The organism is Bradyrhizobium sp. Ken01 (assembly GCF_055807355.1).
In genome coordinates this window covers 1-55,623 of the sequence record NZ_JBVVPC010000028.1, presented here as the reverse complement: position 1 = coordinate 55,623, position 55,623 = coordinate 1, and the positions used below count along the sequence as shown (strand labels likewise).

Genomic DNA, 55,623 nt, shown 5'->3' with positions numbered 1-55,623 from the left:
TCCGGCTCGCGCGCGAATTCATCGAAATGATCGTTGCGGATCTCAACGAGGCGCCCGATCCGGATGCGAGGCTGAATCAGATCGCACGCGACCTCAGCCGCCTGCGCCATGTCAGCATCGCGCTCCGGGACGAAGCCGGTCGTCCGCTGACGCAGCCGCGGACCGACGCCGATGACGACACCCGCGCGCCGCCGGCCTGGTTCGTCAGCCTGGTGCATCCCGAGCAGACCGCGGTGAGCGTACCCGTCTCCATCCATGGCAAGCCGGGTTCGCTGCTTATCACCTCCCATCCCGATGACGAGATCGCCGAGATCTGGGACGCCATCGTGACCCAGCTCGAGGTCGGCTCGGTGATCGCGCTGGCGCTGTTCCTGGTGATGATGAATGTGGTCGGCCGGGCACTGGCGCCGCTCCAGTCCCTGGCGGATGTGATGGCCGAGCTTGAAGACGGTCGCTATCAGGCGCGCGTCGCGCCGGGCGGCGCGCCGGAACTGGCCGCGATCTGCACCAAGCTCAACCATCTTGCGGCGACGCTCAGTGACGCCATTGAGGACAAGCGGCGCCTCGCCGAGCGCACGGTGTCGCTCCAGGATGTCGAGCGCAAGGAGATCGCGCGCGAGCTGCATGACGAGTTCGGGCCATACCTGTTCTCGCTGCGCGCGCATGCCAGCGCGCTGGCGAAGCAGGCGGACGGGCGCGCGCCGAGCGCGGAGGCCGTGCGAAAACACGGCAGCGCCATGCTGGAGCAGATCAACGCGCTGCAGCAGTTCAACCGCCGCGTGCTGGAGCGCCTCCGGCCCGTCGGCCTGGCCGAGCTCGGCCTGCGCCAGGCGCTGGAATCGCTGTCGCGGCTGTGGCGGGAGTCGCATCCCGATGTCGCCATCGAGACCGTGATCTCGCCGGCGCTTGGCGTCACGGGCGAGACCGCCGACCTCACCATCTACCGCATCGTACAGGAGGCGCTCACCAACGTGTTCCGCCACGCCGGCGCGACCTCGGTCAATGTCGTCATCGAGCCGGTGGAGCAGGCGGCAAGCGACGGCCGCGGCTGCGCCCGGGTGCGGGTCAGCGACAATGGCCGTGGCATGGAGCCGGGCCAGAAGCTCGGCTTCGGGCTCGTCGGCATGCGCGAGCGAATCCTGGCGCTGGGCGGCACGCTCAACGTCGTGTCCGGTGATGGCGGTCTGACCGTCGAAGCACTGGTTCCGACGGCGGCGGCCTGATCGCGTCGGGAAAAATTCCCGATTTGGTCGGGAAAATGGGTGCGGATATGCCCCGACCTTTTGTGGCTGGCGCACGCATCGCCGCCGATTACACTCGTTTCGACCAACCGGCGAAAATCAAAACAGCCGGCGGTGACGGATGGGAAGGCTGGGATGGGCGATCGTGTTCGGTTCAAGCGTTTTGGGTTCGAGCCTCTTGGGTTCAAGCGTTGTTTGTTGATGGCCTCGGTTTCTGCCGGGGTGGTCTCCGTCTTCGCGGTCCCCGCGGGAGCCGCGCAGGATGAAGAGACCAACGTCCAGAACCTGCCGCCGGTCGAGGTGACGGCGCCGCCGCCGTCAACGGCGCGGCGCACCGCGTCATCGCGTCCGGTTGCGCACATCGGCGCGCCGTCATCCGCCAGCCCCAAGACGCGCCTTTACGTCTATCCGACCGCGCCGGGTACCGGCAGAGGTCTTGACGTCGACAAGGTCCCGTCGGCGATCAACGCCGTCGACGCCGGCCAGATCAGGCGCACCGGCTCGCTGAACATCACCGACGCGCTTCGCGACAACATCGCTGGCGTCAACATCAGCGAGGTCACCGGCAATCCGTTTCAGCCGGATGTCGAATTCCGCGGCTTCGTTGCCTCGCCCGTGACGGGCACGCCGCAAGGCCTCGCCGTGTATCAGAACGGCGTTCGCATCAACGAAGCCTTCTCAGACGCCGTCAACTGGGACCTGATCCCGACCGCGGCGATCCGGTCGGTGACGCTCGTGACCAACAATCCCGCCTTCGGCCTCAACGCGCTGGGCGGCGCGATCAATTTGCAAATGAAGGACGGTTTCACCTATCAGGGCGCGGAGCTTGATCTCATGGGCGGCTCGTTCGGCCGCATCCAGGGCTCGGCGCAATGGGGCAAGACGGTCGACAAGAACTACGGCGTCTATGCCGCGCTCGAAGGCCTGCACGACAACGGCTTCCGCAATTTCTCCCAATCGGATGTGCGGCGCTTCTACAGCGACGTCGGCTACAAGGCCGGCGACAGCGAATTCCACGCCAACATGGGCGTCGCCAAGAACGATTTCGGCGCCAGCGCCACCGTTCCGGCCGAGCTGCTCGACATATATTGGGGCGCGACCTACACGTCACCGCAGACCACCTCCAATCGCGTCGGCTATCTCAATCTGACGGGCAAAGTCGATGCGACGCCGACCTGGACGCTCGAAGGCACCGCTCATGTGCGCCGCTACGAGCAGAAGCTCGTGGACGGCAATCCGACCGACGCGCAGGAATGCACTGATCCGGGGCTCACCGGCCTTCTTTGCTTCGGCGACGGCGCCACACCGGCAAACGGTGTGAACGGTCTGCCGCTCGCCAATCCTTTCGCGTCCGGGACCATCCTCGGCGAGATCGACCGCAGCTCGATACGCTCGACCACCTTCGGCGTGTCGGGGCAGGCCACCAACACCGATCAATTGTTCGGCCACGACAACCGCTTCGTGATGGGCGCGACCTATGACGCCAGTGTCACGCGCTATAACGCCACCGCCGAAATCGGCACGATCGGAGAAAATTACGTCGTCAGCGGCGCCGGCCTGTTCCTGGGGCCGACCGGCGTACCTGATACCGTTGCCGGCCCTGTCTCGCTGCGGACCGTCAATCAATATAACGGCCTCTACGCGATGGACACGTTCAATATCACGGACGCCTTCGCCGTCACCGGCGGCGGCCGTTTCAACGTGGCGCGCATCACGCTGGAGGATCAGCTCGGGACCGATCTCAACGGCGATCACACCTTCACCCGGTTCAATCCGGTGATAGGCGGCACCTACAAGATCACGCCGGAGCTGACGGCCTATGCCGGCTATTCAGAGGCCAACCGCGTTCCGACTCCGCTGGAGCTAGGCTGCTCCGATCCAGCTCGTCCCTGTCTCATTGCCGCGTTTCTCGTCTCCGATCCGCCATTGAAGCAGGTGGTGTCCAAGACCGTGGAAGCGGGCCTGCGCGGCAGCAGGGACCTGAACATCGGCACGCTCGGCTGGAAGATCGGCGGCTTCCGCGCCACCAATTACGACGACATCGTCGCCGTTCCCGCAGTCGGCCGCACCGGCTTCGGTTATTTCTCCAATGTCGGCCGTACCAGGCGTCAGGGGCTCGAAGCCGAGATCAACATCAAGTCGCCCACGATTCAGTTTCAGGCGAGCTACGCGTTCGTCGACGCACGCTATCTCGACGCTTTCGCGCTCGGTTCCGAGAGCCCGTTCAGGGATACTGTCACCGAGACCATTCAGGTGCTGCCCGGCAACCAGCTCCCGGCGATCCCGCGCCATCGCGTCAAGGTCGGCATCGACTATGCCGTCACCGACGTCTGGAAAGTCGGCGGCAACGCGCTGTTCGTCTCCAGCCAATATCTGGTCGGCGACGAGTCCAACCAATATGCGAAGCTGCCGTCCTACACCGTGTTCAACCTGCACACGTCCTACCAGGTGACCAAGAACGTCCAGCTCTACGGCAAGATCGACAACATCTTCGACAGGCGCTACGCGACCTATGGACAGTTCTTCGACCGCACAGCCGTCCCCAACTTCACCAATGGCGCCGCCGAGTTCACCGACCCGCGCTCGCTTAGCCCGGCAAGACCGCGCGCCTTCTATGCGGGGATGCGGGTGACGTTCTGATCTTGGCTCGGTAAGCCCGGGGGCCGACGCGGGGTGGCACCGCGCGAAACGGCGTGTCACGCCGGCTCTGTTCTACCTCAAGCCGATTGACTCATTGTTCATGTTTTGTTCTTATGCTGCTCGTCCAGCCAAGGGAGCGAGCCATGGACAACCGCATTAACGAAATCCGCAGGATCATCAGGGCGTTGCGCGTCAGCATGCGCGAAGCCGAGGCCATCATGCATGAGCAGATCAACAGGGACGAGGACTGCAGCTTCGTCGCAGGCGAAGTCATGAAGATGCGCACGGTGATGAGCGGGCTCGTTCAGGAGCGGGCCGCGCTCGGAGATTCCGACCCGATCGTCGTCGCCAGCCTCTTCGTTCCCCGCCGTCGGCCGATGCCGTCGCGCGTCGGTGTCGAGAAGCGCCGTCTTGTTCCGCCGCGAGAGATGGCACGAGCATGAAGGGGGAGAGGCCGACCTACTTCTCCGACATGCAGGAGCCGCCGGAATTTCTGAAGGCGCTCCATCATGCGCGGCGCCTGTCCTGCCTCGAGGGCTGGTGCCGCATGCACATCGAGGCCATCCAGGTCGCGATCGACCAGTACGCGGAGGCGGCTCTCGGCAACCGGGAGTTCTTCCTCAACAAGCCGCACAGCATCGGTGAGAACCGGAGAAGCGGTGACGTGCCGTAACAGCGGCGCATGTCGGCGTATCGACCTTTCGAAACCTCCGATGATCCCGCGCGCCGGCGAAGCTTGGCGTCGCGCTGTTTTTACCGATCGGAAACCATAGCGAATGATCCTAAAATTGTAACGAAACGACTTGGCTGTCTCGGCGTCGATCTGTCGGAGGGCCCGTCCGATGACAGAGCACCAGTTGAGAGAGCAGGAATTCCAGATCGCGCGTTACCGGCGGTTGGAGCGCGAAGTGACCGATCCACTTGCCGCGTGTCTGCTTCACAGCATCATTGAAGACCTGGAAGCCGAGCTGCGCAGGGATAGCCCCGATTGGCATGGGCCGCGCGAGTAACGCTTTGTTAGCGCTGATCGTGTCGATGATGCGCGAGGGAATACCGGGAGACTGCTCCCATGTTGAAGGACGGCACCTACGCCGCCTGGTACAAGACGCCCCTCGATCAGGGGACCGGGATCGTCCATATCGCAGACGGACAGATCTGGGGCTGCGACAGCCTGATGACCTATCACGGCTCTTGCAAGGTCGACGGCGATCGCTTCACCGCCACCGTGTCGACGAAGCGCCATACCGACGGACGCGCAACGGTGTTCGGTGTCGACGATGAGCTCACGCTGGACATCGAGGGAAACTGCCCGGGCAAGGTCGCGACCTACACGGCGACGGCAGCGCAAGCGCCGGGAATGATCCTTCAGGGTACGCTGATCCTAACGGAACAGCAGGCGCCCGCGCCAGAACGAACCCGGCAGATACCGCCGTTCAATCCCGACAAGCTGCCAAAATTGCCGAAGCGCTCGCGCTGAGCGAGGGAGCCGCCGTCATCGAGCAGTTCACTGCGAATACGAAAGCTGATCTTCCGTCACGACTCGCTCGATTTTCTCCGACTTACACTTGATGCGATATCGGAGACGTCCATCGGCCTCGATGGGCATATGCTGGACGATCGTGTAAATCATCGGTGGCTCAGTTGCGGCGCGTCCTTGTGGGCCTTGGGGCTGGTGGCGAACGTCTTCATTCAGCTTGTAGGCATACGACATAGATCTACCTCGAATTCACAGTGGCTCTGGCGTGGGGCCGGTCGTTGTATCCCTGACAGGGCAGGCGCTTGCTCAGCGGAAGAGGTTACCACAGTCTCATGCGGTCAAACCGCGTCCTAAGTCAGTGGTTCTCTTGCTTGACCGGTGCAGACAGACAATCGCCCAGAGCGGAGCGGCGATGGTGCACCATACGCCATATTTGCGAACTTTGGTCCTAATTTCCGAGCGGTTTACGGCATTCTGTAAGCATGCGGGCGCGTCTGGGGGGAACCGACAGCTTCCTCGCCGGATTGGGCTGGTAATTCGAACGACGGTGGGGCTGGTATTTCGGCTTTGGGATAAGCTTGGCTGACGATCGCCGTGGCCCCTTTCGGACAACTTTGTTCGCATTCGGCAATTCTGCATCCTCAGCCTTCCGCTCGCCCGCTTCTCAAACGACCGGCGATTCGCCATGGTGCCGCCGCCAGAGCATCACCCCGGAGCACTATCAATGTCGGACAAGGTCTCGCGTCGCCAGTTCGCCACGCTGGCGGGATTGTCCGCAGCCGGCATCGCCAATCCTCTCGGAGGGGCGGACGCCAAGCCCGCATCGCCGCCACGGAGCGGGGACGGCTTTCCGGCGGGCTTCGTCTGGGGCACCGCGACCTCGTCCTATCAGGTCGAGGGCGCGGTCAACGAGGACGGGCGAGGGGCCTCGATCTGGGACAAGTTCGTCCGCATCCCCGGCAAGATCGAGGATGGCTCGACCGGCGACCGCGCCAACGAGCACTATCACCGCTACAAGGAGGACATTGCGCTCATCAGGGAACTCGGCTGCAAGGCCTATCGCTTCTCGGTGGCCTGGCCGCGGCTGTTTCCGGACGGCGACGGCAAACCCAACCCGAAGGGGCTCGACTTCTACAACCGCCTGGTCGACGAACTCCTCAAGAACGGCATCGAGCCGTGGCTGACGCTTTATCATTGGGACCTGCCGCAATCGCTCCAGGACCGGTTTGGCGGCTGGCGCTCGACGGAGACCTGCAAGATCTTCGGTGATTACGCGGCCTATGTCGCCGGGCACCTGACCGATCGCGTCAAGAACGTGTTCACACTGAACGAGAGCGGTCGCTTCGTCCATTTCGGCTACGGCATCGGCATCGACGCGCCCGGCGTGACGCTGCCACAAGCCGAGGTCAACCAGATCAGGCACAACAGCGCGCTCGCGCACGGGCTCGCGGTACAGGCGGTGCGCGCCCATGGCCGCCGCGGCACCAGGGTGGGGCCGGCCGAGAACATCGACGCCTGCGCGCCCGCGATCGACACGCCCGAGAACGTCCGTGCTGCCGAGATCGCGCTGCGCGAGATGAACGCCGGCTATCTCAACGTCATCATGACGGGCCAGTACACCGACGCCTTCCTGAAGTTCGCGGGGCGCGACGCGCCGAAATATACCGATGCGGAGCTGAAGATCATCTCCTCACCGGTCGATTTCCTCGGCCTCAACATCTACGCGCCGCAGAACTACGTGGTGGCCTCCGACAAGGGCGCGGGCTTCATGCCGCTGCCGATCCCGAAATCGTTCCCGCACATGAATTCGGACTGGCTGCGCGTCGGCCCCGAGACGATCTACTGGGTGCCGAAGCTGGCGGCGAAGATCTGGAAGACGGACGCGATCTATATCAGCGAGAACGGCACCTCCGGCGAAGACGTTGTGACGCCCGACGGCAAGATCTACGATACCGATCGCATCATGTATTTGCGCAACTACCTCGCCCAGCTCCAGCGCGCCACCGCGGAAGGCGTGCCGGTGCGCGGCTATTTCCTCTGGAGCCTGAGGGACAACTTCGAATGGGTGTTCGGGCTTAACAAGCGCTTTGGGCTCTACCACGTCAATTTCGACACCCAGGTGCGCACGCCGAAACTCAGCGCCAGCTTCTATCGCAACGTGATCGCGAAGAACGCGGCGGGGGTGTGATTGCTCTCCCTCTCCCTGTTCTTGCGGAGGCGCGACGAGCTTGGCTTGCGCTGAGAGGGTGGGGTGAGGCGGTTCCGCCAGCGCGCATTGACTCCCTTCGCACCTTGATTCAAAACGCCTCCAACAATTCAAAATAGAGGATAACGCCAATGACCGATGCACTCATCATTGATGCCTGCCGGACCCCACGGGGCGTCGGCAAGGTCGGCAAGGGCGCGCTCTCGGGCATTCATCCGCAGCAGCTGGGAGCAACCGTGCTGCGCGCGCTCGCGACGCGCACCGGCATCGACACCGCTGACGTTGACGACATCATCTGGGGCTGCAGCGCGCAGGTCGCAACGCAAGGCGGCGATCTCGGCCGCATGTCGGCGCTCGATGCCGGCTACGACGTGCGCGCGAGTGCCGTGACGCTCGACCGTTTCTGTGGCTCCGGCATCACCAGCGTCAACATGGCCGCAAGCTCGATCATGGCGGGCGCGGAAGATCTCGTCGTCGCCGGCGGCTGCGAGATGATGTCGATGGAAGGACGCCGCGGCGGCGGCCCGATGATGATGGACAACGGCAATCTGCGCCTGCGTGCGCGGCATCCGCAGTCGCATCAGGGCGTCTGCGCCGACGCGATCGCAACGCTGGAAGGCATCACGCGAAGGGACGTCGACGCGCTCGGCCTCGAAAGCCAGAAGCGTGCCGCGCATGCGATTGAGAACGGCCACTTCAAGAAGAGCCTTGTGCCGGTGCATCGCGAGGACGGCAGCCTCGCGCTCGACCATGAAGAATATCCGCGGCCGCAGACCACGATGGAAGGGCTGAGCGCGTTGAAGCCTGCATTCCCGGCGGTTGCCGACCATGCGCTCGACGACAAGGGCACGACCTATCGCGGCCTGATCCTGCAGAAGTACCCCGACCTCGAGATCGACTTCATGCACCACGCCGGCAACTCGTCCGGCGTGGTCGACGGCGCGGCTGCGATCCTTCTGGCGTCGCCGGCTTATGCCAAGGCGCATGGCCTGAAGCCGCGCGCCCGCGTGGTCGCGATGGCCAACATGGGGGACTCGCCGACCTTGATGCTGAACGCGCCGGTGCCGGCGACGCGCAAGGTGCTGGCCAAGGCGGGGCTGACCATCGACGACATCGACCTGTTCGAGATCAACGAGGCCTTTGCCGTGGTTGCGGAAAAATACATCCGCGACCTCAAGCTCGACCGCGCCAGGGTCAACGTCAATGGCGGCTCGATCGCACTCGGCCATCCCATCGGCGCCACCGGCTCGATCCTGATCGGCACCGTGCTCGACGAGCTCGAACGGCGCGACTTGAAGCGCGGTCTCGTCACCATGTGCGCGGCCGGCGGCATGGCCCCGGCCGTCATCATCGAGCGCGTCTAGTCTTATTTTCCAGGGTGAATCGCGACCGGCCTTTCACAAAGAGGCCGGTCGTCGCTTGTCGAAAGCATCGAATCAGCTTTAGCAAGGCTGCGTGCGGGCCTTTGAAACAAGGTAAAATCCGCTGCCTGAGGCTTCTCCCGCTCCGGAAGTGGCTAAAAAGCAGGGTTTTTTGCCACAGAGGGCCAAAAAAGCCCGTAAAACCCCGACAAAACTGTGCAGAAGGCTATAGGCCTTCACCGGTTGGTCTAATATGCAGCCGTCAACGAATCAGAGGAGACACGATGGCCACCCAAATGTCGAAATCGCAGCTGATCGAAAAGATCGCGACCACCACCGAGCTTTCCAAGCGTGACGTCAAGAGCGTCATGGAGACGCTGACCGACGTCGGTCACAAGGAGCTCAAGAAGAACGGCCTGTTCCTGGTGCCGGGCTTCGCCAAGTTCGTGGTCATCAAGAAGCCCGCGACCAAGGCGCGCAAGGGCACCAACCCGTTCACGGGTGAAGAGATGATGTTCAAGGCCAAGCCGGCCCGGAAGATCGTCCGCGCCCGCCCGGTCAAGGCTGCCAAGGACGCAGTGGGCTAACAACGCGAAGGCCCCCTCGACCGAGGGGGCCTTTTGTTTGGGGCTGCCGCGAGGACTTGAGACGGAGGGCTCAACCCTTGCGGCGCTTCGCGCGGACCGGGATCGGCTGAAGCCGCGGTCCTGATGCCGCCAGCGCATCGCGAAACCCGTCGATGGCGCGATCGAGCAACTGGCGCAGCCGTTGCGCCTTCCGCGATCGCTTCGCTCTTTCCAGCAGTTTTTTCGTCGCATTCACTCCGCCGCTTCGACCTTGGCCTCGATCTTGTCCTCGACCTTGGCCTCGGCCGGCTCGAGCGCCGCGGCGATGGCCTCGTCGACGCGCTCCAGCCAGATGAATTCGAGGTTGTCCCGCGCGCTCTTCGGGATGTCGTCGTAGTCCCGCTTGTTGCGCGCCGGCAGCATCACCCGCTTCAGGCCCGCGGCCGCAGCCGCCACCACCTTCTCCTTGATGCCGCCGACCGGCAGCACCAGACCGCGGAGCGAGATCTCGCCGGTCATGGCGGTGTCGCTGCGCACCGTGCGATTGGTGAGCAGGGACGTCAGCGCCGTGAACATTGCGACGCCCGCGCTCGGCCCGTCCTTCGGGGTTGCGCCCGCCGGGACGTGAACGTGGATGTCGCTCTTTTCGAACAGCTGCGGATCGATGCCGAGCTGCGTGGCCTTGCTCTTCACCAGGGTCATCGCAGCCTGCACGCTCTCGCGCATGACCTCGCCGAGCTGGCCGGTCAGGATCATGCCGCCCCGGCCTGATACGCGCGAGGCCTCGATGAACAGGATGTCGCCGCCGACCGGCGTCCAGGCCAGGCCGGTGGCCACGCCCGGGATGCTGGTGCGTTGCGCGATCTCGCCCTCGAACCGCGGCTGGCCGAGCACGGTGCCGATATCCTTCGGCGTCACCACGACCCTTACGGCGGTGCCTTCGGCCACCTGCACGGCAGCATGGCGGAACAGCTTTCCGATCTCGCGCTCGAGGTTACGCACGCCGGCTTCCCGGGTGTAGCCCTTGACCACCAGCTTCAGCGCCTCCGGCTCGATCTCGGCTTGCTCCGGCGTCAAGCCATTGGCCTCGAGCTGCCGCCGCACCAGATAGCGCTTCGCGATCTCAAGCTTCTCTTCCTCGGTGTAGCCGGCGAGGCTGATCAGCTCCATGCGATCCAGCAGCGGACCCGGGATCTGGTCCAGCATGTTGGCGGTCGCGATGAACACCACGCGCGACAGGTCGAAGGGCACGCCCAGGTAATTATCCCGGAACGTTCCGTTCTGCTCGGGGTCAAGCACTTCCAGCATCGCGGCGGAAGGATCGCCCTGCACGCCGCGACCCATCTTGTCGATCTCGTCCAGCATCATGACGCAGTTCCGCGTGCCGGCCTTCTTGATGCCCTGGATGATGTTGCCGGGCAGCGCGCCGATATAGGTGCGCCGGTGGCCGCGGATCTCGGCCTCGTCATGCACGCCGCCGAGGCTGACGCGCACGAAGGGACGATCCATCGCGCGTGCGATGGATTGGCCGAGCGAGGTCTTGCCGACGCCGGGCGGTCCGACGAAGCACAGGATCGGCGCCTTGCCCTGCGGCGCCAGCTTGCGCACCGCCAGATATTCGATGATCCGGCTCTTGATCTTCTCCAGGCCGAAGTGATCGGCGTCGAGGATGCGGCGCGCTTCCTTGATGTCGATCGGCTTCTCCGCGGGCAGCGCCCACGGCAGCTCGATCAGCCAGTCCAGGTAAGTGCGGACCATGCCGGCTTCGCCAGCGGCCTCCGGCATGCGCTCGTAACGGCGCAGCTCCTTCTTCGCATGCGCGTCCGCCTCGGGCGGCATGTTGGCCTTGGCAATGGCAGCGGTCAGCTCGGCGACCTCGGCCGCTTTGCCGTCACCTTCGCCGAGCTGGCGCTGGATGGTCGCCATCTGCTCGCGCAGGATCGCTTCGCGCTGCCGCTCGTCGAAGCTGGCGCGGGTCTGCTGGCCGATCTCGTTGCTGATGCGCAGCACCTCCAGCCGTTCGGCCAGATGCTTCGACACCTTCTCGACACGCAGAGCAAGGTCGATGGTCTCCAGCACCTCCTGCTTGTCCTGCGGCTTGATGTCCATGAACGAGGTCGCCAGGTCCGCCAGCGCGCCGGGGGCGGTGGTGCCCTGGAACATCGCGATCAGCTCCGGCGGCGCCTGCGGCAGCAGCTCGATCGCCTCGATGGCCTGGCGCTGCAGGTTCAGCCCGCGGGCCTCAATCTCGGGCGTGCTCGTGGTCGGCTCCGGAATCTGCTGGATCCGCGCGGCCGGGAACGGCGTCCCCGGCAGGAGGTCGAGGATGCGCGCGCGCTGCACGCCCTGGCAGACAATGTGATGGGTCCCGTCGGGCGCGGTGATGTAGCGCACGATGTTGGCGATGGTCGCGACCCGATAGAGGTCGTCCGGGCCGGGCTCCTCGGTCTCGGGGCTGCGTTGCAGGACGATGCCGACCGGCCGCTGCTCGCGCAGCGCCTGTTGCGCGGCGGCGACCGATTTCGGCCGCGCGATTGCGATCGGCGCGATGGCGCCGGGGAATAGCACCATCTCGCGCACGGGAATGATGATCAGCGCGTCTTCGGGAATCTTCACGTCGGAATTGCTCTGGGGATTGGTCGGTGCGGTATTCATTGGTTCGGTGGCCATGATCGACCTCAGGATTTGGCGAGGCGCAGCGCGACGCAGCCGTCCATCACGAAGCGGCTGATAGCGTAGCGGCCAACGGGCAATGCAATGCGGCGCTCAAAACGCCCCTGCGGCAGTTCGAGCCGGTGAATGCGGGCGTTGCGAAGCTCCGGCGGAAGGGTGCGCTGGCCGGAGATGACGAGCACGCCGTCATGGATGACAGTCTCGACATTGTCGGGATTGACGCCGGGAAGCGCGACCAGGATCAGGAGCTCATGCTCGGTTTCGAGCACGTCGATGGGAGGCTCCCAGCAGGCTTCCTGGCGGCCAAACTGCTGGCGCAGCCGTTCGGCGCGGGTCAGCGAGTCCAGGGCTTCGGACAGCATCCAGTCGAGGGGATTTTTGGGTTGCATGATGCGGGCTCGGCGGTGGGGAACGCTGAATATGGGGCCGGTTCCCGAGAATTCCAGCCCGGCGGCGCGGAGGTGCCATGCGGATCGTGCGATCCGAAAACACATGCGCCGCGGCCTTCCGGCCGCGGCGTTTTATCGTCACGCCACGTGTGGCTCAGGCCGCTTGGCGGTATTCCTCTTCCGCCTCGAGGTTGATGACGGAGGTGGCGAGCTCGGTCAGGGTGTGATCGGTCGCCTCTTCCTCGTCCAGCGTCGCCTGCAGCAGCCTTGCGGCGTCCTGCATGCCGAGCTCCTCGGCCCAGGTGCGCAGCGTCCCGTAGCGGGAGATTTCGTAATGCTCGACCGCCTGCGCGGCTGCGAGCAGGCCGGCGTCGAGCGCAGGAGCGTTCTTGAACTCCTTCATGATCTCGGCGCCTTCGTCGGTGATGCCGTTGATCGCCTCGCAAGGCTTGCCGCGAGCCGGCTTGCCGAGCATCTTGAAGATCTGGTCCAGACGTTTGACCTGGCCCTGGGTCTCGCGCAGATGTTTGTTGAAAGCCGCCGCGAGCTCCTTCGAGTTGGCAGCCTTGGCCATCTTGGGCAAGGTCTTGATGATCTTGTTCTCGGCGAAATAGATGTCCTTGAGCGTTTCCAGGAATAGGTCGCTCAACATCTTTGGCGCCTGACGGGCGCGGCCCGTCGACGATTTCTTGGTTGTGCGCTTCTTCGCTTTCTTGGCCATAAATCCTCCTGTCGAGGTGAACGGGAAGGCCCCGCCTTCCTCTATCCTCGGGCGATCAAGACTCTGCGCGGCCAAAGGTTCCCAATCTGCAACGCAGTGTGGATTAACCCGGACGCTTGTACGGATCGTCCTGGCGCTGTCGCGCTTCCGTCGCGCGGTCGAGGCGCGCGCGCTCGCTGCGACGGAGGTGACCGGCCTTCATGACGCCGTAGACGAGAGCGCCGCCGAGCACGAACGCGCCGATGAACCAGAGCCAAAGCATCTGGGTCGAGGCGTGGCCCAGCAACATGCTAACTCCGCTGTCGCTCATAGATGATCTCCACCATGTCCCTTGCGGTCATGGTCTGCTAAGTCGGACGGCGGAAGGTCGTTCCTCAACCAGCCCTCGTCGCATCCGACGCCTCACACTGGATTGGCGACAGGCTGCCGCACCGCTGTCCCTTTCGGCTCGCCCGCCTGCGCGGTGAAGTCGCCGGCCTCGGTCGAGGTCCGCAGCCATTTCGTCACGTCGCCGATCGCGTCCCGGGGCGATCGGCCGAATTTCCTCAAGCCCCGGAAATATTCCAGTTGAAGATGGGCCGACGTGCCGCGCTTGGGGATGGTCTTGAGATGCTGGATATCGTCCTCGATGCGAAGATGCGCGATGTCGGGCGCCAGCATGGCGATCACCGTCTCGAGCCAGGTCCTGAACGAGATCGGCTCGAACGAAACCAGATCGATATACGTCCCGTCGGTTCCGTAGCGCTGGGCACGCCAGCGGTTCTCCTCGATCAATGCGCGGTGCACGGCCGAATAGGTGGCGTTCAGATCCGGATGGTGCACGGCGTGCCTGACCAGCGCGCGAAACAGCGCCGCGATCGCCACCGAGTCGGCAATTGCCGTGCAGCAATCGGTGATGCGCAGCTCCAGGGTGGGATGTTGGAGCGAAGGCCGGAGCGCCCACCACACATAGGTGGCATTGGGGACGATGCCTGCATCGACCAGGGTTCTCACATAGGTCTCATATTCTGCGAGGTTGCGAAACATCTCGGGAAAGCCGGTCCGGGGCAGGGCGTCGTGTGCGGCATTGCGGTAGCCGAGCAATCCGGTGGGGTAGCCGCACCAGAACGGCGACGAGGTCGACAGCGCCAGCAGCAGCGGCAGGAACGGGACGAGGCGGTGCATGATCTCGACCCGGTGGTCCGGCTCGGGCACCTCGACGTGGACGTGCAGCCCGCTGATCGGATTGCCCAGGCCGACCATCCCGAGGTCGTTGATGACCTTGCTGTAGCGGCGCTTGCGCGTCATGCGCTGTTGCTGGGGTTGAGCCAACGGATGCGTCCCCGCCGCGACGATGCCGACCTCGTGGTCCTTGCCGACCTCGGCCAGAACCGCGCGGTAGTGTGCAAGCTCGGCGATGGCATCGGCTGAAGTCGCCAATGGCGGCGTCGCCACTTCGATCTGCGATTGCAGGATCTCGGTGGTCAGCCGCTCCCCGAGGCGTTTCTGGGCCGCTGCCATATAGGGTTTGGGCAGCTCGGACTTCGGTGCCGCCGATTGGCGGTTGACCAGAAAGTATTCCTCCTCGATGCCGAAGCGGTAACGGTGCATGACCTACGCTGCCCCTTGCGCCTTCGCATGCTGGCGAACCGCGTCTCCGAAGGCAGAGAGAATGCGGGCCGACGCATGGTCGGAGCTCGCCCAATAATCCGGATGAAAGATCGTGCCGAGCGCAAAAGCGCTCGCGTCTTCAACGCTGACGGCCTCGACCGAGCCGTCTTCGGCCACGGCCTCCGCCACCAGACCCGGTGCCAGATCGGCGATCAGGAAGCTGTGCAGCGAATTGACCGTGATGGCATCTGCGCCGCAGATCTGTTGCAAGACGCCACTCTTGCGCAGCGTCACTTTTTGCCGCAGCCGATAGCGGGCATCCTCATTGTCCGCCTCGGGCGTGCCGTGGCGTTTGTCCTCCGGCAAACCGTCCGGCTCCTTCACCAGCGTGCCGCCAAAGGCGACGTTGAGCTCCTGGATTCCGCGGCAGACGAACAGGGCGGGAATGCCGCGCGCTAGCGCGCGCGGAATCAGGCGAAGCGCGACCTCGTCGCGGAATTCATCAAACGGACCGTCGTGCGGTTCGTCGGCTGTTTGTCCGTAGCGGAAAGGATGGACGTTGGTCTGTCCACCGCCGATGAAGAGGCCGTGGAGGCCGTCGAGATACTCATCGACATCTGCTTCGGGAGCCGCGGGCAGGACCCGCGGCACCGCGCCAGCGACGAGGCCGACGGCGTTGACGCAGACCAAGGCGACGGAGGCAAGCTGCTCGCCGCGTGCAACGATGGAATCCGAGAGGATGCCGACCTGCGGCGCGTCGCTGCGGGCTTGCCACTGGCCTCGGGATGCGGTGAGCCGCCACTGCTGAAGGCCGTAGGCGACTGCGTCCGCGGCGCTGCCGAATTGGTGAATGGCGGCCTTGAGTTCTCTGACGTTTGTCCCTAATCGAAGCGCCCAGCGGCTGCAGGAAATGGGATCGTGCGGATCAATTCTGGAACGGGGCTCGTGCAATTGTCTCGGCTGCTTCTGTTCGTGTGTTGATGCCGAGTGCAACGGCAATCCTGCGGAATGGTTGCTTCGCGATTGAGCTGGTTGATCTTTTTGACCCGACCCTGAACTAACTTTTGTTATTGCGACGTGCTTGGTCCGTCGGACCGGAAGAGGCGCCATGATTGATTTCTCCCTGTCCGCCTTCGTCACGTTGCTGCTGGTGGTCGATCCCGTTGGTCTCGTGCCAGCCTTCCTCGCCGCGACCGGAGGCATGCCCGACGGGACCAAACGCACCATCGCGCTACGCGCGCCGCTGATTGCGGCGTCGGTCCTGGTGGTGATCGCCCTGATCTGAAACTGGCTGCTGCGCCAGCTCGGGATCGGCATCCCCGCCTTCCAGATCGCCGGCGGGCTGCTGCTGTTCGGCGTGTCCTATCAGATGATCTTCGGCGACCGTCCGCATCGCGAGGCCCGCGAGGCCGACAAGGCAAGCTCCGAGCATGCCTCCGACGTCGCGGTATTCCCGCTGGCGATCCCGATGATGGCCGGTCCCGGCGCGATCGCGACCACGCTGCTCCTGACGGGCGATGCCGGTTACGGGCCGAGGCTCGCGATCATCATCGCGGTCGTGCTCTGCGTGTGCCTGCTCTGCATGCTCTGCTTTGTCTCCGCGAACATGATCGCGCGGAGCCTTGGGCGCACCGGCAACGCCGTCCTGTCGCGCGTGCTCGGCATGCTGCTCGCGGCCTATTCGGTGCAGTTCGTGATCAACGGGATCGCGGCGGTCCGGGCGAGCTTGCCGTAGAGCTGCGACAATCTGTTAATCCGTTGATTTTCATGTTTATTTCATGATGCCATGAGGGGGCTGGCGGGATCGCGCGCGATCCGGTCCGCTTTCTCTTGCGCTGCCATATTGCTTGACGTACTCCCCGTCTGACAGGCGCCCATCGTCAGGAAATCGAGATGTCGATGACAGCGGACGAGCTCGACAAGAGACAGGCCATCATCGGCGCCTGCCGCCGCATGAATGCGCTCGGCATCAACCAGGGCACCTCGGGCAATATCAGCGTCCGGCATGTGGACGGGCTTCTGGTCACCCCGACGAGCGTGCCCTACGACGCCATGACGCCGGACCAGATCGTGTTCATGACGATGAACGGCTCGCACGCGCCCGATCAGAAGCCGTCCAGCGAGTGGCGCTTCCACCTCGACATCCTGAAGGCCCGGCCAGACGTCAACGCTGTCGTCCACGCCCATCCGACCTATTGCACCATCCTGGCGATCATGGGCCTGGAGATCCCGCCCGTGCACTACATGATCGCAGCCGCCGGCGGCGACAGCATCCGCTGCGCGCCCTATGCCACCTTCGGAACCGCCGAGCTGTCCGAGCATGCCGTTCGGGCGCTGGAGGGCCGGCTTGCCTGCCTGCTCGACCATCACGGCATGATCGCGATCGGCAAGTCGTTGGACAAGGCGATGTGGCTCGCCGTCGAGGTCGAGACGCTCGCGCGGCAATATCACGGCTGTCTCCAGATCGGAGAGCCGCCGCTGCTGTCGAGTGCCGAGATCGAGCGGGTCCGCCAGCGCATGTCCGGTTACGGCATGTCGGAAGGGTAGGGCGGACACAAAGTGTTCCTGCGGATCAGACATCTCGCCGACCGCAAGGGGACGAACCGCGTCATGGTTCGGCTGCGGGCGCTGCTGCGCAGCAACGAATTTTATCTGATCCCGCTGGCGCTGGTGATCGGCACGCTCGCCGGCGCCATCGTGACGCTGATGGCCGAGATTGCGCAGATTGCGCATATGGTGATCTACGGCATTCCCATCGACGTGCGTCTGTCCGCCAATACCAGCGTCAGTCCCTGGGCCGCGCTGATCGCGCCCGCGCTGGGCGGATTGGCCCTCGGTATCATGGAGTGGTGGCGGCGACGGCTCAAGCTCTCCAGCGCGGTCGATCCGATCGAGGCGAACGCGCTGCGTGGCGGCAATCTGTCGATGCGCGACAGCGTGGTGGTGTCGAGCCAGACGCTGATCTCGAACGGCTGCGGCGCCTCCGTCGGCCTCGAGGCCGGCTATACCCAGATCGGCTCGGGCATCGCCTCGCTGCTCGGCAAGTTCTTCAATCTGCGCCGCAACGATCTGCGCCTGATCGTCGGCTGCGGCGCCGCCGCGGCGATCGCAGCCGCCTTCGGTGCACCGATCACCGGGGCCTTCTACGCCTGCGAGCTGATCGTCGGCGTCTATTCGGTCGGCAGCGCCGCGCCGATCCTCGCCGCCTCGCTCGCGGGTGCACTGACCGCGCAATGGCTCGGCGGCGCGCCATACTCGCTCGAAATACCCAAGGTCAGCGCCGTCGGCGTCGAGCAATATCTGGCGCTGATCGGGCTCGCGCTCGTCACCAGCGGCGTCGGCATCGCCGTGATGCGCTCGTCCTCGATGTTCGAGCGCCTGTTCAAATGGCTGCCGGTCTGGCTGCGCCCGGCGATCGGCGGCCTCATCGTCGGCTGCTTTGCGATTGTCACGCCGCAGGTGTTGGCGGCCGGCCACGGCGCGATGGTGCTCGATCTCTTTCACGACATGACGATCGGCCTGATCGCGCTGATCATCGCCTTGAAGGTGACGGCCTGCCTGATCTCGCTCGCCTCCGGCTTCCGCGGCGGGCTGTTCTTTGCGTCGCTGTTCGTCGGCAGCCTGATCGGAAAGTTCTTTTCCGCGGTGCTGCTCTTGATCAGCCCGAACTTCGTGATCGATCCGCTGGTCGCGATGCTGACGGGCATGGCGACGCTCGGCGTCGCCATCGTCGGCGGTCCCTTGACCATGTCGTTCCTCGTGCTCGAGATGACCCGCAACGTCGACGTCACCGCCGTGGTGCTCGCCGGCTGCATCGTCACCTCGATCTGCGTCCGCTTCATGTTCGGACACTCCTTCTCCACCTGGCGCTTGCATCTGCGCGGCGAGACCATTCGCAGCGCCAACGACGTCGGCTGGCTGCGCAACCTCACCGTCGAGCGGCTGATGCGCTCCGATGTCGGCAAGGTGCCGTCGACCACGACGATCGCCGCGGTCCGCCGTGAATTCGCGCTGGGCTCGCGGCCCGGGATCGTCATCGTCAACAATGCGGACGAATATGTCGGCCTCGTCCTGCTGCCGGACCTGTTCTCCGGCGATCTCGACACCATCGCCGACGAGATCCAGGTGATCGAGCTCGCGCGCCTGACCGAGATCGTGCTGATTCCGGAAATGAACGTGAAGTCGGCAATGGCGGTGTTCGACGAGGCGGAGGCCGAGATGCTGGCGGTGGTCGATTCCACCGACAGCCGCAAGGTGGTCGGCTTCCTCACCGAGACCTTCGCCCGCCGCCGCTATGTCGAGGAGATCGACAAGGCGACGCGCGGCGTACTCGGCGCGCTGTCGTAAAGGTCGCGCGGAAGCGGGACAGCGTGCGTCATGCGCCGCCGTCCGCACCTGCTATCGGCCCGCTTGGAAGGGAGCCGCAACGACGCTCGCCACGATCCGGCGGACCAGCGGCAGCACCATCAGCAGCGTCGGAAACGCGACGATCCATGACAGCGCCCAGGCGCCCGGCCAGGTCGCGAGAAACGCCGGCGTTGCGCCGAGGCTTCGAAGCGTGGAAATGACCGACACCACGGCCGTCATGAGGGCGGATAGCACGAATGGCATCACGATCGGCGCATAGCGCGCCGGCAGTTTGCGAACCGCAATCATCTGGTTTCTCTTTGGAATAGGACGCGTCAGTCACGGTGAACCCAAAAATGGCATCGATCCCGACGGCGTCGGTTGATGCGTTGGTTCACGTAAAACGCTTACGGCGACCGAAAAATGGTGCGTCTGTTCATTATCCGCTCATGTTGGATGGTTCAAGCTGGATCTGGTCGTTCGGCTTACAATCGTTCAAAGCGTGGCAGATTGCCGCGATCCCGAAACCATTTCAGTGGTTTGCGCATTTAGTCTTGTTTGATTGTGTCGCTTTGAGCGAGAACAGGGAAGGTCAAGATGAATAAGGGACCGATGATTTCTGCAGCCGGCCGTAACGTTGCGTTGGCAGCTTTCGCAAGTCTTGTTCTGATTGCGGCCTCTATCACGCCTTCGGCTGCCAACTCGCCCGCGCCCACCAAGGCCGCTGCCGCGAGCCCGGCCGCTCCGGCTGCCACCGATTTCAGCGCGGCTCGCCGCCATCGCTATTATCGTCGAGGCCCGAACGCTGCAGGCCTCGCCTTCATGGGCGTGGCGGCAGGTCTGATCGGCGGCGCGATCGCAGAGAGCAGGCGCCAGGAGTACTACGAGGACCGCTATAATTACGGCCCCGGTCCTTACTACGGCGGCCAGGGATATTACGGCGGCGGTCCCTACTATGGTCCGCGTGGCTATTATCGGCCGTATTAGGCGCCTGTCCTCGCCGCAGTCTCGTTTCGCGCCAAGATAGCGCCAAGGGGCGGTGTTTTGCACCGCCCCTTGTTGCGTCTGCGCGACGTCTCATTGCCCGGCCTGTGTCGCGGGCGCGTCAATCCCCTCCGGGAAAAATATTCCACTTTACCGAAATTCGGAAACGGCGTATGTGTCGGTCATCCCGGCTCATCCTTGAGGGGCGATCTTGTGGTCGTCACGTTCGCGAGCCGGGCTTGCGGTGGACGCGGCAGCGTTCGGGTGCGAGAGGCGTGGGGCAGGGCGGATTGCTCTCCGTGAGCCCAAGGCTTCGTTCCGACGAGCGGCGCTGTCAGGCTTCGTCTCGTCTGTAAGTTTCCGGCTCCGTCGACAGGGCTGGAAAAACTGCGGCGAAATGGCGGGCCGTGCGTACGGCAAAACCGTGTGGTCCTGGCCGTCGTTGCTACGGTCAAGCCCCGGCGAATGCGGCATCTGCGTCAACCGGCGCGGTGTCGGTGAATTTCGTTGGGACGAGGGAGGCCAGCAGGAACTCGGCTCCCGGGAGATCACGGCATAAGCCGTCCAACCATCGCGCAGGGAAGGCCGAGTGATTGGCTACACCTGTATGCTGCTGTGCGGTTTTCCTGCGTGTGCTTTTCGCGCAGCGGACCGCGGGTGCGAGGTCAGCACCCGGCCTTCCCTGCGCCCTCTTGGACAAGGGGGTGAAGCGACCAAGCAAAGCTCGGGCGAATGCGTCGCGAGAACGCGATGGCGTGTCTGCAAGTCGAAAATGAACGCGAAGAAGATCCGCTCTCGTGCCCCGGACGCAGCGCAGCGCCTCTTCAGCGGTGCACTGCAGAGCCGGGGCCCATCTCGCCGCATTGCGCCGTGTCGCCCCTGGGTCCCGGCTCTGCGCAGCAACGCTCACGCGTTGCAGCGCGTCCGGGACACGAGAGCGAATTGGGTTGGCTCGCGATGACGAGGTTCGAGTAACCGAACGCTATGCTTTCAATATCACCGTCCCGCTGGTGCAGACATCGCGCCGTTGGTATAGCGCGACCAGTGGGGCCCGGTCGGCTGCGACGGCCAGAGCGCGGCATTGGAGTCGCGCACCGACTGGGTGATGGGATGGGGTTGCGCTTTGCGGACATGACGGCGGTCGTTCGCCGCGGCAGTCTGGATGGTCGCGGCGGCAATCAGCGTCGCGCCCAGAATAATGAAAGTCTTTTGCATTGTTTGTTTCTCCCGTGACGACGCCCGGCTGTGAGATGTCTGTTTTGTATGTCGCCGTCGCGGCTGACATGGCGATGCGTCCAGCCGATATCAGCGCTCGCGACATCACATTGGGGCGAGCCAATTTTCTAGCCTCGGCTAAATATTCGGCAATCGCGCTCGTGGCACCGGTGGACTTGCCTCCTCCAATCCGGTTCAATGGGCCAAATTCGGTTTTCAGGCGACAATGATGTCGAAATATCTGCTGGTCCTTCTGCTGATCGCCTCGCCGGCCGTGGCGCAGGTCAAGCTGACCCCAAAAACATCGGCGGCGCATCCGGACCCCTGCGCGCCGATCGGGCGGACCGCGGACGGCAAGCTGGTCTACTCCATGAAATGCGAGAATTTGCCGGTGCCGCCTCCGCCGCCGCAGGCGCAACTGAGGGAGGCGCCGCAGCCCGCCGCCGAGCCGGAGCCCGAGACGCGGCGGAGCGGCGTTTTCGGCTGGTCCTACGACCGCAGGTAACGGGCCGCGCCCCTTGCGCGAAGCCCGACGGAGTGCTCTTTGCCTGAAAATTCCCCGTGGGGCCACCGCCCCCGATCCAGAGAGATGAGATGACCAAACTCGTGATCCGCGCCGGCGACTTCACCTTCGATGCCCGTTTCGAGGAGCAAGCGGCGCCCAAGACTGTCGCCGCGTTCCGCAAGGCGCTGCCGTTCGAAAGCCACATCATCCACGTGCGCTGGAGCGGCGAGGGCGTGTGGATGCCACTCGGCGACCTCGATTTCGGTGTCGGCTACGAGAACCACACCAGCTATCCCGCGCCCGGCCAGATCATCCTCTATCCCGGCGGCATCAGCGAGACCGAGATCCTGATGGCCTATGGCGGCGTGCACTTCGCGAGCAAGATGGGCCAGCTCGCCGGCAACCATTTCATCACGCTGACCTCTGGTCTGGAGAATCTGGCGACGCTCGGCAAGAGCGTGCTGTGGAAGGGCGCGCTGCCGATCCGCTTCGAGGAAGTCTGAGTGACTGAGCCCCGCTACCCGCGCGATCTCCGCGGTTACGGCCGCAACCCGCCGCACCCGCAATGGCCCGGCAACGCGCGGGTCGCGGTGCAGTTCGTCGTTAATTTCGAGGAGGGCAGCGAAAACAACATCCTTCATGGCGATGCCGCCTCGGAAGCGTTTCTGTCCGACGTGCTCGGCGCGCAGCCTTGGCCTGGCCAGCGCCATGCCAATATCGAATCGATGTTCGAATATGGCTCGCGGGCCGGCTTTTGGCGGCTGTGGCGGATATTCAGCGAGCGGAAGTGGCCGACCACCGTGTTCGGTGTCGCCACAGCGCTGAAGCGCAATCCGGAAATCGTTGCCGCCATGAAGGAGGCGGGCTGGGACATCGCCAGCCACAGCCTGAAGTGGATCGAGCACAAGGACATGACCGAGGCGCAGGAGCGCGCGGAGATCGCGGAAGCGATCCGCGTCCACACCGCGGCGACCGGCTCGCGGCCGCTCGGCTGGTATACCGGACGCTCCTCGATCAACACCAACCGTCTGTTGATGGAGGAGGGCGGCTTCCTCTATCTCAGCGATTCCTATGCCGATGATCTGCCCTATTGGGTCAAGGGCGCGAGCGGCAAGCAGCTCGTCATTCCCTATACGCTCGACGCCAACGACATGCGCTTCATCAACCCGCAAGGCTTTGCCGAAGGCGAGCAGTTCTTCACCTTTCTGAAGGATGCCTTCGACGTACTCTATGCTGAAGGCGAGAGCGCGCCGAAGATGATGTCGGTCGGCCTGCACTGTCGTCTCGCCGGCCGCCCCGGCCGCGCGGCGGGGCTGATCCGCTTCCTCGACTACATCGGCAAGTACGAGCGCGTCTGGGTGCCGACGCGGTTGCAGATCGCACAGCATTGGCACGACAAGCATGCGGGCCTTGCGGACGATGCTTTCGAGATCGGATAGGGAAGCAATGTCACAGATCGCCTTGTCTGATCTCAATGCTGCGAGCTTCGATGAATTCGTGGCCGTACTTGAAAATGTGGTCGAGTACTCGCCTTGGATTGCCCAAGAAGCCGCGGCGCGCCGTCCGTTTGCCGGGATCAATTCACTGCTCGACGCGATCAAGGCGGCGATCGCTAGCGCTGAGCCCGAGGTGCAGCTGGCGTTGATACGCGCGCATCCCGACCTCGCGAACAAGACCCAGCGCTCAGCGGGACTCACGCCTGACTCGACTGCCGAGCAGAGCAGCGCTGGTCTAGACCGTCTGTCGGACACCGAATATGCGGCCTTCGAGCGGGCGAACAATGCGTATCGCGAAAAATTTGGTATCCCCTATATCGTCTGCGCGCGCCGGCACACCAAGGATTCCATTCTGCGTGACTTCGAGTCGCGACTGCAGAACATTGCCAAGACCGAGACACGCCGTGCGCTCGAGGAAATCTCCCGCATCGCTGCGCTGCGGCTGGACCAGCTCGTCAGTGCTGACGACAAGCTGAAAGTGCACGGCCGACTCTCGACCCATGTGCTGGACAACCACGCCGGCAAGCCTGCGCCAGGCATTGCGGTCGAGCTGGTCGAGCTCGCGCACCTCGGCGAGAGCCGGGTGATTGCGCGCACCATCACCAATGCGGACGGCCGCACCGACCAGCCGCTGATCGGCGGCCGGCCGCTGCCGATCGGCCGCTATGAGCTCCGGTTTAGCGTCGCCAAATATTACGCCGAGCGCAACGTGCCGCTCTCCGACCCGCCGTTCCTCGACGAGATCCCGCTGCGCTTTGCGATCAGCGAGCCGGAAAGCCACTATCACGTGCCGCTGCTGGTGACGCCGTGGAGCTATTCGACCTATCGCGGCAGTTAAACATGTTGCGCGGATGAGGCGACCGCTGCTGCATCCGCTTCTGCCGCTGCACCGCCGCTCAATCCGTTGAAGAAGGCGTTGAGCAGCACCGAGACGATCGCACAGAGCAGGATGCCCGACTCCAGCAGCGGCTGGAGATCGTGCGGCAAATTCCTGAAGAAGCCGGGTGCGGCGAGCGGGATCAGGCCGAAGCCGATCGAGATCGCGACGATGAAGAGATTGTAGCGATTGGTGCGGAAGTCGACCGAGGTGAGGATGCGTGCGCCGGTCGCGGCGACCATGCCGAACATCACGAGGCCGGCGCCGCCGAGCACGACCAGCGGCACGGCCTCGACCAGCGCGGCGAGCTTCGGCAACAGGCCGAGCACGAGCATGATGCAGCCGCCTGTGATCGTGACCCAGCGCGAGCGCACGCCTGTCACCGAGACCAGGCCGACATTCTGCGAGAACGACGTGTACGGGAAGGTGTTGAAGATGCCGCCGAGCAGCGTGCCGACGCCGTCGGCGCGCAGACCTCGGCTCAGGGCTTCGCGGTCGACCGTCTTGCCGGTGATGTCGCCGAGCGCGAGGAACATGCCCAGCGATTCGATCATCACGACGACCATGACGACGCACATGGTGATAACAGGCACCAGATGGAATTGCGGCATGCCGAAGCGGAACGGAATCACGACGGCGCCCCAGGACGCCGCAGCGACCTTGTCGAAATGCATAACGCCCAGGATGGTCGCGAGCACGGCACCGGCGATGATGCCAAGCAGCACCGAGACGTTGGCGAGGAAGCCGGTCCCCCATTTGATCAGGCCGAGAATGAACAGCAGGACGAACAGCGAGATGCCGAGTCCCTGCAACTGTCCGTAGGCCGGATTGGGAAAGCTACCGGCGACGCCGTCGACCACTTTGGTCAGCGTCGGCAGGCCGCCGCCCGCCCAGTTGATGCCGACCCGCATCAAGGAGATGCCAATGACGAGAATGATGCTGCCGGTGACGACGGGCGGGAACAGCGGCAGCAGCCGGCTGACGAACGGCGCCGCGACAATGCCGAACAGGCCGGCCGCGATCACCGAACCGTAGATGCCGAGCAGGCCGATGTCGGGTGAAGCCGCCATCGACAGCATCGGACCGACGGATGCGAAGGTCACGCCCATCATCACGGGCAGGCGGATGCCGACGCCGGGAAAACCGAGGCATTGCACCAGCGTCGCAAGTCCGCAGGCGAACAGGTCGGCGCTGATCAGGAAAGCGACATCCTCCGGCGGCAGCTTCAGCGCGCGCCCGATGATCAGCGGCACCGCGACCGCGCCGGCATACATCACCAGCACATGCTGGAGACCGAGCGCCAGCAGGCACGGGACCGGCAAGACCTCGTCGACGGGATGCACTTCGCTGGTCATGGATCAATCCCCCGAAATATGCCTATCCGAATTTATCGTGCAGCGCCGGAAACAGCCGGTCCGGCTTGAAGGGCGGCGCCGTGAAGCGGATGCCGGTGGCGTCCGCGATCGCGTTGCCGAGCGCGGCGGCGACCGGATTGTACGGACTCTCGCTCATCGACTTCGCCCCCAGCGGGCCAATCGTGTCGGAGGTCTCGGCGAAGAAGACCTCGGTGCGGGGCACGTCGGCGAAGGAGGGCAGGTGGTAGTCGCGGAATTTCGGGTTGGTGACGCGGCCGTCCGCGTCGATCACCATCTCCTCGTAGAGCGCGGCACCGAGCGCCTGCGCGACCCCGCCTTCGACCTGACCGCGGCACTGCATGGGATTGGCGACGACGCCGGCGTCCGCCGCATGCACGCTCCTGAGAATCCGGAGCTCGCCGGTGCCCTTGTTCACGGCGACGCGAAAGCCGTGCACGTTGAAGCCGACCGAACGCGGCGTGCCGCCGGAATTGCCGGCGCCTGCGAACGGCTGTCCGCGTTCGCGCGCGAGCTTTGCCAGTTCCGCAAAGGACATGCGCCGCACGCCACTGACGACGGCTTCGCTCTCGAGGGTGCAGCTCCCGACGTCGCAGAGCCATGCGCCGGCGGCGGCCGCCTTCAGCTCGGTCGCAAGCTGCATGGTCGCGGCATGCGTCGCTTTGCCGGCGACGAACATGCCGGCGCTGCCATAGGCGCCGGTGTCGTGGCCGCCATGGGCGGTGTCGGACTGGCGCAGGCGGATGCGGTCGACGGTGGTCGCAAGCGTGGTCGCCGCGATCTGCCGGTGCACGGTGCTGGTGCCGTTGCCGAATTCGGCGGTGCCGACGGTGAGATCGAAGCTGGCGTCGTCGTTGAGCGTGACCATCGCATCCGCGAGATGGCCCGCCGGGGGCACCGTGTCGATCATGGTCAGCGCGACGCCGTCGCCGATCAGCCACTCCGGCGACAGGTCCGGCTGTGGGCCATCAGCCTGCATCGCGCGCTCGACGAGGTCGAGGCACTGGTCGAGCCCGTAGGAGCCGTAGTGCACATCGTGAAATTCCGACGGCGGCGGCGACAGCATGGGGTCGCCGGGCTTGACGACGTTGCGCCGGCGCATCTCGTAAGGGCTGATGCCGAGCTGCTTGGCCAGTTCGTCGATCGCGGCCTCGACCGCGATCAGTGTTTGCGGCAAGCCATAACCGCGAAACGCGCCTGCCGGCACCGTATTGGTGTAGACCGCGTAGCCGTCGACCCGCTTGTTCGGGCAATTGTAGACGCTGATGGATTCGGCCAGCGAGTGGAACATCACGGGGCCGGCGTGATTGCCGTAGGCGCCGGTGTTGGAGAGCACGTCGAGCTGGAGCGCCGTGAGCTTGCCGTCCGCGTCTGCCCCGGCCTTGATGTGGACCCGCATCGGATGCCGCGTCGACGTTGCGACGAACTGCTCCTCGCGGGTGAGCTCCAGCTTCACCGGCCGTCCGGTCTTGAGCGCGGCGAGCGCCAGAATGTCCTCGACGAACATCTCCTGCTTGCCGCCGAAGCCCCCACCGACGCGCTCGCAGAACACGCGGACCTTGTCCATGGGAAGCTCGAAGATATCAGACAGTGCGCGCCGGGTCAGGAACGGCACTTGCGTCGAGGTGCGAACGTTGAGCACGCCGGAAGCATCGAGCCAGGCGAGGCCGCCATGGGTCTCCAGTGCGGCATGCTGCACACGGTGACTATGGAAGGTGCCCTCGAAGGTGGCGGCGGATGTCGCGAGCGCAGCCGCCACGTCGCCGAATTCGCCATGCGTCTCCGCGACGAGGTTGCGCTGGGCGTCGGCAACACGGTTCGCGGTGGTGCGGTCGGGATGAATGACGGATGCACCGGGCGCCATCGCCTGCTCCGGATCGACCAGCGCGGGCAAAATCTCGTAACTGACCTTCAGCCGGCGGCATGCGTCCTCGCCGGCGGCTTCGCTGTCTGCGACGACGGCGGCGACCTTCTGGCCGATGAAGCGGACGATGTCGTCGAGGACACGGGTGTCCTCGGGATCCATCCAGTCCTTCTCATGCCGCGCGGTCGACATCAGAGTAGTTGGCGCATCCTCATGCGTCAGCACCGCGTGCACGCCGGGAACGCTCAGCGCTTCCGACTTGTCGATCGCGACGATCCTGGCGTGGGCGTGGGGCGAACGGAGCAGCTTGATATGCAGCAGGCCGCCGATCTGCGTGTCGAACGTGTAGCGCGCCTTGCCGCGCACGACGTCGGGGCCAGCCGGCGCCGGCAGGCTGCGGCCGAATGCGGCGCCAGCCTCGACGCTCTCCTCGACATTGGTCTTGCCGAGCAACGCATCCTCGATCGAACGATACCCGGTGCAGCGGCAGATATTGCCCTTCAGCGCGACGCCGAGATCGGTGCGCTGCGCCTGGTTCAGCGAGGCGCAGGTCAGGATCATGCCGGCGGTGCAGAAGCCGCATTGAAAGCCCTGTGCGTCGAGGAAAGCCTGCTGCATCGGGTGCGCGCCGCCGTCTCCGCCCAGACCTTCGATCGTGGTGACGGCACGGCCTTCGACGCGGAAGGCCGGGATCAGGCAGCTATGCACGGGCTCGCCGTCCAACAGCACGGTGCAGGCGCCGCAATCGCCGGCGTCGCAGCCCTTCTTCACGCCGAAATGGCCGAACTCGCGCAGGAACGTGCGCAGGCACTGGCCGGCGCGTGGCTCCTGCGAAAACGGCTTGCCGTCGACCTCGAAGCTCATGGCGACGGTGCTCCGAGGAGTTCGTCGCGGATCTCTTCGGCAAGCCGCAGTGTCATGTGCTTGCGCCAGAGCGGCTTGCCGTGGATGTCGGTGTGGTACAGGTCGTGCGTGATCTGCTGCGCGATGGCCTCGCGAAGTGCTTTCGCGTCGGGTGGCTTGAGGAAGGACAGCCGGATCGGCCGCACCGTCGACGCGGTGACTGTGAGCGCCAGCGGGCCATCGGCATCCAGACTGCCGATCAGGAGCGCCGCCGAGCGGCCGACCGGCGCCAGCGAGATCTGGCGAAAGACCGTACGACGCTTCAACGCGGCGATCGGAATATCGATCTGCCGGAGCAGGTCCCCCGGCGCCAGAAGGTTGCGTTGGTTGCCGGTGACGAAGTCGACGACGGACATCATCTGTTCGCCGCCGCCGGCCTTCCAGATGGTGCAGATGCCCTCCAGCGCAGCGGTGAGCGAGATCATCGGTCCCGCCGGCAGCGACATGCAGAGATTACCGCCGACGGTTGCCGTCTTCCATATCTTGAACGAAGCCAGGAAGGCGCGGCAGCACTGGTTGATCAGCGGTGCCGCGAACCAATCCGGTGGGTAGGCGAATCCATCGAGCTGCGCGACGGTGCAGGTGGCTGCGATGCTGAGATGGCTCTCGGTGACCGTCAGCGCCGGCCATTTGAGGTCGGTGAGATCGATGAGCCTGGTCAAGTGAACCTGCGGCTCCGAGAACAGCCAGGTGCCGCCCGCGAGCCAAGCATCGCCTGGCGTCCAAACGGGCAGCTGCGCGCGCGTTTGCGGATGGGCGACCGCTGTGATGGTATTCAAGTCCATGGCGAGGCCAACGCTTCCAACGAGTGAATCGAGCCAGGAGAAAGTCTTGCAAGACGAGCGCCAAGTCGCAACAACAAGTCGCAGCAAAAACGCGACCAGACCGGCCCCTGCCTTGCAGGCCTGTCGTCAGCGGATGTGAGGAGAGCAGGTTCATGAGCGACGCAAAGCCGATCTGGATCAGGGATCCCCTGGCTATCCTCGCCGATGGCGCCGAGCGCGGGATCGTGGTGAAAGGCGGCCGGATCATCGAGCTGGTGCCGGCCGGCGCTGCGCCCGCAACCGCTGACGTCGCGGTGTTCGATGCCGGCGACCACGTCGTGCTGCCGGGCCTCATCAACACCCATCACCATTTTTACCAGACGCTGACGCGCGCGCTGCCGGCGGCGATGGACCGCGAGCTGTTTCCCTGGCTCCAGGCGCTCTATCCGGTGTGGGCGAAGCTGACGCCTGATGCGCTCGAACTCGCTGTCACGGTGGCGATGTCCGAGCTGCTGCTGTCGGGCTGCACCACCACGACGGATCATCACTACGTCTTCCCCGCGGGCCTCGAGGAGTCCGTCGACATCGAGGTCGAAGTCGCAAAGCGGCTTGGTGTTCGCGTGCTGCTCACGCGCGGCTCGATGAACCTGTCGCAGCGCGACGGCGGTCTGCCGCCTGATAGCGTCGTGCAGGACGAGGACACCATCCTCGCCGACAGCGCGCGCGTGGTGGCGAAATATCACCAGCGCGGTCCGGATGCGATGGTACAGATTGCGCTTGCGCCTTGCTCGCCGTTCTCGGTAACGACGTCCCTGATGCGCGCCACCGCAGATCTTGCCGGCAAGCTCGACGTGCGCCTGCACACCCATCTCGCCGAGACCGAGGACGAGAACAAATTCTGCCAGCAGATGTACGGCTGCCGCCCACTCGACTATCTCGAGCAATGCGGCTGGCTCAACGCGCGGACCTGGCTCGCCCACGGCATCTTTTTCAAGGCCGACGAGATGAAGCGGCTCGGCAAGGCGAAGACGACGATCAGTCATTGCGCCTGCAGCAACCAGCTTCTGGCCTCCGGCTGCTGCCCCGTCTGCGAGATGGAGGAGGCCGGCGTCGGCATCGGCATCGGCGTCGATGGCTCGGCCTCGAACGACGGATCGAATCTGATGCAGGAGGTGCGGGCCGCGTTCCTGCTGCAGCGGGCGCGCTACGGGGTGACGAAGGTCAGTCACAAGGATGCGCTGCGCTGGGCCACCAAGGGCTCGGCAGCCTGCGTCGGCCGGCCGGAACTTGGCGAGATCGCCGTCGGCAAGGCGGCCGATCTCGCGCTGTTCAGGCTCGACGAGCTGCGCTTCTCCGGCCATGGCGATCCCCTGGCCGCGGTCGTCCTGTGCGGGGCGCATCGGGCCGATCGGGTCATGGTGGCGGGGAAATGGGCCGTGATCGACGGAGCGATCCCGGGCCTGGATATCGCCGATCTGATCACCCGCCACAGTTCCGCGGCGCGGGCGATGCAGGCGGGATAATCAGCAAAATAGAAAGAGGGGGCGACCACAAGTGCCGGGTGCTTCTGGCCACCCCCTCCGAACCTCCTCCGGGAGGAGCAGGTGATTTAGACGATGCAAGAAGCGTGCTACTTGCCCGGCAGCTTGTCGTCGATGCCCTTGACGTAGAAATTCATGCCGAGGATCTGGCCGTCGTCGAGATTGGCGCCGCCCTTGCACTCGACCGGCTTGCCGTCTTGCCCAAGGACCGGGCACTTGAACGGATGCAGCTTGCCCGCGGTGATCGCGGCCTGGGCATCCTCGGCGATCTTCTTCACGTCGTCAGGCATGTTGGTGTAGGGCGCCATCGCGAACATGTGGCTGTCGAGGCCGCCCCAGCTGTCCTCGGATTTCCAGGTTCCGTCGAGCTCGGCCTTGACCCGGGCGATGTAGTAGGGGCCCCAAGTATCGAGAATCGAGGTCAGCTGGGTCTTCGGCCCGAACTTGATCATCTCGGAATCCTGGCCGAAGGCGAGCTTGCCGCGTTCGCTGGCGATCTGCATTGCCGCCGGCGAGTCCGTGTGCTGCATGATCACATCCGCGCCCTGGTCGATCAGCGCCTTGGCGGCGTCGGCCTCCTTGCCCGGGTCGAACCAGGTATTGGCCCAGATGATCTTGACCTTGATGTTCGGGTTGATTGTCTGTGCGGCGAGGATCGTCGCGTTGATGCCGGAGACGACCTCGGGAATCGGGAACGAGCCGATATAGCCGAGCACGCCGGACTTCGACATCTTGGCCGCGATCAGGCCCTGGATGTAGCGGCCCTGGTACCATTTGGCCGAATAGGTCGACATGTTCGGATTGCGCTTGTATCCGGTCGCGTGCTCGAAATGCACGTTCGGATATTTCTTCGCGACCTTCAGCGTCGGATCCATGTAGCCGAACGAGGTGGTGAAGATCAGCTTGTTGCCGGCGCGGACGAGCTGCTCGATCGAGCGCTCGGCGTCGGGGCCTTCAGGCACGTTTTCGAGAAAGGTGGTCTCGATCTTGTCGCCGAGCTCCTTCACCAGCGCTTGGCGTGCCAGCTCATGCTGATAGGTCCAGCCGAGGTCGCCGACCGGGCCGAGGTAGATAAATCCGACTTTCAGCTTGTCGGCGGCGGAGGCTGCACTGACGCTCCCGGCAAGCAAAAGCCCGGCAGTCAGCGCAAGAAGTGATTTCCTCATCATCAATCTCCAAACATCAGGGGAAAGCCACGATCCCCAACGTGCGCGCCCCATCGCGCACGCCGCGGAAATGAAACGCTAGCGGTCCGGCACGAACACGGTGCCGAGTGCAGCCGGCGCCGTCGATCCGCCCGTGCGCGCGCGGGAGAGCAGGACCAGGACGATGACAGTCGCAAGATACGGCAGCGCCGACATCAACTGCGAGGGAATGCCGACGCCCCAGCCCTGCGCGTGCAGCTGCAGGATCGTCACCGCGCCGAACAGATACGCGCCGACCACGAGGCGGCCGGGCCGCCAGGACGAGAACACCACCAGCGCCAGTGCGATCCAGCCGCGGCCCGCAGTCATGCCCGGAATGAAGAACGGCGTATAGGCGAGCGGCAGGTAGGCGCCGGCAAGCCCCGCGCAGGCGCCGCCGAACATCACGGCGAAGGTCCGGATCCGCAGCACGGGATAGCCGAGCGCATGCGCGGAGACGTGGTTGTCGCCGCAGGCGCGCAGGATCAATCCCGACCGCGTGCGGTACAGGAACCACCAGACGCCGGCGACCAGCGCCAGCGAAAAATAGACAAAGGCGTCCTCGCCGAACAGCACGCGGCCGATCAGTGGGATATCGGTAAGGCCGGGAATGTAAAGATGCGTTGCCGGTGTGATGCGCTCGCCGACGAACCCGGCGCCAATCAGGCCGGAGAGTCCGACGCCCAGGATGGTCAGCGCCAGCCCTGTCGCAACCTGGTTGACCGCAAGCCCGAGCGCCATCAGTGCGAAGACCAGTGACATCAATGTGCCGGCGACGATGCCGAACAGCGCTCCGATGAAGATCGAGCCGGTCAGCCACGCACCTGCAAAGCCACATGCGGCGCCGACGATCATCATGCCCTCGACGCCGAGATTGAGCACGCCGGAGCGCTCGGTCACGAGCTCGCCGGTCGCCGCGATCAGGAGCGGCGTCGAGGCGGCGAGCACTGCGAGAATGATGGCTTCAATGAGTTCCACGAGCCACCTGTCGGTTCGGGAAGACCAGCTTGAAGCGGTAGAGAATGAGGGAATCGCAGGCGAGCACGTAGAACAGCAGGATGCCCTGAAAAACCTTGGTGACGTCCAACGGGATCTTCATCGCGATCTGCGCCTGCTCGCCGCCGATAAAGGTCAACGCGAGAAAAAGGCCTGCAATTAATATTCCAAGGGGGTTCAACCGGCCGAGAAAGGCGACGATGATCGCCGTAAAACCGTAACCCGGCGAGATGCCGGGCTGCAGATGCCCGACCGGACCCGCGACCTCGATGATGCCGGCGAGGCCGGCAAGCGCGCCCGAGACGGCGAAGGTCAGGAGGATCAACTGGTTGGAATTGAAGCCGCCGAACCGCGCGGCGCGGGGCGCTGCACCGACCACGCGAATCTCGAATCCCTTGATAGTGCGTCCGAGCAGGATCGCCGCCGCGGCGACGACAAGGAGGGCGATGATGGAGCCGAGATGCAGCCGGCCGCCATCGATCAGCAGCGGCACCGTTGCGACGGGATCGAACTCGGCCGTGGTCGGGAAGTTGAAACCGTGCGGATCGCGCCAGGGGCCGCGCACGAGATAGTCGAGGAAGAGATCGGCGACATAGACCAGCATCAGGCTGGTCAGGATCTCGCTGGCGCCGAACTTCACCTTGCAGATTGCCGGGATCAGCGCGTAGAGCGCGCCCGCGGCGGCGGCGAGCACGAGCATGACCGGCAGCACCCAGACGCCGGCGTCGGTGCCCTGCGTCTTCACCGCAATCCAACTTCCGGCGACGGCGCCGATCAGGAACTGCCCTTCGGCGCCGATGTTCCAGGCATTGGCGAGATAGCAGAGCGACAGCCCGATCGCGATCATCACCAGCGGTGTCGCCTTCACCGCGATTTCCTGGAGCGAATAGCTGTCGGTCAAAGGCGCGATGAAATAGGCGTGCAGGGCGAGCAGCGGATTTTTGCCGAGGATCGCGAACAGGATGACCATGGTCACGATCGTGAGGCCGATCGCGATCAGCGGAGAGATCAGCGCGATCGTGTTGGAGCGCTCGGCGCGCTTCTCAAGCACCAGCTGCATGCGCGGCCTCCTTCGGCTCCAGCGTGCTGCCGCCCATCAACAGGCCGAGTTTTTCGCGCGTCGCCTCGCTGGTGGCGAGCGGCGCAGACAGATGGCCATGGAACATCACGGCGATGCGGTCGGCGATTTCCGCGAGCTCGTCGAGATCCTGGCTGGTCACGAGCACGGCGGCGCCTGCGGTTGCGAGATCAAGCAGCGCCTGCCGGATCACGGCGGCAGCGCCGGCGTCGACGCCCCAGGTCGGTTGGCTCACTACCAGCACCGCGGGATTGCGCAGGATCTCGCGTCCCACAATGAACTTCTGCAAATTGCCGCCGGAGAGGGATGCTGCTTCCGGATCTCGCTTGGCCTTGCGGACGTCGAACGTCTCGGTTGCGCGGTCGACCGTCTTCAGAGTGGCCGCAGTATCGATGAAGCCGTGATGGACCATGCCGCTGGCGGCGTGCCCGGTGAGCAGCGCATTCTCCGAAAGCTTCATGCGCGGCGCGGTGCCGTGGCCGAGCCGCTCCTCGGGAACGAAGGCTGCGCCGAGCTTGCGGCGCTGCGTGATCGAGAGATGGCCGGCGGCAAGGCCTTCGATTACGATCGTGCCGGGATCCTTCGACAAGCGTTCGCCGGACAGCGCGGCGAACAATTCGTCCTGGCCGTTGCCTGCGACCCCGGCGATGCCGAGGATCTCGCCGCCTTTCAGCTCGAACGAGATGTGCTCGAGCCGTACACCATGCGCCTCGCCGGGGGCGAGCGAGAGATCGTTGACGACGAGGCGCGGCACGGTGGTCTGCCGGCCGGCCGCCGCCTTCACCTCCTTGATCTCGCCGCCGACCATCATGCGCGCGAGCGACGCGGCGGTCTCAAGCCTGGGATTGCAGGTCTCCACCTTCTTGCCGCCGCGCAGGATCGTTGCCGTGTCGCACAGACGCTTCACCTCTTCGAGCTTGTGGCTGATGTAGAGGATGGCACGGCCTTCGGCCTTGAGCCGCTCCAGCACGACGAAGAGCTGGTCGGCTTCCTGTGGCGTCAGCACCGCGGTGGGCTCGTCAAGGATCAGGAATTGCGGATTCTGCATCAGCGCGCGGACGATCTCGATGCGCTGGCGCTCGCCGACCGACAATTGCCAGACCTCGCGTTTGGGATCGAGCGGCAATCCATAAGTCTTCGACACTTGCTCAAGCCGCGCCGACATGTCCTTGAAGGATTCTTTCCCGTCGAGGCCGAGCGCGACGTTCTCGGCGACCGTGAGATTGTCGAACAACGAGAAGTGCTGGAACACCATGCCGATGCCGCGGCTGCGCGCTTCCGAGGGACCGGACAGGAGGATCGGCTGGCCCTGCCAGAAAATCTGGCCAGCGCTGGGCTGGATCAGCCCGTAGATCGCCTTGACCAGCGTCGACTTGCCGGCGCCGTTCTCGCCGAGCAGCGCATGGATTTCCGTTGGCCAGATATCGATGTCGATGGCATCGTTGGCGAGGAAATCGCCATAGCGCTTGGTGAGCCCGACCGTCCTGAGGAGCGGGGACTCGCCGGAATGCAGGCTCTTAGCCGTGGGATCCAACATTCGCTGATGCGCTTGCATGGGGTGAAGTGCCTCAATACTGGGCTAGTTTGAACTGCTGCGTAAGGTGTGAAAAAGCGTCATCCCTTGCTCAACGCTTCGGCAGACAGGTGGGTCGGCGAGTCGCGGCTCTCGCCGGCGGCGATCGTCCTCAGATACCTTCCGGGCAGCCTTTGCAGTCACGGCTTGCGTGTGACGCCTGTTGCAAATTTGTGACGGCTCAAGCCAAATCGGAACCCGCTATGCAGTCTTGGCGTGAAGTTGAGCAGAGACGCGCCATCGAGTGTATGCATTTGCGAACACCTCAACAGTGGCTCCCGCCCGTCTTGTCTGCATTGTCCGGTCGATATGAAAAGGCGAGCGAAATCAAATGGGGATATCCGGCAATGGCCACTCTCGCCCAACGGCGTGGCGGTGACGTTGGCCTTCCAAATTCGCCGGTGAAACGCAGCGCGCTGTGCAAACAAGCGGCATGCCTTGAAACAAGTTGAGGCTTCTCACTCCGGGAGATCGGCGCAAGTGTCGCACCCAAGGGACGTTCATTTTTACGTGTCCAAACTTGGGGGTATTCAGGATGTCGTTTCGTTTCAAGGCAATTGCAGCAGGCGCGCTGTCACTTGCTACGGTTGCTACCAGTGGCCTGGCTCAGGCGGCGGATCTGCCGGTCAAGGCTGCCAAGAAGGCGGCCGACCTTCCGTTCTTCCTGGTGATCGACGACCGCGTCACCTTCTCCTACATCTTCAACGCCTCGCAGCCCGGTGCGTTCACCAACACCAACGGCGTGATCAACGCCAAGACGACGAAGCAGGTCTACTCCTTCACCCACTTCGATGCCTGGACCTACGGCACCAACTTCTTCACCATCTCGATGTTCAAGTCGGACCACAACGATCCGGCAGGCCCGTGTACCGCCACAGGCGTGGTCGTTTCGCCGGCTGCGGGCTTCGCAGCGACGCCGACGAGCTGTGCCGGCGCGACAGAAATCTACGGCCTTTTCCGCTCGACCTTCGGCTGGAACGAGATCTTCAACACCAAGGCGTTCACGCAGGGCCCGCTGCATAACATCTCGTTCGAGGTTGGCATGGATGCCAATACGGAGAACCGGTATTTCGGCGCTGCCAAGCGCGACGTTGTCGCCGGTCTACAGTTCGCCTTCGATCTTCCCTATAAGGGCTACTTCAACGTCGCGCCGTTGGTGTATTGGGAGTTCGCCAACCACAACTCGTTCTCGCAGTGCGGCGCCGGTTGGTCCGCTCCGTGTATTGCGGACGGCAACACGTCGTTCAAGCCGACCTGGGCGATCGAAACCAACTACTATATGGACCTCGGCTTCCTGCCGCAGAACATGCAGTATTTCTCGATCAGCGGCCGCGCGGCGTGGTACGGCAAGAAGGGCACCGACACTGAGCCGCTTCCCGCCAGCGTCGCCAACGGCGTCTATCCCACCAAGGTCGAGTTCAACTCCGAGCCGATCCGCCTGACCCTCGATGCCTCGAAGGCGGTTTGGGGTGAGAAGTACTCGCACTTCGTGGACGTCTGGGTCGCCTACCGCTATTGGCAGAACAAGTTCGGCCTCGATCACAACAACGCCGTGGCCTGCACCACCCTGGTCGGCGGCGCGAGGGTGAGCACCGGATCCTGCACCGAGTCCTCGCTCTACTCCGGTGTCACTGTGAAGTTCTAACCAGCTGACACGCTTCAGATGACGCCGCGTAAACCTCCGCGGCGTCATCTTCGTTTGTGGATAGGCCGGTGCCGTCAGGCGGCGAACGCTGGGCGAGGCCCCTCGGCGCCGCCTATTTCGTCCACACGCCGTCATGCAACGCTTCGGCCTCGTCTTCGAGCAGCGGCCCTGCAACCTCTGTCGGCCGCTGGCCGCTGGCAAAAACCTCGCGACACGGCAGGTCGAGGGTCGGGTTCTCCGGATGATCGCCGGTGATGCCGCGCAGGCGGTACTCGCTGAGGCCATAGATGACACGGCCGATGCCGGCCCAGTAGATCGCGCCGGCGCACATCGCACAGGGCTCGGCAGAGGAATAGAGCGTGGCCCTCGCTAACACCTCGCGTCCGAGCGTGCGGCAGGCCTGCGTGGCGGCGAGGCGCTCGGCATGCGCGGTGCCGTCGTGATCCGGCATATAGCCGTTCTCTGCCTCGATCAGGACCTTGCCTTCGGCATCGACCACGATGCAGCCGAAGGGATGGTTGCCGTGGGTGAGGGAACGGCGGGCGACCGCAAAGGAAAGGCGGAGGAAGTGCTCGTCGCGCTCGGACCCGCCGCTCATCGCTCTTCCCTGGTCAATGCCCCGCCATATGCCGGCCGACCACGGTGAGATCGGCTTCGCTGGTCCGTGCTTCATACACGAATTCGCCGTGGAACATCACCACCAGGCGATCGGAGAGCTCAAGCAGTTCGTCGAGATCCTCGCTGACCAGCAGCACCGCGGCGCCGCGGTTGCGTGCGGCCATGATCTCGGCATGGATTTGCGCCACCGCCGCGAAATCGAGCCCGAAGCAGGGATTGGCTGCGATCAGCACCTCGACGTCGCCGCCGAGCTCGCGCGCCAGCACGGCGCGCTGGACGTTGCCGCCCGACAGCGCCGAGATCGGCGTGTCGGGCGTGCGGGTCTTGATCTTGTATTGTGCGATCTTCTTCCTGGCGTCGACGCGGAAGGCGCCGCGGTTGAGCCACCAGCCGAGGCTCGCGAAAGGCGCCCGGTCGAACTCGCGGAAGGCGATGTTGTCGGCGACGCTCATGCCGCCGACACAGGCGTTCTTCAGCGGCTCCTCCGGCAGGAGTGACATGTTGTGCCGCCGCATCTCCTCGCGGCTGGCGTGATAGGGATCGCCGGCGACGCGGATCTCGCCACTCTCAGCCTCGCGCTGCCCCGCCAGCACCTCGACGAGTTGGCGCTGGCCGTTGCCGGAGACGCCGGCGATGCCGACGATCTCGCCGGCACGGACCGTGAGGGAGACGTCATGCACGGCGATGGCGCCGGCGTCGTCGAGCGCGCGCATCTTCGCCAGTTCAAGCCTCGCCTTGCCGGCTTCTCCGGTGCGGGGCGGCTGCACCGTCAGCTCCTCGGCGCCGATCATGGTGCGCGCCATCGCGTCCGGCGTCAGTTCGGAAACCTTGCCGGCGCCGGCGAGCTTGCCGCGGCGCAGGATCGTGACGTCGTCAGCGAAGGCCATGACCTCGCGGAACTTGTGCGTGATCATCAGGATGGTCAGCTCGCCCTTGACGACCATGTCGCGGAGCATGCCGAGCACTTCGTCGGCTTCCGCCGGGGTCAGCACCGAAGTCGGCTCGTCCAGAATCAGGAAGCGGCGCTTCAGGTAGAGCTGCTTGAGGATCTCGCACTTCTGCCGTTCGCCCGCGGAGATGTCGGAGACTTTTGAGCTGAGCGGCACCTTGAACGGCATGCGCGCGAGAAAGGCCTCGAGCTCCTTCATCTCTTTCGGCCAGTTCACGACAGCCGGCACGTCATCGCGGGCCAGCACCAGATTTTCGGCGACCGTCATCGCCGGCACCAGCGTGAAATGCTGGTAGACCATGCCGAGGCCGAGTGCGTGGGCGTCCTTCGGATTGCCGATCGCCTGCTCGCGCCCGCCGACCAGAATGTCGCCCTCGGTGGCGTGATAGTAACCCATGATGCATTTGACGAGGGTCGACTTGCCGGCGCCGTTCTCACCGAGCAACGCGTGGAACGAACCCGGTCGCACTTTCAGCGCGACATTGTCCAGCGCCAGGAAATCACCGAAGCGCATGGTCATGGCGATCGCATCGACGCCGAAGGCGCCCGATGGTGGCGGCGCTTCGCCGACGATCACGAAATCGCTCCGATGAAGGCGTCGGAGGTCGAGACCGCACCGAACACGCCACCCTGCATCTTGATCATCTTCAGCGCGTGCTCGTGATTGCTCTTGTCGGTCGCACCGCAGCAGTCATGTAACAGCACGCATTCGAAGCCGCGGTCGTTGGCCTCACGCATGGTGGTGTGAACGCAGACGTCGGTGGTGATCCCGGTGAGCACGATGTTCTCGATGCCGCGCACGCGCAGGATCAGCTCCAGATCGGTGGCGCAGAACGAGCCCTTGCCGGGCTTGTCGATGATCGGTTCGCCGGGCAGCGGCGCGAGCTCCGGGATGATGTCCCACCCGGGCTCGCCGCGCACCAGGATGCGGCCGCACGGGCCGGGATCGCCGATGCCGGCGCCAATCTGCCGGGACCGCCAGCGCTTGTTGGCGGGCAAATCCGAGAGATCGGGACGGTGGCCTTCGCGGGTATGGATGATGTGAAAGCCTTGGCTCCGCATTGCCGTGAGCAGTCTCTTGATCGGCTCGATGGGCGCCCGCGTCAGTGAGAGGTCATAGCCCATCTTGTCGACATAGCCGCCGACGCCGCAGAAATCGGTCTGCATGTCGATGATGATGAGCGCGGTATTCTTGGGACGGAGGTCGCCGTTATAGGGCCATGCATAGGGCTCGGACTTGATGGTGCGCTCGGGCATAATTTCGCTCTCTAGCGGGTGATCGACAATTCGGCCGGGGCTCCGGTCAGCGTGCGTTTCGGCGAGCAGGTGATGATCATGATCCCCAGCGTCAGGATGTAAGGGGCGGCGTTGAAGAGGTGGTAGCCGGAGGTGACGCCGACCGATTGCAGCGCCGGGCCCAGCGCCGCGGCGCCGCCGAAGGCGAGCGAGGCCCAGAGACAAAGCAGCGGGTCCCAGCGCGCGAAGATCACCAGCGCCACGGCCGTGATACCCTGGCCCGAGGACAGGCCCTCGTTCCAGCTCCCGGGATAAAACAGCGACAGGAACGAACCGCCGATGCCAGCGAGGAAGCCGCCGACCATGGTCGCGCGCAGGCGGATCAGCAGCACGGAGTGGCCCATCGCACGCGCTGCGTCCGAACTCTCGCCAGCGGTGCGGATCAGGAGGCCCCAGCGCGTAGTCCGGAAGGCCCAGTAAAGAATTGGCGCGAGCGCGACGCCGATCAGGAAGAGCACGTTGACCCGAAGGGCCGCGCGCACCTGAGGGATATCGCTCCACCAGCCGAAATCGATTGCGGGCAGTCGAGGTGCCGTCGGCTCGATCAACGGTTTGCCGAGGTAGAAAGCTAGGCCGGTGCCGAACAGCATCAGCGCGATGCCGACCGCGACGTCGTTGACGCGCGGCAGCGAGCAGATGCCGGCATGCAGCGCGCCCAGCAGCGCGCCGGTGATGCCAGCGGCGAGCACGCCCAGCCAGGGCGATCCCGTGAGGTAGGAAATGCCGTAGGCACTCATCGCGCCCATCACCAGCGTGCCTTCGAGCCCCAGATTGATGCGGCCTGAGCGCTCGGTGATGCATTCGCCCAGGCTCACGAAAAGGAACGGGGTCGAGACGCGAATTGCGCCGCCGAGCACGGCGAGCGGGACCGTCCAGAGTCCGATCGAGCCGTCTGCCATCTCAGGACTTTCCCTTCAGAAACCCGATACGGCCGTAGAGCGCATCGCTGGCCAGTACGAAGACGAAGATAATGCCTTGCAGCACCAGCACGGATGCATCCGGCAATCCAAGGCGGCGCTGCAACAGCCCCCCGCTGGCGCTGATACCACCGAGCAGGATCGCGACGGGGATAATGGCAAGCGGATTTTGCCGCGCCAGGAAGGCGACGAGAATCCCTGTGAAGCCGTAGCCTGCGGCGAGGTTGGCGTTGGTGCGCCCCTGCACGGCGGCGACCTCGACCATGCCGGCAAGGCCCGCGGCGCCGCCGGCGAGGAAGCAGACGGTGAGGATCAGCTTGCTGACATTGAGGCCGACGATCTTCGCAGCGCGGACGTTGCCGCCGGCAACGCGCGCAGCGAAGCCGAACACGGTGTGATAGATCAGGATATAGGCGGCAATCGCGGCGATCAGGCCGAACACGAGACCCCAATGCACGTCGGTGCCGGGGATCGATCCGATCATGTTGGCCGCACCGATCTCGCGGGTCGACGGCTTGTTGAGGCTGGCGGGGTCGCGCATCACGCCTTCGACGAGATGGTTGAGGACCGCGAGTGCGATGTAGACGAGCAGCAGGCTCGAGATCGTCTCGTTGACGCCGCGATATTGCCGCAGCGCGCCGGAAAGCATGACCCACAGGCCACCGCCGATCACGCCGGCGACCACCATGGCGATCTGCACGATGAGCGGCGGCATGCCCTGAAGCACCAGTGCCGCGCTGGTTGCCGACAGCGCGCCGATCAGGAGTGCGCCTTCGCCGCCGATGATGACCATGCCGAGCTGCGCGGGCAGCGCCGTGCAGAGTGCGGTAAGGATCAGCGGCGCCGCGCGCGTCAGCGTGTTCTGCCATGAGAACCAGGTGCCGAACGCGCCGTAGTACATGAAGAAATAGAGGTCGAGCGGGCTCTTGCCGGACATCGCGACGAAGATGCCGAAGACCCCGAGCGCGCCGGCCAGCGCCGCGCCCGGGATCAGGATATATTCGATCGCTCCGCCGTGGCGCTGGAGGAATCCCGGATCGGCGGCCGGGGCAACTGTCCCGACCGCTTCAACGGGATCCGCAGCTTCCGCCGTCACGAAGTCGCCCCGACCACGCCCTCCACGAGATAGTCCATCTTCTCGAGTTCGGGGTCCTTCTGGCCGCGATCGGTGCCGGCCGCGATCACCGTCTTGCCCTTGTTGTCGACCAGCCCTCCCTTGAAGATGGCATAGCCGTCACCGGACAAGAACTTGGCCTTGACGTTGTCGGCATGCTTGCGCGCCTCGGCGGAGACCGCTTCGCCATACGGCGAGGTCTTGACGATCTCTTCCTTGAGGCCGCCGCGATAGAAGTTCGGGATGCTCTCGCCGGCGGCGATCATCTTGACGAACTTGGGGTACAGCGCTTCCCAGTTCCACTCGGCGCCCGTGAGATACGCCTTCGGCGCGAGTGGCGACTGGTTGACGTGATAGCCGCACACCATGGCGCCCCGTCGCGCGGCGTTCTCGACCATGGTCTTCGGACCGTCGACATGGCAGGTCAGGACGTCGACGCCCTGGTCGATCAGGCTGTTGGTGGCCTCGGCTTCCTTGACCGGCATCGACCAGTCACCAGTGAAGATGACCTGCGTGGTGGCCTTGGGATTGGCAAGCCTCGCGCCGAGCGCGAATGCGTTGATGTTGCGCAGCACTTGCGGGATCGGTTTGGCGGCGACGAAGCCGAGCTTGCCGCTCTTCGAGCTGTAGCCGGCGACGATGCCCGAGATGTACTGGGCTTCATCGATATAGCCGAAATAGCTGCCGGCGTTCTTCGGGTCCTTGTCGCTCCACAGGCCGCCGCAGTGCTCGAAGTGCAGCTTCGGGAATTTGTTGGCCATCTTGACCATATGCGGATTGTAGTAACCGAACGAGGTCGGGAAGAGCAGGGTGGCGCCGTCGAGATTGATCATGGACTCGATCGTCTTCTCGACTGCGTCGGTCTCCGGCACCTTCTCTTCTTCCACGACCTTGAGGCCGGGAATCTTCTTCAGCGCCGCCGCGCCCTGGGCATGCGCCTGGTTGTAGCCATAGTCGTCGCGCGAGCCGACGTAGATGAATCCGATGGTGGTCTCGGCCGCGAAAGCCGGACGAATGCCCGTCGCCGCACCGAGGGTGAGGGCCGCACCGCCCTGCAACAAATGACGTCGTGAGATCCTGCCAAATTCCATTGCTTGCTCCCCTTGGCGGATGCACCGCCTCATCTCGCGCTGCGCCGGTCTGGCGGAGCCCGGGATAGATTGTCGCAAGCTTCGTGCCAGAGGCTACCGAAAGAGAATTTCCAATTAAGTTATTGAAAGTAATTTGCTATTTCCTGTGATCCGAGCTTGATCAGGAAAGCAGCAGATGAAAATATAGGCAGTATTTTATGATTGTATGCAATGGAGTTAAGCAGTCTTAACCGGCTTGGACATGTGCATGACGAGGGCCGGGCGGTCTGCCGACGACCGCATTCATGCTAACCACGCGCTGATCGGAACGATGTCGGCAGCGTGATTTCGCTGGCACCGAACTTGAATCGATTGTCGCCAGGACCGCCGGCGCCGCGGTCCCAAGATGGAAAGCTCGCCGAGATGGCTGCTGGTAACGCCGTTCAGAATGGTTCGCTCGGCGAAGAGATCGTGCGAGGGATCAACGAGCTCGCGGCGATCTCAGAAGAAGGCGACAAGCTCACCCGCATCTATCTGACTGGCGAGCTGCGCAAGGCGGCGGACCTCATCCTGAGCTGGATGCGCGACGCTGGCATGAGTGCGCGTCTCGACGCGATCGGCAATGTCTGCGGGCGCTACGAAGGGGAGCGGCCGGGCGCGCCGTGTCTGATGCTCGGCTCGCACTACGACACCGTGCGCGATGCCGGCAAATGGGATGGGCCGTTGGGCGTGATCACGGCGATCGCCTGCGTCGCGGATCTCAACCGTCGCGGCAAGCGCCTGCCGTTCGCGATCGAAATCGTCGGTTTTGCGGATGAGGAAGGGGTACGTTTTGCCTCGACCCTGCTCGGCAGCCGCGCGGTGGCCGGCACGTTTGACGAAAGCGTCCTCAACACACGCGACAGCGATGGCGTCGCCATGCGCGATGCGCTGGTGCAGTTCGGGCTCGATCCTGATCATATCGGCGCGGCCGCTCGGGCGCGGCGCGAGCTGCTTGCCTATCTCGAGCTGCACATCGAGCAAGGGCCGGTGCTGGAAGCACAAAACCTGCCCGTCGGGGTGGTCACCGCGATCGCGGGCGCGACACGGCTTGCCGCGCGGCTGACCGGCATGGCGGGGCACGCGGGCACGGTGCCGATGGCGCTCCGGCGCGATGCGTTGGCGGGCGCGGCCGAATGCATCGGCGCGATCGAGCAGTTTTGTCGCACCGACGAAGGTGGGCTGGTCGGCACCGTCGGCTACATCCAGGCGAGGCCCGGCGCAACCAACGTCATTCCGGGCGAGGTGTCGTTCACCATCGATATGCGGGCGCCGACCGACATGCACCGCAAGCGCGCGGTCGCCGATGTCGTCAGGCAGATCGAAGCCATCGCAAAGCGTCGCCAATTGACACTTCAGCTCGACGTCACCCACGAGAACCGCACCGCGCCCTGCGCGCCTTGGCTCAAGGAGCAGATCGCGCAGGCCATCCAAGCGGAAGGTTTTTCCGTGTTCGAGCTGCCGAGCGGAGCGGGGCATGACGGTATGGCCATGATCGACATTGCCGACGTCGGCATGATCTTCGTCCGCTGTCGCGGCGGCATCAGCCATCACCCGGACGAGCATGTCGAGCTCGCCGATGCCGACGCCGGCGCGCGGGTGTTGCTGTGCGTCATCGAGAACTTCCGGCCGCGGGAGGGCTAAACTGAACCCGCAAGTCACGGGATAGAGACACGAATCAGACAGGTCTAGAGCCGCGACGGCTTCCCGCCGACCCACGAGAGACCATTCGACGGCGCCTATGAACAGCGGCATCTCTTCTCCATCCCATCGCGGAAACCGGTTTTACCAGGGCGTGATGGCGACCTTCGTTGCCAACGCGCTTCAGGCCGTGAACTTTCTCGGCGATCGATTCCTGAGGAAGTCGCATCATCCGTTCACGTCCATCGAGGACCTCTATCGGCATTCGATGGACAGCGCCTTTTCGTTGACCGAGTCCTTTCTCGTCACCGGCGCACCGCACGCTTCTGCGTACTATCCGCGCGACTTCGCCTGGTTCTATCCCGACGTCCTCGACCCCGACACCATCATGGATTCGCAGGATGCGGTGCGGCGGGCTCGTCTGCTCGAAGAGAGCGTCCGCCTGCTGCTGGAAGCGGTTCGCGCCAACGTCGTCACGACGACCATCGTTCCGGCCGGGCGCGCCCGGTATCTCGGCGTGAACTATTTCTCGTTCCCTTCGGATACGCTGCTCGGCATTCTGGCCGGCCTCCGGCAGATGATCTCTGCCGAGGAGAGAGCGTCATCCTATCTGGCGATGTCGCAATGCGCGCATGCCGGCCGCCTGCTCCTGGCCGAATATTGCGGTGATCTGAAGCGCGCGATCCTCCAGCTCGCAAGCGAGCTCGAGCCGTTCAACGATGATGGCTCCACGTATTTGCTGTGCGACGCTAGTGCTCCGCGCTCCGCGGCAACCGACACGCGCGCCGAGCGCAGGCGTTTCGTCACCAATGCCTGCGTCTACACGACATTCGTGTGGGGCGTGCGGCTCGGAATCGTCGACGAGAACGAGCTGAAGCGGCGGCTCGGACGCGACCTGGCGCAGTACAAGAGGGACCTGCTCCACCTGTTCGGCAAAGGCGGCTATATCAGGCATTCCCTGGATGGCCCCACGGAATCACCGGTGTTCTCAGTCGCGCTGGATTTCGTCAGCGTGCATCGCGGCTTCTGGGATATGAACAAGGAAAGCGAGCGCGCCCTGTTCGCGGCCACGGCGGATCTGATCGTCGCGGAGCCGCGCTTTCGCATCCCCGGCACATTCCACTTCCTGGTGTCCGCAGATAATCCGCGGAACAAGATGATCCACAAGATCGCGGCTCCCGCTTACCAGGGGCGTTCCTCCTGGCCGACGTTCAACGTCGAGTTCGCGGATCGCATGCTAGATTACGACGAATGCTCGGGGAGCGATACCTACCGATCCTGCGCCCAGGGAATTCTGAAGGACATTCGCACCGCGACCGAAGTCCACGGCGGCTATCAGGAACTGATCTCGGAACAGGGCCTGAAGTATCGCACCTGGGCCTACAAGGGCGCCGTGGCCCACTCCTGGTTTCCGCGTTTCCTCTCCGTCTGGAGGAGGGCGCATGGAACGCCGCTCCTCCAGTGGAATGACTGAACGGCGGTCGTTACCCCGCCGTCACGTCCACAAGCTCGCCACCGTCGAGGACCTTGGTCGCCTTGGCGCGGTCGAGATCGCCTTCCCAAGCGGCGACCACCACGGTCGCAACGCAATTGCCGGTGAGGTTGCCGACCGCGCGAGCCATGCCGATGAACCAGTCGACCGACAAAACCAGCACGAGACCGATCGCAGGGATGCTCGGCACGGCGTTCAGCGTCGCCGCCAGAATCACGATCGCAGAGCCCGGCACGCCATGCGCGCCCTTGGAGGTGATCAGGGAGACGCCGAGCACCAGCAGGAGGTCGCCGAACGACAACGGCGTGTTGGTCGCCTGCGCGATGAAGACGACCGCGAGCGTGAGATAGATCGAGAAGGCGTCGAGGTTGAAGGAATATCCGGTCGGGATCACCAGGCCGACCACGGAATCCTTTACGCCCATCCGCTCGAGCTTCTTCATGATCTGCGGCAGCACGGCGTCCGACGAGGCGGTCGCGAGCACGATGGTCAACTCCTCGCGCAGGTAGGCGAGGAATTTGAGGATGTTGATGCCGGCGAGCGCCATGACGCCGCCGAGCACGCCCAGCACGAAGATGCCGACCGAGACGTAGAACAGCGCCACCAGTGAGACGAGCTGTTTGAGCGAGCCGACGCCGTATTTGCCGACGGTGTAGGCGACTGCGCCGAGAACGCCAAGTGGAGCGACGCGGACGATAAGCCCCATGACGCGGAACAGCACGGTCGAGGCGGCATCGATCATCGACGTGACGAGCTTGCCTTTCTCGCCGCCGACCAGTGCGAGGCCTACGCCGAACAGCACGGCGAAAAACAGCACCTGGAGCACGTCGTTGCGCGACAAGGCGTCGAACGAGGTGCTCGGGATCACGTTGAGCAGGAAGGAGCCGATGCCGCCGCCCTGAAGCTTGTGGGCGTTGTCGGCATAGGTGTTGAGCGCCTTGGCATCCAGCGTCGAAGGGTCGATGTTCATGCCATGACCGGGGCCGAAAGTGTAGGCCAGGATAAGACCGACCACGAGCGCGACTGTGGTCATCACCTCGAAATAGACCAGCGCCTTGACGCCGACCCGTCCGACCTTCTTGAGGTCGCCCGCGCCGGCAATGCCGTGAACGACGACGCAGAACACGATCGGCGCCACGATCATCGAAATCAGCTTCAGGAAGGCGTCGCTCAGAATTTTGAGCGAGATGGCAAAATCCGGCACGGCCACGCCGAGAATGATGCCGAGGATCAGCGCGGCCAGGACCTGGACGAATAGCGATGTGTAGAGCGGCTTTGGCTCGGCGGCCGGGGCCGCGGCAATGGTCGACATGGTGACTCCCCCGTTTTTACGACGTCTCGATCGTCGAAAGGAGCAACTAGCGTGCCAGATTGTCGCGGTTTTCGCTGAGGAGGAGGTCTAATTGGTCGCTTTTTGCGGTGCGACTGGGCATGCGCATCGGCACCGGGAGACCGTTCGAGGTGTCATCGGTCACGTGGACAGGCGATTTTGCGGTCCTACGGTCACGTTCCGCACGCGGGTAGCCACGTCACGCCGCGAGATCCAGCAACCGACACGATCCACGTACCAGCACCTTGCGTCCATTCGGCGTCATGACCGGCACGCCGTCGCAGACGACGACAAGACCAAGCTTGACGAGGCTCTCGATGATATAGGCCTTGGAAAGACGACCGTTCGACACCGGGTTGCGAAGCGCCTTCAGAACCTCCCATTGGTCCGGCGAAAGATCGAAGTCGATGTCGTTGCTCATGTTGCCTCAAGCCGCAGTGCCGTTCGTGCGCCTCTGTTAGAGGCGCTGCATGAACACCGTGCGACGACAATGAGTCGGGAATTCGGTGAGGCGTTTAGAACCTCTCTTCACAAATTGCTGCACGCCATTGCGCTACACGAGTTAAAGACCGCTCGATCACGAGGATCGTCCGGAGCCCGATCACATATTGATGATGTGGGCTTGATGTTGGTCCGCGAACCACCGCACTGCACGGGAAGCGCTGCTGTCCCATTCTGCGTCGCAATATGCACAGAAATCATGAGACGAAGGGTTCGGAATTCTGTTACGCTTGTTCGCGAGGAATGGCTTCACACGCCAGGAGTGGAGTGCATGAACAGACTGGTCGAAATTCGCAGTCAGGAATCTCTGTGCCGGGAGCGCGCCGCGCTTGATTTCCAGCGCCGGGTTTTCTGGCTTGCGCAAGCTCAAGAATGGGAGCAGCGCGCGCTTGACGAGATCGCCTATCATTTTCGGGAGTGCAATGTCGCTCAGACGGAGCTGGTGCGAAACTGACGCCGGCTGTGAGTAAGGCCTACTGATAAGTCGCCACAATATCGGACACCGCGCGCTCGAGCTGCTGCGCGGTGGCGCACTGGCGCACCACGCTGCAGAAGGTTGCATAGCGCGGCATCTCGGAATCGCCAAAGCCCCAGGCGAGACGTCCTTCGGGATTGAGCCACACCAGCCGTTTCGAGCGCTCCGAGATGCGGCGCAGGATGTCGGCGCGCGGATCGAGATTGTTGCTGCGGGCATCGCCCAGCACGATCACCGTTGTCTGCGGCGTCAGCGCGCTCATGAACTCCTTCTCGAAATCGGCCAGCGAAGAGCCGTAGTCGGAGGAGCCGAAGCCGACCTTGGACATGATCTCGGCCATCGCCTCTTCCGGCGGTTTCGATTCCAGGATGTCGCTGACTTCGATCAGATGCGAGGAGAAGGCGAAGGAATGGACGTCGTCGACGACCTCGTGCAGCGAGTGGATCAGGAGCAGGAAGAAATCCGAGACCTGCGCGACCGAGCCCGAGACATCGCAGAGCGCCACGATCTTCGGCCGGTCGCGATGCTTGCGCTTCCAGGCCGTGAGAAAGGGGATGCCGCCCCAGGCGGCGTTGCGGCGCAGCGTGCGGCGGACGTCGAGATGACCGCGCCGTTGGCGCTTGCGTGGTTTCGAATAGCGCTCGCGCAGGCGCCGCGCGATCTGGCGGATGAGAGCGCGCATCTCCGCGACATGGCGCCGCTCGATGCGGGCAAGCGGCGCGTTGCGTAAAATCTCGTTGCGGAGGTTTTCAGCCTCCTCGCGGGCATAGAGCGCAAGCCCCTGCGCGACGGTGTCGCGAACGGCTTCGCGCAAGCCATCGAGCGCGGCGCGAAGCCGCTCGGCCAGTGCCGGATTGGTCGCGGTGAGCTCGTCGAGATCGTCGCGTAGCCGCTGGAGCCCCATGGCGTCGAGCATGCGGCTGGAGAAGATGCCGCGCTGAGTGGAGTAGCGGATGTCGGATAGGGAGGCCGCACCTGAGGCGCTGGCGATCGCGGCGGTGATCGCATTGCGATCCTGCGACAGCAGCATCTGCGCGAGGGGCCCCAATTCTGCGGGAAGCGAACCGGCGCTCGCATCGCTGGCCTCGCCGGACGACGGAGATCGATCCGCGTCCTCCGAAACATCGTTGCTGTTGGCTTCAGATTGTTCCTGCCGCGGCTCCGGCTGGCTGAAGAACAGATCGAAACAGTCACCGAGCGCGAGCTTTTCGTCCTGCGACTTGGCGAGCGTCAGAAGGAGCGCATCGCGCAGGATGGTCCGGTCGGAAACGCCGACCTGCGCGACCGCGCGCATCGCATCGATGCTTTCGGCAGGCGAGACATGGACGCCGGCGCCCCGTGCGGCACGGAAGAAACGGTGGATATTCTCGCGCATCGGCGTCAACCGAAGACGTTGGATCGTGCTGCCTTGGCGATGAAGGTCGTAATCTGAGGCTGAGCCGCCTCGATGTCGGCCTCGTATTTCAGGAGCACGTTGAGCGTGTCCTTGACGATCTCGGTGTCGAGCTCCGAGGCCTGCAAGAGCACCAGCACGCGCGCCCAGTCGATGGTCTCGCTGACCGAAGGCAGCTTCTTCAGGTCGAGCGAGCGGATTTCGTGGATAAAGCCGACCATCTGCCGCCGCAGCGTCTCCGAAATGTTGGGGACGCGGCTCTCGACGATGCGCTCCTCGAGCCGTTGCTCGGGGAAGCCGATGTGCAGATGCAGGCAGCGCCGCTTCAAGGCATCGCCGAGATCGCGCTCGCTGTTGGAGGTGAGGATCACAGTTGGCGGCGTGATCGCGGAGACGGTGCCGAGCTCGGGAATCGTGACCTGGAAGTCGGAGAGAATTTCCAGCAGCAACGATTCGAACTCCGCATCCGACTTGTCGATCTCGTCGATCAGGAGCACGCAGCCGCCCGGCTGCTCCAGCGCTTGCAGCAGCGGCCGCGGCTCGACGAACTCCTTGGAGAAGAACACGTCACCGAAATCGTGAAGCTGATTAAGTGCGGCGTGCAAAGTCTGCGCGCCGCCCAGGACTTCCCCGAGCTTGTCCTTGAGGATCTGCGTGTAGAGAAGCTGCTTGGCGTATTTCCATTCATAGAGCGCCTTGGCCTCGTCGAGGCCTTCATAGCATTGCAGGCGGATCATCTTCAGGCCGCGCCAGGCCGCGATCGCCTTGGCAAGTTCGGTCTTGCCGACGCCCGCGGGTCCTTCGACCAGGATCGGCTTCTCGATCTGTTGCGACAAATAGACGGCGGTCGCGATCTGCCGGCTCGCGATGTAGCCTTGCGCGGCGAGGCCGCTCTCCACTGCCTCGATCGCTGTCGAGGGCTTCTGTTCAGCCACGAAAAGGCGCTCCCAAAGGTCTTGATTGAGGCTTGTTCTGCCTGCGTTCACGGCAAAGAACAAGCCTCGTTTGGGAGAGCCCAGACCCGCGCGAATGACGTTTTTCCGCTCAACGCAAATAGTCGGGCGGCTACCGGCCCCGGGATCAGTGCCGCAGCAACTCCGGCTTGCGGATCGTCTGTCTGACCTCGGCACCGCAATCGGCGCATTCATAGACGAAGTCGATCTTGGCAAGACTCCAATGCGGTTCGACCTCGCGCACATACATTGGAAGGAACCCCATGCAAGCAGGGCAAATCACAGGCGCGATCTCGATATCCTGATGATGCTGTACATAAGCTGGCATCTCGGCTCTCCTTCGCAGACGACCTCCAAACCCACGCGAAGGCTACTGCCGGCCGGCGAAAGGCCGACATCAACTCTTTCGAACAGAGGCGGAACGGCGGAGGTTTGTCGTTCGCTGTGACATTCTTGTTACGTCTCTGTACTGTGACGGGCGGACCAAATACCTATTTCAAAAGCCCGATCCGGTGTTCAGACTTTGACCTCAACGATAAGGGAGCAACGCCCATGACGCATGCCATTCGCTTTCACAAGACTGGTGGTCCGGAAGTGCTGGTCTGGGAGGAGGTCAGTGTCGGCAAGCCCGGACCGGGCGAGGCGCGAATCCGCCATACCGCCGTCGGTCTCAACTTCGTCGACATCTACAACCGTTCCGGCGTTTACCCGGCTCAACTGCCGAGCGGGCTTGGTAGCGAGGCTGCCGGTGTCGTCGAGGAGGTCGGGGCCGGTGTCACCGATTTGAAGCCGGGCGATCGCGTCGCCTACGGCGCCTCGCCGCTCGGCGCCTATTCCGAAGCGCGGCTGATCCCGGCCGACCGACTGCTGAAGCTGCCGGACGGTGTCGACGACAAGACCGCGGCGGCGATGATGCTGAAGGGGCTCACCACGCAATATCTGATCCGGCAGACCTATCGCGTGAAGGCCGGGGACACCATCCTGCTCCATGCGGCCGCCGGTGGCGTCGGCCTGATTCTCTCCCAGTGGGCCAAGCATCTCGGCGCGACCGTGATCGGCACGGTCAGCAACGACGAGAAGGCCAAGCTCGCCAAAGCGCATGGCTGCGACCACGTCATCATCTATAGCCGCGAGGATTTCGTGAAGCGCGTGGACGAGATCACGGGCGGCAAGAAGGTGCCGGTGGTCTACGACTCCGTCGGCAAGGATACGTTCCTGAAGTCGCTCGACTGCCTCGCGCCGCTCGGCGTCGCAGCGCTGTTCGGTGCGTCCTCCGGCGCCGTCGAGCCGCTCAATCTCGGTTTGCTCGCGCAGAAGGGCTCGCTCTACGTCACCCGCCCGACGCTGTTCACCTACGCCGCCAAGCGTGAGAGCCTGGTCGCGATGGCAGGCGAGTTGTTCGACGTCGTCAAGTCCGGCGCGGTCAAGATCGAGGTGCACCAGACCTATCCACTGAAGGACGCCGCCAAGGCCCATGCCGATCTCGCCGCGCGCAAGACCACGGGATCAACCGTTCTCACGGTGTGATCTCCGAACGGGGCGTGGTGCGCTGGCAGAGCGTTTTCGAGCGAAGTGGATTCCGGTTCGCGTCAAGAAAGCGTGTCAAAATAACAATCTAGGATCCGATCCGATTCGATCGGACCGGAAAAGGCCGACCCTGGGTCTACGTCACGTCCGCTCGTGCTTGCGCAGATCGCGGGCGTGATCGAGGCGGAGAGCCTGGAGGTCGACTTCTTCGGGCGGGATCCGGGGCAGGGCAGCCTCAGCGAGGATCGCCTCGGTCACGTCTTCGACCGAATTCTCCACGATTTCCTGGATGAACGAGATATTTCGATATTCACCTGAGGCGACGCGCGAAATGACCTCGCGCCTGGTGATTTCAGGGTCGACGACCGCCTCGCGGCCGCGGCGTCCATAGTCGATCATCACGACGAAATACTGCATGGAACGATCCTGCCGTGCCCCATGGCGGAGCACGGCAGAGTATTTCCGAAAAACGGAAGCAAGTCAAGCTTCATTTCGTAAAAACGGAATTTTGGCCTACTTGCTCCTCTTGCGAGGGCGAGCCGATTTGGCGCGCAGCCGCTCCAGCTGCCCCTTGGGCATGGACAGGCAGATCTCGCCGACCCACTCCAGTTTCACGCCGACGATCTGCTTGGCATTGAAGCTGGTGAGATTGACGACGGAGGGGGATTTGCCCCGCTCGATCGTCTTCAGATAGCGCTCACCGGTCTTGAGCCGGACCACGGCCTCCTCGCCGTAGAAGCTCGACAGGGGATGGCGCTGGTCCTTGTAGACCACGATGACGTCGCCGCTCTCGTATTTGGGCAGCATCGAATCGCCCACGATCTCGAATGCGATGGTCTCCTCCATGATCGGGAAGGGCAGCGCGATGTCGCCAAGGCCTTCGGGGGGAACCTGCTCATAATCCGGCTCGATCACGGCACCCGCCCCGACCCGGCCCATGATCGGCGCGAGATTGAGCTCGAGATATTCCATGATCGGTATGATTTCCGAAGCCTTCACCAGGCGTTCGCCGCCGAGGATCTCCGAGACAGCGCCGGGGCGTACGCCCATGGCAGCCGCCAGGCCGCCCTTGCTCTTGCCCGTCTTTTCCAGGCCCCGTTCGATCATTGCAGCGTCCAACATGGTGATTCCCTCGATTGTCCATCGTCCGTCTCTTGTAATCCGAAATTCGGAATTGATGCAATTATGAATATCAGAATTACCGCTTGACTTCGACTTCGGAATATCGGAATGTGGGCTCCGCCTCGCGATCGTGCGATCGGAGGAGGCGCATCACAGGACAGCAGCATGGAACCGGGCCATTGGTCGTCGGAGCACTCCGACGCGCTTCGCGACTATTTTCTCAAGGGAATGTCTTATGCTGAGATCGGAAGACGGATTAACGCAAGGTTTGGAACGGCTTACACGCGCAACGCGGTGGTCGGCCGCGCCAAGCGGCTCGGGCTGGTCGTGCAGATACGGACGACGGGCCCGTCGATCGTCCCGGCGCTGCCGTCTGGAGCCTGTCTTATCCTCCCGCACCGTCCCGCGTTACTGAACCTGCCGCCGAAATCTGCGATGAAGCCTGCCGCGCAGGTCAAATTGCGCTGCGTCGGCGTCCAGCCGCGCCTGGTCCCATTGGTCGAACTCGCGGGCGAGGACTGTCGCTATCCTTATGGCGGCGACAAGGACGGGGAGGAGATCACCTTCTGCGGCCATCCGCGTGAGCCGGGCTCGAGCTATTGCACGCCGCATGCGCGCCTAACGCGCCGCGCCGGAACTGGATCCGCCCGCGTCGCCGGCCCCGTCGTGCTGCGGTTGGTCTCTGCCGCCTGACGCACCGCCCGTTCAATCGTCAATTTCGCAAGGAGTATCCGAGTGGCACGTGTCCGACGCAACAGGTCCTACAAATTGGCGAATGTCTACGACCGACGCTCACGTGAGATACCGTTCAATGCGGAGGTGGCGGAAGTCGAGGTGGACAATCCGCTGGCGCTCGACCCCGGCGAGAAGATTGTGGCCGTGCGGTCGATCCGCAGCGATCCGCTCGGCCGGCTGCATGCGCACCATCAGATCGACGAGGCGCAGTATCGCGGCGGGCGCGCCTTCCAGAACGATTGGGAGAGGGCCGAACGAGGCGTTCAGGCAATGGACCCGACTCGCGAATATGTCGATGGGGCGCGCACGCGCGAGCCGGTCACCGAGAGCCAACGCGAGGCGGTGCTGCGGCTGAACCGGATCGAGCGCGAACTCGGCACAGACGGTGCCGCACTAGTGCACGACGTGTTGGTGCTGGGCCTGACCATGGACGAGATCGGCCAACGTCGCGCCGTGCGCACGCAGCGCTGGATCGACTATTTTGCGCGGCGTTTTCGTGAATGCCTGGACCGGCTGGCGCTGATCTATGGCTTTGCCACGGAAACGGGGACACGGCGTTCAGGGCAACACAAATGACACCGGCGCGCCCGCGACCCTGGTCGCGGGCGCACCGGTCTGCTGCTTAGGGATGCGGCAGGATCTGGTAGGTCGTGGCATAGGGCTCGACCCGGAGCGAGGCGTTGGCCAAAAGCCCGATTCTGGCCGTCGGCGCCTGCTGCAATTCGCCGTTCGGACCGCGATGCACGTTGTACTGCCAGACGGTGAGATCGCCCTTCTGCGCCAACGCGTGTGCAACGGCGCTGGCATCGTTGCCGCCGAGCGCCTGAAGCTCCTCCGTCGACAATCCGACGACGATTTCGTCCTTGATGGTGACGATCTTGAACAGGTTCATCCTGGTCTCCTGCGCCCACGCGCCTTGTATCGAGAAGGTGAGAAGCGCGACTGCGGCGCCCTTGATGAGATCGCAGCGAGAAAACATACCGTCGTCCTTTGGTGCTGGGCGCCTGAATCGATCAATGCATCGGCCACGGCGCCCGTGATCTGCGTGACTGTTTCGCCACCGCTTTGTCGTTTGCTCCTCGAAAACGGTTCACGACGCATATTTCGTCGACGATACAACCGCCGACGCCGGACTCAACAATTACGTGTATACGCTCAAGAAGCACTAGTGTCCTGAACCAGAAGTTCGGGACATCGGGTCGTGTTTTGCCGGGGCATTGTATCGGCAGAAGCGTTCGATGG

General features: G+C 64.1%; 55 protein-coding genes and 1 pseudogene (1 of these 56 only partly in view). 26 read left to right on the top strand and 30 right to left on the bottom strand.

Going from position 1 to position 55,623, the window contains the following annotated elements; all coding sequences use genetic code 11:
* From AC0L3S_RS24665 to AC0L3S_RS24625, 9 genes are all read left to right on the top strand, one after another.
* Window positions 1-1,223, top strand: partial view of a histidine kinase gene (locus AC0L3S_RS24665; RefSeq protein ID WP_473281846.1) — the 3' portion only. Its footprint begins 136 nt before the window's first position; only the last 1,223 of its 1,359 coding nucleotides appear in the window; the start codon falls outside the window, past its left edge; the stop codon is at window positions 1,221-1,223.
* A 153-nt stretch (window positions 1,224-1,376) separates the two neighbouring features.
* Complete coding sequence (locus AC0L3S_RS24660; RefSeq protein WP_473281844.1) at window positions 1,377-3,881, top strand: TonB-dependent receptor; 2,505 nt, start codon at window positions 1,377-1,379, stop codon at window positions 3,879-3,881.
* A 143-nt stretch (window positions 3,882-4,024) separates the two neighbouring features.
* A complete protein-coding gene (locus tag AC0L3S_RS24655) occupies window positions 4,025-4,324 on the top strand; it encodes a hypothetical protein (protein ID WP_473281842.1) in 300 nt (99 codons plus the stop codon).
* The gene (locus tag AC0L3S_RS24650; RefSeq protein WP_007601418.1) at window positions 4,321-4,554 is read left to right on the top strand and encodes a hypothetical protein; all 234 of its coding nucleotides are present in this window, start codon (window positions 4,321-4,323) and stop codon (window positions 4,552-4,554) included. Before AC0L3S_RS24655 ends, AC0L3S_RS24650 begins: the two co-directional genes overlap by 4 nt.
* A 169-nt stretch (window positions 4,555-4,723) precedes the next feature.
* The gene (locus AC0L3S_RS24645) at window positions 4,724-4,891 is read left to right on the top strand and encodes a hypothetical protein (protein WP_473281840.1); all 168 of its coding nucleotides are present in this window, start codon (window positions 4,724-4,726) and stop codon (window positions 4,889-4,891) included.
* Window positions 4,892-4,950: 59 nt separating this feature from the next.
* Entirely contained in the window at window positions 4,951-5,358 is a 408-nt protein-coding gene (locus AC0L3S_RS24640) for a hypothetical protein (RefSeq protein ID WP_473264925.1), read from the top strand.
* A gap of 724 nt (window positions 5,359-6,082) precedes the next feature.
* Complete coding sequence (locus AC0L3S_RS24635) at window positions 6,083-7,546, top strand: GH1 family beta-glucosidase (RefSeq protein WP_473281838.1); 1,464 nt, start codon at window positions 6,083-6,085, stop codon at window positions 7,544-7,546.
* Window positions 7,547-7,695: 149 nt separating this feature from the next.
* Window positions 7,696-8,928 carry an acetyl-CoA C-acetyltransferase gene (locus tag AC0L3S_RS24630; protein WP_473281836.1) on the top strand — a complete coding sequence of 411 codons (1,233 nt, stop codon included), beginning with the start codon at window positions 7,696-7,698 and terminating at the stop codon, window positions 8,926-8,928.
* Between the two features lie 281 nt (window positions 8,929-9,209).
* Window positions 9,210-9,512: an HU family DNA-binding protein gene (locus AC0L3S_RS24625; RefSeq protein WP_007601427.1), complete on the top strand. Its 303-nt coding sequence runs from the start codon at window positions 9,210-9,212 to the stop codon at window positions 9,510-9,512.
* A 70-nt stretch (window positions 9,513-9,582) separates the two neighbouring features.
* On the opposite strand, the gene AC0L3S_RS24620 is transcribed toward AC0L3S_RS24625, so the two are convergent.
* The 7 genes from AC0L3S_RS24620 to AC0L3S_RS24590 form a co-directional block, all read right to left on the bottom strand.
* The gene (locus AC0L3S_RS24620; protein ID WP_473281834.1) at window positions 9,583-9,747 is read right to left on the bottom strand and encodes a hypothetical protein; all 165 of its coding nucleotides are present in this window, start codon (window positions 9,745-9,747) and stop codon (window positions 9,583-9,585) included.
* A complete protein-coding gene (gene lon / locus AC0L3S_RS24615) occupies window positions 9,744-12,161 on the bottom strand; it encodes an endopeptidase La (protein ID WP_473281832.1) in 2,418 nt (805 codons plus the stop codon). Before lon ends, AC0L3S_RS24620 begins: the two co-directional genes overlap by 4 nt.
* An 8-nt stretch (window positions 12,162-12,169) precedes the next feature.
* Window positions 12,170-12,553 carry an Hsp20/alpha crystallin family protein gene (locus tag AC0L3S_RS24610; protein WP_007601432.1) on the bottom strand — a complete coding sequence of 128 codons (384 nt, stop codon included), beginning with the start codon at window positions 12,551-12,553 and terminating at the stop codon, window positions 12,170-12,172.
* A 154-nt stretch (window positions 12,554-12,707) separates the two neighbouring features.
* Complete coding sequence (locus AC0L3S_RS24605) at window positions 12,708-13,274, bottom strand: YciE/YciF ferroxidase family protein (RefSeq protein ID WP_007612902.1); 567 nt, start codon at window positions 13,272-13,274, stop codon at window positions 12,708-12,710.
* A gap of 103 nt (window positions 13,275-13,377) precedes the next feature.
* Window positions 13,378-13,584, bottom strand: coding sequence for a hypothetical protein (locus AC0L3S_RS24600; protein ID WP_027519345.1), 207 nt, complete (start codon window positions 13,582-13,584; stop codon window positions 13,378-13,380).
* 92 nt (window positions 13,585-13,676) lie between these two features.
* Window positions 13,677-14,864 carry a carboxylate-amine ligase gene (locus tag AC0L3S_RS24595; protein WP_473281830.1) on the bottom strand — a complete coding sequence of 396 codons (1,188 nt, stop codon included), beginning with the start codon at window positions 14,862-14,864 and terminating at the stop codon, window positions 13,677-13,679.
* 3 nt (window positions 14,865-14,867) lie between these two features.
* The gene (locus AC0L3S_RS24590; RefSeq protein ID WP_473281828.1) at window positions 14,868-15,815 is read right to left on the bottom strand and encodes a gamma-glutamyl-gamma-aminobutyrate hydrolase family protein; all 948 of its coding nucleotides are present in this window, start codon (window positions 15,813-15,815) and stop codon (window positions 14,868-14,870) included.
* A gap of 157 nt (window positions 15,816-15,972) precedes the next feature.
* Between AC0L3S_RS24590 and AC0L3S_RS24585 the strand changes: the two are divergent.
* The 3 genes and pseudogenes from AC0L3S_RS24585 to AC0L3S_RS24575 all read left to right on the top strand — a co-directional run bounded on the left by AC0L3S_RS24585 (window position 15,973) and on the right by AC0L3S_RS24575 (window position 19,211).
* Window positions 15,973-16,599, top strand: a pseudogene (locus AC0L3S_RS24585) (MarC family protein).
* Between the two features lie 158 nt (window positions 16,600-16,757).
* The gene (locus tag AC0L3S_RS24580) at window positions 16,758-17,411 is read left to right on the top strand and encodes an L-fuculose-phosphate aldolase (RefSeq protein WP_473264918.1); all 654 of its coding nucleotides are present in this window, start codon (window positions 16,758-16,760) and stop codon (window positions 17,409-17,411) included.
* A 12-nt stretch (window positions 17,412-17,423) separates the two neighbouring features.
* Complete coding sequence (locus AC0L3S_RS24575; protein ID WP_473264917.1) at window positions 17,424-19,211, top strand: chloride channel protein; 1,788 nt, start codon at window positions 17,424-17,426, stop codon at window positions 19,209-19,211.
* Window positions 19,212-19,262: 51 nt separating this feature from the next.
* Here AC0L3S_RS24575 and AC0L3S_RS24570 read toward each other — a convergent pair whose 3' ends face one another.
* On the bottom strand, window positions 19,263-19,520 hold the full coding sequence (locus AC0L3S_RS24570; protein ID WP_473281826.1) for a DUF2798 domain-containing protein: 258 nt from the start codon (window positions 19,518-19,520) through the stop codon (window positions 19,263-19,265).
* Between the two features lie 47 nt (window positions 19,521-19,567).
* Between AC0L3S_RS24570 and AC0L3S_RS24565 the strand changes: the two genes are divergently transcribed.
* The gene (locus AC0L3S_RS24565) at window positions 19,568-19,816 is read left to right on the top strand and encodes a hypothetical protein (RefSeq protein ID WP_473281824.1); all 249 of its coding nucleotides are present in this window, start codon (window positions 19,568-19,570) and stop codon (window positions 19,814-19,816) included.
* Complete coding sequence (locus AC0L3S_RS24560) at window positions 19,809-20,198, top strand: hypothetical protein (protein WP_473281822.1); 390 nt, start codon at window positions 19,809-19,811, stop codon at window positions 20,196-20,198. The genes AC0L3S_RS24565 and AC0L3S_RS24560 overlap by 8 nt, the downstream gene beginning before the upstream one ends.
* A gap of 993 nt (window positions 20,199-21,191) precedes the next feature.
* On the opposite strand, the gene AC0L3S_RS24555 is transcribed toward AC0L3S_RS24560, so the two are convergent.
* Window positions 21,192-21,410, bottom strand: coding sequence for a hypothetical protein (locus AC0L3S_RS24555; protein WP_473281820.1), 219 nt, complete (start codon window positions 21,408-21,410; stop codon window positions 21,192-21,194).
* A gap of 226 nt (window positions 21,411-21,636) precedes the next feature.
* On the opposite strand from AC0L3S_RS24555, the gene AC0L3S_RS24550 reads away from it, so the two are divergent.
* The 4 genes from AC0L3S_RS24550 to uraD all read left to right on the top strand — a co-directional run bounded on the left by AC0L3S_RS24550 (window position 21,637) and on the right by uraD (window position 24,249).
* Window positions 21,637-21,915 carry a hypothetical protein gene (locus AC0L3S_RS24550; protein WP_473264914.1) on the top strand — a complete coding sequence of 93 codons (279 nt, stop codon included), beginning with the start codon at window positions 21,637-21,639 and terminating at the stop codon, window positions 21,913-21,915.
* An 89-nt stretch (window positions 21,916-22,004) separates the two neighbouring features.
* Entirely contained in the window at window positions 22,005-22,418 is a 414-nt protein-coding gene (locus AC0L3S_RS24545; protein WP_007601448.1) for a DUF3830 family protein, read from the top strand.
* Window positions 22,419-23,354: an allantoinase PuuE gene (gene puuE / locus AC0L3S_RS24540; protein WP_473281818.1), complete on the top strand. Its 936-nt coding sequence runs from the start codon at window positions 22,419-22,421 to the stop codon at window positions 23,352-23,354.
* Between the two features lie 7 nt (window positions 23,355-23,361).
* On the top strand, window positions 23,362-24,249 hold the full coding sequence (gene uraD / locus AC0L3S_RS24535; protein WP_473281816.1) for a 2-oxo-4-hydroxy-4-carboxy-5-ureidoimidazoline decarboxylase: 888 nt from the start codon (window positions 23,362-23,364) through the stop codon (window positions 24,247-24,249).
* Here uraD and AC0L3S_RS24530 read toward each other — a convergent pair.
* The 3 genes from AC0L3S_RS24530 to AC0L3S_RS24520 are packed head-to-tail and all read right to left on the bottom strand — an operon-like array spanning window position 24,246 to window position 29,213.
* Entirely contained in the window at window positions 24,246-25,643 is a 1,398-nt protein-coding gene (locus AC0L3S_RS24530; protein ID WP_473281814.1) for a nucleobase:cation symporter-2 family protein, read from the bottom strand. The two genes, uraD and AC0L3S_RS24530, sit on opposite strands and share 4 nt — an antisense overlap.
* A 22-nt stretch (window positions 25,644-25,665) precedes the next feature.
* Complete coding sequence (locus AC0L3S_RS24525) at window positions 25,666-28,389, bottom strand: molybdopterin-dependent oxidoreductase (protein ID WP_473281812.1); 2,724 nt, start codon at window positions 28,387-28,389, stop codon at window positions 25,666-25,668.
* On the bottom strand, window positions 28,386-29,213 hold the full coding sequence (locus AC0L3S_RS24520; RefSeq protein ID WP_473281810.1) for an FAD binding domain-containing protein: 828 nt from the start codon (window positions 29,211-29,213) through the stop codon (window positions 28,386-28,388). The genes AC0L3S_RS24525 and AC0L3S_RS24520 overlap by 4 nt, the downstream gene beginning before the upstream one ends.
* 152 nt (window positions 29,214-29,365) lie before the next feature.
* Here AC0L3S_RS24520 and AC0L3S_RS24515 point away from each other — a divergent pair, with 152 nt between their 5' ends.
* On the top strand, window positions 29,366-30,715 hold the full coding sequence (locus AC0L3S_RS24515) for an 8-oxoguanine deaminase (protein WP_473281808.1): 1,350 nt from the start codon (window positions 29,366-29,368) through the stop codon (window positions 30,713-30,715).
* A 107-nt stretch (window positions 30,716-30,822) separates the two neighbouring features.
* On the opposite strand, the gene AC0L3S_RS24510 is transcribed toward AC0L3S_RS24515, so the two are convergent.
* From AC0L3S_RS24510 to AC0L3S_RS24495, 4 genes are all read right to left on the bottom strand, one after another.
* On the bottom strand, window positions 30,823-31,899 hold the full coding sequence (locus tag AC0L3S_RS24510) for a BMP family ABC transporter substrate-binding protein (protein ID WP_473281806.1): 1,077 nt from the start codon (window positions 31,897-31,899) through the stop codon (window positions 30,823-30,825).
* 78 nt (window positions 31,900-31,977) lie between these two features.
* Entirely contained in the window at window positions 31,978-32,895 is a 918-nt protein-coding gene (locus AC0L3S_RS24505) for an ABC transporter permease (RefSeq protein WP_473281804.1), read from the bottom strand.
* Window positions 32,882-33,973: an ABC transporter permease gene (locus AC0L3S_RS24500; RefSeq protein ID WP_473281802.1), complete on the bottom strand. Its 1,092-nt coding sequence runs from the start codon at window positions 33,971-33,973 to the stop codon at window positions 32,882-32,884. The genes AC0L3S_RS24505 and AC0L3S_RS24500 overlap by 14 nt, the downstream gene beginning before the upstream one ends.
* On the bottom strand, window positions 33,957-35,528 hold the full coding sequence (locus tag AC0L3S_RS24495) for an ABC transporter ATP-binding protein (RefSeq protein ID WP_473281800.1): 1,572 nt from the start codon (window positions 35,526-35,528) through the stop codon (window positions 33,957-33,959). The genes AC0L3S_RS24500 and AC0L3S_RS24495 overlap by 17 nt, the downstream gene beginning before the upstream one ends.
* A gap of 571 nt (window positions 35,529-36,099) precedes the next feature.
* Here AC0L3S_RS24495 and AC0L3S_RS24490 point away from each other — a divergent pair.
* On the top strand, window positions 36,100-37,209 hold the full coding sequence (locus AC0L3S_RS24490) for a hypothetical protein (protein WP_473264904.1): 1,110 nt from the start codon (window positions 36,100-36,102) through the stop codon (window positions 37,207-37,209).
* A gap of 112 nt (window positions 37,210-37,321) precedes the next feature.
* Here the strand turns inward: AC0L3S_RS24490 and AC0L3S_RS24485 are convergent, their stop codons facing one another.
* Genes AC0L3S_RS24485 through AC0L3S_RS24460 form a run of 6 tightly spaced genes read right to left on the bottom strand, consistent with a single transcriptional unit; the run spans window position 37,322 to window position 43,194 of the window.
* Window positions 37,322-37,807 carry a nucleoside deaminase gene (locus AC0L3S_RS24485; protein ID WP_473281798.1) on the bottom strand — a complete coding sequence of 162 codons (486 nt, stop codon included), beginning with the start codon at window positions 37,805-37,807 and terminating at the stop codon, window positions 37,322-37,324.
* Window positions 37,808-37,820: 13 nt separating this feature from the next.
* Entirely contained in the window at window positions 37,821-39,353 is a 1,533-nt protein-coding gene (locus tag AC0L3S_RS24480) for an ABC transporter ATP-binding protein (protein ID WP_473281796.1), read from the bottom strand.
* Window positions 39,350-40,033: a biuret amidohydrolase gene (gene biuH, locus AC0L3S_RS24475; RefSeq protein ID WP_473264901.1), complete on the bottom strand. Its 684-nt coding sequence runs from the start codon at window positions 40,031-40,033 to the stop codon at window positions 39,350-39,352. The genes AC0L3S_RS24480 and biuH overlap by 4 nt, the downstream gene beginning before the upstream one ends.
* Before the next feature lie 11 nt (window positions 40,034-40,044).
* Window positions 40,045-40,971, bottom strand: coding sequence for an ABC transporter permease (locus AC0L3S_RS24470; protein ID WP_473281794.1), 927 nt, complete (start codon window positions 40,969-40,971; stop codon window positions 40,045-40,047).
* 1 nt (window position 40,972) lies between these two features.
* Window positions 40,973-42,085, bottom strand: coding sequence for an ABC transporter permease (locus AC0L3S_RS24465; protein ID WP_473281792.1), 1,113 nt, complete (start codon window positions 42,083-42,085; stop codon window positions 40,973-40,975).
* Entirely contained in the window at window positions 42,082-43,194 is a 1,113-nt protein-coding gene (locus AC0L3S_RS24460) for a BMP family ABC transporter substrate-binding protein (RefSeq protein WP_473281790.1), read from the bottom strand. The genes AC0L3S_RS24465 and AC0L3S_RS24460 overlap by 4 nt, the downstream gene beginning before the upstream one ends.
* Before the next feature lie 402 nt (window positions 43,195-43,596).
* Between AC0L3S_RS24460 and AC0L3S_RS24455 the strand changes: the two genes are divergently transcribed.
* Both AC0L3S_RS24455 and AC0L3S_RS24450 read left to right on the top strand, forming a co-directional pair.
* Window positions 43,597-44,856, top strand: coding sequence for an allantoate amidohydrolase (locus AC0L3S_RS24455; protein ID WP_473281788.1), 1,260 nt, complete (start codon window positions 43,597-43,599; stop codon window positions 44,854-44,856).
* A 97-nt stretch (window positions 44,857-44,953) separates the two neighbouring features.
* Window positions 44,954-46,327, top strand: coding sequence for a hypothetical protein (locus AC0L3S_RS24450; RefSeq protein ID WP_473281786.1), 1,374 nt, complete (start codon window positions 44,954-44,956; stop codon window positions 46,325-46,327).
* Window positions 46,328-46,337: 10 nt separating this feature from the next.
* Here the strand turns inward: AC0L3S_RS24450 and AC0L3S_RS24445 are convergent, their stop codons facing one another.
* Both AC0L3S_RS24445 and AC0L3S_RS24440 read right to left on the bottom strand, forming a co-directional pair.
* The gene (locus AC0L3S_RS24445; RefSeq protein WP_473281784.1) at window positions 46,338-47,657 is read right to left on the bottom strand and encodes a dicarboxylate/amino acid:cation symporter; all 1,320 of its coding nucleotides are present in this window, start codon (window positions 47,655-47,657) and stop codon (window positions 46,338-46,340) included.
* 217 nt (window positions 47,658-47,874) lie between these two features.
* Window positions 47,875-48,096 (bottom strand): hypothetical protein, encoded by a 222-nt coding sequence (locus AC0L3S_RS24440; RefSeq protein ID WP_473264896.1) that lies wholly within the window; start codon window positions 48,094-48,096, stop codon window positions 47,875-47,877.
* Between the two features lie 351 nt (window positions 48,097-48,447).
* Between AC0L3S_RS24440 and AC0L3S_RS24435 the strand changes: the two genes are divergently transcribed.
* Complete coding sequence (locus tag AC0L3S_RS24435; protein ID WP_007601478.1) at window positions 48,448-48,630, top strand: hypothetical protein; 183 nt, start codon at window positions 48,448-48,450, stop codon at window positions 48,628-48,630.
* Window positions 48,631-48,649: 19 nt separating this feature from the next.
* On the opposite strand, the gene AC0L3S_RS24430 is transcribed toward AC0L3S_RS24435, so the two are convergent.
* The 3 genes from AC0L3S_RS24430 to AC0L3S_RS24420 form a co-directional block, all read right to left on the bottom strand.
* A complete protein-coding gene (locus AC0L3S_RS24430; RefSeq protein WP_473281782.1) occupies window positions 48,650-50,026 on the bottom strand; it encodes a vWA domain-containing protein in 1,377 nt (458 codons plus the stop codon).
* 5 nt (window positions 50,027-50,031) lie between these two features.
* A complete protein-coding gene (locus AC0L3S_RS24425; RefSeq protein WP_473264894.1) occupies window positions 50,032-50,979 on the bottom strand; it encodes an AAA family ATPase in 948 nt (315 codons plus the stop codon).
* Window positions 50,980-51,124: 145 nt separating this feature from the next.
* The gene (locus tag AC0L3S_RS24420) at window positions 51,125-51,325 is read right to left on the bottom strand and encodes a hypothetical protein (RefSeq protein ID WP_007612817.1); all 201 of its coding nucleotides are present in this window, start codon (window positions 51,323-51,325) and stop codon (window positions 51,125-51,127) included.
* Window positions 51,326-51,549: 224 nt separating this feature from the next.
* On the opposite strand from AC0L3S_RS24420, the gene AC0L3S_RS24415 reads away from it, so the two are divergent.
* Window positions 51,550-52,524 carry a quinone oxidoreductase family protein gene (locus tag AC0L3S_RS24415; protein ID WP_473281780.1) on the top strand — a complete coding sequence of 325 codons (975 nt, stop codon included), beginning with the start codon at window positions 51,550-51,552 and terminating at the stop codon, window positions 52,522-52,524.
* Between the two features lie 141 nt (window positions 52,525-52,665).
* Here AC0L3S_RS24415 and AC0L3S_RS24410 read toward each other — a convergent pair whose 3' ends face one another.
* On the bottom strand, window positions 52,666-52,941 hold the full coding sequence (locus AC0L3S_RS24410; RefSeq protein ID WP_085395314.1) for a hypothetical protein: 276 nt from the start codon (window positions 52,939-52,941) through the stop codon (window positions 52,666-52,668).
* Window positions 52,942-53,037: 96 nt separating this feature from the next.
* A complete protein-coding gene (locus tag AC0L3S_RS24405; RefSeq protein WP_007601486.1) occupies window positions 53,038-53,646 on the bottom strand; it encodes a S24 family peptidase in 609 nt (202 codons plus the stop codon).
* Window positions 53,647-53,811: 165 nt separating this feature from the next.
* Between AC0L3S_RS24405 and AC0L3S_RS24400 the strand changes: the two genes are divergently transcribed.
* Both AC0L3S_RS24400 and AC0L3S_RS24395 read left to right on the top strand, forming a co-directional pair.
* Window positions 53,812-54,339 (top strand): GcrA family cell cycle regulator, encoded by a 528-nt coding sequence (locus AC0L3S_RS24400; RefSeq protein ID WP_473281778.1) that lies wholly within the window; start codon window positions 53,812-53,814, stop codon window positions 54,337-54,339.
* Window positions 54,340-54,381: 42 nt separating this feature from the next.
* Window positions 54,382-54,957 (top strand): hypothetical protein, encoded by a 576-nt coding sequence (locus tag AC0L3S_RS24395; RefSeq protein ID WP_473281776.1) that lies wholly within the window; start codon window positions 54,382-54,384, stop codon window positions 54,955-54,957.
* A 46-nt stretch (window positions 54,958-55,003) separates the two neighbouring features.
* On the opposite strand, the gene AC0L3S_RS24390 is transcribed toward AC0L3S_RS24395, so the two are convergent.
* Complete coding sequence (locus AC0L3S_RS24390; protein WP_473266716.1) at window positions 55,004-55,360, bottom strand: hypothetical protein; 357 nt, start codon at window positions 55,358-55,360, stop codon at window positions 55,004-55,006.
* Window positions 55,361-55,623 lie beyond the last annotated feature (263 nt).

Bases quoted from the DNA above. Each gene is read 5' to 3' on its own strand.
- AC0L3S_RS24510 (WP_473281806.1), bottom strand. From the start codon at position 31,899: ATGAGGAAATCACTTCTTGCGCTGACTGCCGGGCTTTTGCTTGCCGGG.
- AC0L3S_RS24470 (WP_473281794.1), bottom strand. From the start codon at position 40,971: ATGGCAGACGGCTCGATCGGACTCTGGACGGTCCCGCTCGCCGTGCTC.
- AC0L3S_RS24650 (WP_007601418.1), top strand. From the start codon at position 4,321: ATGAAGGGGGAGAGGCCGACCTACTTCTCCGACATGCAGGAGCCGCCG.
- AC0L3S_RS24530 (WP_473281814.1), bottom strand. From the start codon at position 25,643: ATGACCAGCGAAGTGCATCCCGTCGACGAGGTCTTGCCGGTCCCGTGC.
- AC0L3S_RS24485 (WP_473281798.1), bottom strand. From the start codon at position 37,807: ATGAGCGGCGGGTCCGAGCGCGACGAGCACTTCCTCCGCCTTTCCTTT.
- AC0L3S_RS24520 (WP_473281810.1), bottom strand. From the start codon at position 29,213: ATGGACTTGAATACCATCACAGCGGTCGCCCATCCGCAAACGCGCGCG.
- AC0L3S_RS24455 (WP_473281788.1), top strand. From the start codon at position 43,597: ATGGCTGCTGGTAACGCCGTTCAGAATGGTTCGCTCGGCGAAGAGATC.
- AC0L3S_RS24645 (WP_473281840.1), top strand. From the start codon at position 4,724: ATGACAGAGCACCAGTTGAGAGAGCAGGAATTCCAGATCGCGCGTTAC.
- AC0L3S_RS24415 (WP_473281780.1), top strand. From the start codon at position 51,550: ATGACGCATGCCATTCGCTTTCACAAGACTGGTGGTCCGGAAGTGCTG.
- AC0L3S_RS24500 (WP_473281802.1), bottom strand. From the start codon at position 33,973: ATGCAGCTGGTGCTTGAGAAGCGCGCCGAGCGCTCCAACACGATCGCG.
- AC0L3S_RS24640 (WP_473264925.1), top strand. From the start codon at position 4,951: ATGTTGAAGGACGGCACCTACGCCGCCTGGTACAAGACGCCCCTCGAT.
- AC0L3S_RS24560 (WP_473281822.1), top strand. From the start codon at position 19,809: ATGAATAAGGGACCGATGATTTCTGCAGCCGGCCGTAACGTTGCGTTG.
- AC0L3S_RS24420 (WP_007612817.1), bottom strand. From the start codon at position 51,325: ATGCCAGCTTATGTACAGCATCATCAGGATATCGAGATCGCGCCTGTG.
- AC0L3S_RS24490 (WP_473264904.1), top strand. From the start codon at position 36,100: ATGTCGTTTCGTTTCAAGGCAATTGCAGCAGGCGCGCTGTCACTTGCT.
- AC0L3S_RS24630 (WP_473281836.1), top strand. From the start codon at position 7,696: ATGACCGATGCACTCATCATTGATGCCTGCCGGACCCCACGGGGCGTC.
- AC0L3S_RS24655 (WP_473281842.1), top strand. From the start codon at position 4,025: ATGGACAACCGCATTAACGAAATCCGCAGGATCATCAGGGCGTTGCGC.
- AC0L3S_RS24405 (WP_007601486.1), bottom strand. From the start codon at position 53,646: ATGTTGGACGCTGCAATGATCGAACGGGGCCTGGAAAAGACGGGCAAG.
- AC0L3S_RS24545 (WP_007601448.1), top strand. From the start codon at position 22,005: ATGACCAAACTCGTGATCCGCGCCGGCGACTTCACCTTCGATGCCCGT.
- AC0L3S_RS24605 (WP_007612902.1), bottom strand. From the start codon at position 13,274: ATGGCCAAGAAAGCGAAGAAGCGCACAACCAAGAAATCGTCGACGGGC.
- uraD (WP_473281816.1), top strand. From the start codon at position 23,362: ATGTCACAGATCGCCTTGTCTGATCTCAATGCTGCGAGCTTCGATGAA.
- biuH (WP_473264901.1), bottom strand. From the start codon at position 40,033: ATGCCCGAGCGCACCATCAAGTCCGAGCCCTATGCATGGCCCTATAAC.
- AC0L3S_RS24440 (WP_473264896.1), bottom strand. From the start codon at position 48,096: ATGAGCAACGACATCGACTTCGATCTTTCGCCGGACCAATGGGAGGTT.
- AC0L3S_RS24515 (WP_473281808.1), top strand. From the start codon at position 29,366: ATGAGCGACGCAAAGCCGATCTGGATCAGGGATCCCCTGGCTATCCTC.
- AC0L3S_RS24625 (WP_007601427.1), top strand. From the start codon at position 9,210: ATGGCCACCCAAATGTCGAAATCGCAGCTGATCGAAAAGATCGCGACC.
- AC0L3S_RS24550 (WP_473264914.1), top strand. From the start codon at position 21,637: ATGATGTCGAAATATCTGCTGGTCCTTCTGCTGATCGCCTCGCCGGCC.
- AC0L3S_RS24580 (WP_473264918.1), top strand. From the start codon at position 16,758: ATGTCGATGACAGCGGACGAGCTCGACAAGAGACAGGCCATCATCGGC.
- AC0L3S_RS24400 (WP_473281778.1), top strand. From the start codon at position 53,812: ATGGAACCGGGCCATTGGTCGTCGGAGCACTCCGACGCGCTTCGCGAC.
- lon (WP_473281832.1), bottom strand. From the start codon at position 12,161: ATGGCCACCGAACCAATGAATACCGCACCGACCAATCCCCAGAGCAAT.
- AC0L3S_RS24565 (WP_473281824.1), top strand. From the start codon at position 19,568: ATGGCATCGATCCCGACGGCGTCGGTTGATGCGTTGGTTCACGTAAAA.
- AC0L3S_RS24460 (WP_473281790.1), bottom strand. From the start codon at position 43,194: ATGGAATTTGGCAGGATCTCACGACGTCATTTGTTGCAGGGCGGTGCG.
- AC0L3S_RS24595 (WP_473281830.1), bottom strand. From the start codon at position 14,864: ATGCACCGTTACCGCTTCGGCATCGAGGAGGAATACTTTCTGGTCAAC.
- AC0L3S_RS24610 (WP_007601432.1), bottom strand. From the start codon at position 12,553: ATGCAACCCAAAAATCCCCTCGACTGGATGCTGTCCGAAGCCCTGGAC.
- AC0L3S_RS24600 (WP_027519345.1), bottom strand. From the start codon at position 13,584: ATGAGCGACAGCGGAGTTAGCATGTTGCTGGGCCACGCCTCGACCCAG.
- AC0L3S_RS24430 (WP_473281782.1), bottom strand. From the start codon at position 50,026: ATGCGCGAGAATATCCACCGTTTCTTCCGTGCCGCACGGGGCGCCGGC.
- AC0L3S_RS24495 (WP_473281800.1), bottom strand. From the start codon at position 35,528: ATGTTGGATCCCACGGCTAAGAGCCTGCATTCCGGCGAGTCCCCGCTC.
- AC0L3S_RS24450 (WP_473281786.1), top strand. From the start codon at position 44,954: ATGAACAGCGGCATCTCTTCTCCATCCCATCGCGGAAACCGGTTTTAC.
- AC0L3S_RS24570 (WP_473281826.1), bottom strand. From the start codon at position 19,520: ATGATTGCGGTTCGCAAACTGCCGGCGCGCTATGCGCCGATCGTGATG.
- AC0L3S_RS24660 (WP_473281844.1), top strand. From the start codon at position 1,377: ATGGGCGATCGTGTTCGGTTCAAGCGTTTTGGGTTCGAGCCTCTTGGG.
- AC0L3S_RS24435 (WP_007601478.1), top strand. From the start codon at position 48,448: ATGAACAGACTGGTCGAAATTCGCAGTCAGGAATCTCTGTGCCGGGAG.
- AC0L3S_RS24390 (WP_473266716.1), bottom strand. From the start codon at position 55,360: ATGTTTTCTCGCTGCGATCTCATCAAGGGCGCCGCAGTCGCGCTTCTC.
- AC0L3S_RS24445 (WP_473281784.1), bottom strand. From the start codon at position 47,657: ATGTCGACCATTGCCGCGGCCCCGGCCGCCGAGCCAAAGCCGCTCTAC.
- AC0L3S_RS24555 (WP_473281820.1), bottom strand. From the start codon at position 21,410: ATGCAAAAGACTTTCATTATTCTGGGCGCGACGCTGATTGCCGCCGCG.
- AC0L3S_RS24410 (WP_085395314.1), bottom strand. From the start codon at position 52,941: ATGCAGTATTTCGTCGTGATGATCGACTATGGACGCCGCGGCCGCGAG.
- AC0L3S_RS24635 (WP_473281838.1), top strand. From the start codon at position 6,083: ATGTCGGACAAGGTCTCGCGTCGCCAGTTCGCCACGCTGGCGGGATTG.
- AC0L3S_RS24525 (WP_473281812.1), bottom strand. From the start codon at position 28,389: ATGAGCTTCGAGGTCGACGGCAAGCCGTTTTCGCAGGAGCCACGCGCC.